54 protein-coding genes and 2 pseudogenes (1 of these 56 only partly in view) are annotated in these 57,158 nt (G+C 54.0%); 31 read left to right on the top strand and 25 right to left on the bottom strand.

Going from position 1 to position 57,158, the window contains the following annotated elements; translation table 11 throughout:
- Together AB9F29_RS07610 and AB9F29_RS07605 are read left to right on the top strand one after the other, a co-directional pair.
- On the top strand, positions 1–559 hold the 3' portion of the coding sequence (locus AB9F29_RS07610) for a tripartite tricarboxylate transporter permease (RefSeq protein WP_369755188.1). 935 nt of this gene lie to the left of the window's left edge; 559 of the gene's 1,494 nt are visible here — the last part of the coding sequence; its start codon lies beyond the left edge, outside the window; the stop codon is at positions 557–559.
- A gap of 105 nt (positions 560–664) precedes the next feature.
- Positions 665–1,639 (top strand): hypothetical protein, encoded by a 975-nt coding sequence (locus tag AB9F29_RS07605; RefSeq protein WP_369755187.1) that lies wholly within the window; start codon positions 665–667, stop codon positions 1,637–1,639.
- Between the two features lie 22 nt (positions 1,640–1,661).
- Here the strand turns inward: AB9F29_RS07605 and AB9F29_RS07600 are convergent, their stop codons facing one another.
- From AB9F29_RS07600 to AB9F29_RS07530, 15 genes are all read right to left on the bottom strand, one after another.
- Entirely contained in the window at positions 1,662–2,060 is a 399-nt protein-coding gene (locus AB9F29_RS07600; protein ID WP_369755186.1) for a CBS domain-containing protein, read from the bottom strand.
- A complete protein-coding gene (gene nqrM / locus AB9F29_RS07595; RefSeq protein ID WP_335583582.1) occupies positions 2,057–2,230 on the bottom strand; it encodes a (Na+)-NQR maturation NqrM in 174 nt (57 codons plus the stop codon). Before nqrM ends, AB9F29_RS07600 begins: the two co-directional genes overlap by 4 nt.
- 9 nt (positions 2,231–2,239) lie before the next feature.
- Positions 2,240–3,211 carry an FAD:protein FMN transferase gene (locus AB9F29_RS07590; RefSeq protein ID WP_369755185.1) on the bottom strand — a complete coding sequence of 324 codons (972 nt, stop codon included), beginning with the start codon at positions 3,209–3,211 and terminating at the stop codon, positions 2,240–2,242.
- Between the two features lie 3 nt (positions 3,212–3,214).
- A complete protein-coding gene (gene nqrF / locus AB9F29_RS07585; RefSeq protein ID WP_369755184.1) occupies positions 3,215–4,438 on the bottom strand; it encodes an NADH:ubiquinone reductase (Na(+)-transporting) subunit F in 1,224 nt (407 codons plus the stop codon).
- Entirely contained in the window at positions 4,435–5,037 is a 603-nt protein-coding gene (gene nqrE / locus AB9F29_RS07580) for an NADH:ubiquinone reductase (Na(+)-transporting) subunit E (RefSeq protein ID WP_369755183.1), read from the bottom strand. The genes nqrF and nqrE overlap by 4 nt, the downstream gene beginning before the upstream one ends.
- Positions 5,034–5,696, bottom strand: coding sequence for an NADH:ubiquinone reductase (Na(+)-transporting) subunit D (locus AB9F29_RS07575; protein ID WP_369755182.1), 663 nt, complete (start codon positions 5,694–5,696; stop codon positions 5,034–5,036). The genes nqrE and AB9F29_RS07575 overlap by 4 nt, the downstream gene beginning before the upstream one ends.
- A gap of 1 nt (position 5,697) precedes the next feature.
- On the bottom strand, positions 5,698–6,504 hold the full coding sequence (nqrC, locus tag AB9F29_RS07570; RefSeq protein WP_369755181.1) for an NADH:ubiquinone reductase (Na(+)-transporting) subunit C: 807 nt from the start codon (positions 6,502–6,504) through the stop codon (positions 5,698–5,700).
- Positions 6,497–7,309 (bottom strand): RnfABCDGE type electron transport complex subunit D, encoded by an 813-nt coding sequence (locus tag AB9F29_RS07565; RefSeq protein WP_369755180.1) that lies wholly within the window; start codon positions 7,307–7,309, stop codon positions 6,497–6,499. Before AB9F29_RS07565 ends, nqrC begins: the two co-directional genes overlap by 8 nt.
- Entirely contained in the window at positions 7,306–8,556 is a 1,251-nt protein-coding gene (locus AB9F29_RS07560) for an NADH:ubiquinone reductase (Na(+)-transporting) subunit A (RefSeq protein WP_369755289.1), read from the bottom strand. The genes AB9F29_RS07565 and AB9F29_RS07560 overlap by 4 nt, the downstream gene beginning before the upstream one ends.
- Before the next feature lie 56 nt (positions 8,557–8,612).
- On the bottom strand, positions 8,613–9,707 hold the full coding sequence (locus tag AB9F29_RS07555; protein ID WP_369755179.1) for a polyheme membrane-associated cytochrome C: 1,095 nt from the start codon (positions 9,705–9,707) through the stop codon (positions 8,613–8,615).
- A gap of 261 nt (positions 9,708–9,968) precedes the next feature.
- Positions 9,969–11,144: a cation:proton antiporter gene (locus AB9F29_RS07550; RefSeq protein WP_369755178.1), complete on the bottom strand. Its 1,176-nt coding sequence runs from the start codon at positions 11,142–11,144 to the stop codon at positions 9,969–9,971.
- Between the two features lie 276 nt (positions 11,145–11,420).
- The gene (locus AB9F29_RS07545; RefSeq protein WP_369755177.1) at positions 11,421–12,056 is read right to left on the bottom strand and encodes an ABC-type transport auxiliary lipoprotein family protein; all 636 of its coding nucleotides are present in this window, start codon (positions 12,054–12,056) and stop codon (positions 11,421–11,423) included.
- Positions 12,053–13,792, bottom strand: coding sequence for an MlaD family protein (locus AB9F29_RS07540; RefSeq protein ID WP_369755176.1), 1,740 nt, complete (start codon positions 13,790–13,792; stop codon positions 12,053–12,055). The genes AB9F29_RS07545 and AB9F29_RS07540 overlap by 4 nt, the downstream gene beginning before the upstream one ends.
- Before the next feature lie 4 nt (positions 13,793–13,796).
- Entirely contained in the window at positions 13,797–14,600 is an 804-nt protein-coding gene (locus AB9F29_RS07535) for an ABC transporter ATP-binding protein (protein ID WP_369755175.1), read from the bottom strand.
- Positions 14,597–15,721: an ABC transporter permease gene (locus AB9F29_RS07530; RefSeq protein ID WP_369755174.1), complete on the bottom strand. Its 1,125-nt coding sequence runs from the start codon at positions 15,719–15,721 to the stop codon at positions 14,597–14,599. The genes AB9F29_RS07535 and AB9F29_RS07530 overlap by 4 nt, the downstream gene beginning before the upstream one ends.
- Before the next feature lie 235 nt (positions 15,722–15,956).
- On the opposite strand from AB9F29_RS07530, the gene dgoD reads away from it, so the two are divergent.
- Both dgoD and AB9F29_RS07520 read left to right on the top strand, forming a co-directional pair.
- Complete coding sequence (dgoD, locus tag AB9F29_RS07525) at positions 15,957–17,105, top strand: galactonate dehydratase (RefSeq protein ID WP_369755173.1); 1,149 nt, start codon at positions 15,957–15,959, stop codon at positions 17,103–17,105.
- 20 nt (positions 17,106–17,125) lie between these two features.
- On the top strand, positions 17,126–18,235 hold the full coding sequence (locus tag AB9F29_RS07520; RefSeq protein WP_369755172.1) for a M24 family metallopeptidase: 1,110 nt from the start codon (positions 17,126–17,128) through the stop codon (positions 18,233–18,235).
- Positions 18,236–18,271: 36 nt separating this feature from the next.
- Here AB9F29_RS07520 and AB9F29_RS07515 read toward each other — a convergent pair whose 3' ends face one another.
- The 4 genes from AB9F29_RS07515 to AB9F29_RS07500 all read right to left on the bottom strand — a co-directional run bounded on the left by AB9F29_RS07515 (position 18,272) and on the right by AB9F29_RS07500 (position 23,790).
- A complete protein-coding gene (locus AB9F29_RS07515; protein ID WP_369755171.1) occupies positions 18,272–19,024 on the bottom strand; it encodes a DUF1624 domain-containing protein in 753 nt (250 codons plus the stop codon).
- Positions 19,025–19,275: 251 nt separating this feature from the next.
- Complete coding sequence (locus tag AB9F29_RS07510; protein ID WP_369755170.1) at positions 19,276–20,508, bottom strand: DUF2254 domain-containing protein; 1,233 nt, start codon at positions 20,506–20,508, stop codon at positions 19,276–19,278.
- Between the two features lie 1,168 nt (positions 20,509–21,676).
- Complete coding sequence (locus AB9F29_RS07505) at positions 21,677–22,474, bottom strand: 3-keto-5-aminohexanoate cleavage protein (RefSeq protein ID WP_369755169.1); 798 nt, start codon at positions 22,472–22,474, stop codon at positions 21,677–21,679.
- Positions 22,471–23,790: an aspartate aminotransferase family protein gene (locus AB9F29_RS07500; protein WP_369755168.1), complete on the bottom strand. Its 1,320-nt coding sequence runs from the start codon at positions 23,788–23,790 to the stop codon at positions 22,471–22,473. Before AB9F29_RS07500 ends, AB9F29_RS07505 begins: the two co-directional genes overlap by 4 nt.
- Positions 23,791–23,968: 178 nt before the next feature.
- On the opposite strand from AB9F29_RS07500, the gene AB9F29_RS07495 reads away from it, so the two are divergent.
- The 4 genes and pseudogenes from AB9F29_RS07495 (at position 23,969) to AB9F29_RS07480 (ending at position 26,480) form a co-directional block, all read left to right on the top strand.
- Positions 23,969–24,775: a MurR/RpiR family transcriptional regulator gene (locus tag AB9F29_RS07495; protein WP_369755167.1), complete on the top strand. Its 807-nt coding sequence runs from the start codon at positions 23,969–23,971 to the stop codon at positions 24,773–24,775.
- Positions 24,776–24,859: 84 nt separating this feature from the next.
- Positions 24,860–25,580: pseudogene (locus tag AB9F29_RS07490) on the top strand (TAXI family TRAP transporter solute-binding subunit); the annotation flags it as partial.
- A 64-nt stretch (positions 25,581–25,644) separates the two neighbouring features.
- Positions 25,645–26,278 (top strand): annotated as a pseudogene (locus tag AB9F29_RS07485) (TRAP transporter large permease subunit); the annotation flags it as partial.
- Positions 26,279–26,285: 7 nt separating this feature from the next.
- Entirely contained in the window at positions 26,286–26,480 is a 195-nt protein-coding gene (locus AB9F29_RS07480) for a universal stress protein (protein WP_369755166.1), read from the top strand.
- Here the strand turns inward: AB9F29_RS07480 and AB9F29_RS07475 are convergent.
- On the bottom strand, positions 26,477–27,379 hold the full coding sequence (locus tag AB9F29_RS07475; protein ID WP_369755165.1) for a LysR family transcriptional regulator: 903 nt from the start codon (positions 27,377–27,379) through the stop codon (positions 26,477–26,479). The two genes, AB9F29_RS07480 and AB9F29_RS07475, sit on opposite strands and share 4 nt — an antisense overlap.
- Before the next feature lie 98 nt (positions 27,380–27,477).
- Between AB9F29_RS07475 and AB9F29_RS07470 the strand changes: the two genes are divergently transcribed.
- The 3 genes from AB9F29_RS07470 (at position 27,478) to AB9F29_RS07460 (ending at position 30,066) form a co-directional block, all read left to right on the top strand.
- Complete coding sequence (locus tag AB9F29_RS07470; protein WP_369755164.1) at positions 27,478–28,473, top strand: NAD(P)-dependent alcohol dehydrogenase; 996 nt, start codon at positions 27,478–27,480, stop codon at positions 28,471–28,473.
- A gap of 437 nt (positions 28,474–28,910) precedes the next feature.
- Complete coding sequence (locus tag AB9F29_RS07465) at positions 28,911–29,495, top strand: hypothetical protein (RefSeq protein WP_369755163.1); 585 nt, start codon at positions 28,911–28,913, stop codon at positions 29,493–29,495.
- Complete coding sequence (locus AB9F29_RS07460) at positions 29,479–30,066, top strand: mechanosensitive ion channel family protein (RefSeq protein ID WP_369755162.1); 588 nt, start codon at positions 29,479–29,481, stop codon at positions 30,064–30,066. Before AB9F29_RS07465 ends, AB9F29_RS07460 begins: the two co-directional genes overlap by 17 nt.
- 3 nt (positions 30,067–30,069) lie before the next feature.
- Here AB9F29_RS07460 and AB9F29_RS07455 read toward each other — a convergent pair whose 3' ends face one another.
- Positions 30,070–31,629: a DHA2 family efflux MFS transporter permease subunit gene (locus AB9F29_RS07455; protein WP_369755161.1), complete on the bottom strand. Its 1,560-nt coding sequence runs from the start codon at positions 31,627–31,629 to the stop codon at positions 30,070–30,072.
- A 5-nt stretch (positions 31,630–31,634) separates the two neighbouring features.
- On the bottom strand, positions 31,635–32,792 hold the full coding sequence (locus AB9F29_RS07450; RefSeq protein ID WP_369755160.1) for an HlyD family secretion protein: 1,158 nt from the start codon (positions 32,790–32,792) through the stop codon (positions 31,635–31,637).
- A gap of 138 nt (positions 32,793–32,930) precedes the next feature.
- On the opposite strand from AB9F29_RS07450, the gene AB9F29_RS07445 reads away from it, so the two are divergent.
- A complete protein-coding gene (locus AB9F29_RS07445; RefSeq protein WP_335583556.1) occupies positions 32,931–33,572 on the top strand; it encodes a TetR/AcrR family transcriptional regulator in 642 nt (213 codons plus the stop codon).
- A gap of 42 nt (positions 33,573–33,614) precedes the next feature.
- On the opposite strand, the gene AB9F29_RS07440 is transcribed toward AB9F29_RS07445, so the two are convergent.
- Positions 33,615–34,439 carry a MurR/RpiR family transcriptional regulator gene (locus AB9F29_RS07440; RefSeq protein ID WP_369755159.1) on the bottom strand — a complete coding sequence of 275 codons (825 nt, stop codon included), beginning with the start codon at positions 34,437–34,439 and terminating at the stop codon, positions 33,615–33,617.
- Positions 34,440–34,627: 188 nt separating this feature from the next.
- On the opposite strand from AB9F29_RS07440, the gene AB9F29_RS07435 reads away from it, so the two are divergent.
- The 12 genes from AB9F29_RS07435 (at position 34,628) to AB9F29_RS07380 (ending at position 46,081) form a co-directional block, all read left to right on the top strand.
- On the top strand, positions 34,628–35,917 hold the full coding sequence (locus AB9F29_RS07435; protein ID WP_369755157.1) for an ABC transporter substrate-binding protein: 1,290 nt from the start codon (positions 34,628–34,630) through the stop codon (positions 35,915–35,917).
- 65 nt (positions 35,918–35,982) lie between these two features.
- Positions 35,983–36,903: a branched-chain amino acid ABC transporter permease gene (locus AB9F29_RS07430; protein WP_335583553.1), complete on the top strand. Its 921-nt coding sequence runs from the start codon at positions 35,983–35,985 to the stop codon at positions 36,901–36,903.
- Between the two features lie 2 nt (positions 36,904–36,905).
- Positions 36,906–37,928 (top strand): branched-chain amino acid ABC transporter permease, encoded by a 1,023-nt coding sequence (locus AB9F29_RS07425; protein ID WP_369755156.1) that lies wholly within the window; start codon positions 36,906–36,908, stop codon positions 37,926–37,928.
- A complete protein-coding gene (locus AB9F29_RS07420) occupies positions 37,928–38,671 on the top strand; it encodes an ABC transporter ATP-binding protein (protein ID WP_369755155.1) in 744 nt (247 codons plus the stop codon). Before AB9F29_RS07425 ends, AB9F29_RS07420 begins: the two co-directional genes overlap by 1 nt.
- The gene (locus AB9F29_RS07415; RefSeq protein WP_369755154.1) at positions 38,671–39,366 is read left to right on the top strand and encodes an ABC transporter ATP-binding protein; all 696 of its coding nucleotides are present in this window, start codon (positions 38,671–38,673) and stop codon (positions 39,364–39,366) included. Before AB9F29_RS07420 ends, AB9F29_RS07415 begins: the two co-directional genes overlap by 1 nt.
- Before the next feature lies 1 nt (position 39,367).
- A complete protein-coding gene (locus tag AB9F29_RS07410; RefSeq protein WP_369755153.1) occupies positions 39,368–39,991 on the top strand; it encodes an ATP-binding cassette domain-containing protein in 624 nt (207 codons plus the stop codon).
- The gene (locus AB9F29_RS07405; RefSeq protein ID WP_369755152.1) at positions 39,988–40,308 is read left to right on the top strand and encodes a cupin domain-containing protein; all 321 of its coding nucleotides are present in this window, start codon (positions 39,988–39,990) and stop codon (positions 40,306–40,308) included. The genes AB9F29_RS07410 and AB9F29_RS07405 overlap by 4 nt, the downstream gene beginning before the upstream one ends.
- Positions 40,308–41,309, top strand: a complete 1,002-nt coding sequence (locus tag AB9F29_RS07400; RefSeq protein ID WP_369755151.1) for a Gfo/Idh/MocA family protein — start codon at positions 40,308–40,310, stop codon at positions 41,307–41,309. Before AB9F29_RS07405 ends, AB9F29_RS07400 begins: the two co-directional genes overlap by 1 nt.
- Positions 41,306–42,127, top strand: a complete 822-nt coding sequence (locus AB9F29_RS07395) for an SDR family NAD(P)-dependent oxidoreductase (protein WP_369755150.1) — start codon at positions 41,306–41,308, stop codon at positions 42,125–42,127. Before AB9F29_RS07400 ends, AB9F29_RS07395 begins: the two co-directional genes overlap by 4 nt.
- A complete protein-coding gene (gene araD, locus AB9F29_RS07390; RefSeq protein ID WP_369755149.1) occupies positions 42,124–43,845 on the top strand; it encodes an L-arabinonate dehydratase in 1,722 nt (573 codons plus the stop codon). The genes AB9F29_RS07395 and araD overlap by 4 nt, the downstream gene beginning before the upstream one ends.
- A gap of 30 nt (positions 43,846–43,875) precedes the next feature.
- Positions 43,876–45,312, top strand: a complete 1,437-nt coding sequence (locus AB9F29_RS07385; RefSeq protein WP_369755148.1) for an NAD-dependent succinate-semialdehyde dehydrogenase — start codon at positions 43,876–43,878, stop codon at positions 45,310–45,312.
- Between the two features lie 4 nt (positions 45,313–45,316).
- On the top strand, positions 45,317–46,081 hold the full coding sequence (locus tag AB9F29_RS07380) for an HpcH/HpaI aldolase/citrate lyase family protein (protein ID WP_369755147.1): 765 nt from the start codon (positions 45,317–45,319) through the stop codon (positions 46,079–46,081).
- 22 nt (positions 46,082–46,103) lie between these two features.
- Here the strand turns inward: AB9F29_RS07380 and AB9F29_RS07375 are convergent, their stop codons facing one another.
- Both AB9F29_RS07375 and AB9F29_RS07370 read right to left on the bottom strand, forming a co-directional pair.
- Positions 46,104–46,685: an HD domain-containing protein gene (locus AB9F29_RS07375; protein ID WP_369755146.1), complete on the bottom strand. Its 582-nt coding sequence runs from the start codon at positions 46,683–46,685 to the stop codon at positions 46,104–46,106.
- A complete protein-coding gene (locus AB9F29_RS07370; RefSeq protein ID WP_369755145.1) occupies positions 46,682–47,827 on the bottom strand; it encodes a TauD/TfdA family dioxygenase in 1,146 nt (381 codons plus the stop codon). Before AB9F29_RS07370 ends, AB9F29_RS07375 begins: the two co-directional genes overlap by 4 nt.
- Positions 47,828–47,925: 98 nt before the next feature.
- Between AB9F29_RS07370 and AB9F29_RS07365 the strand changes: the two genes are divergently transcribed.
- The 7 genes from AB9F29_RS07365 to AB9F29_RS07335 all read left to right on the top strand — a co-directional run bounded on the left by AB9F29_RS07365 (position 47,926) and on the right by AB9F29_RS07335 (position 57,086).
- Positions 47,926–48,780, top strand: coding sequence for a LysR family transcriptional regulator (locus tag AB9F29_RS07365; protein WP_369755144.1), 855 nt, complete (start codon positions 47,926–47,928; stop codon positions 48,778–48,780).
- A gap of 128 nt (positions 48,781–48,908) precedes the next feature.
- On the top strand, positions 48,909–49,703 hold the full coding sequence (locus AB9F29_RS07360) for a DeoR/GlpR family DNA-binding transcription regulator (RefSeq protein WP_369755143.1): 795 nt from the start codon (positions 48,909–48,911) through the stop codon (positions 49,701–49,703).
- On the top strand, positions 49,696–50,478 hold the full coding sequence (locus AB9F29_RS07355; protein WP_369755142.1) for an inositol monophosphatase family protein: 783 nt from the start codon (positions 49,696–49,698) through the stop codon (positions 50,476–50,478). The genes AB9F29_RS07360 and AB9F29_RS07355 overlap by 8 nt, the downstream gene beginning before the upstream one ends.
- Entirely contained in the window at positions 50,479–52,161 is a 1,683-nt protein-coding gene (locus AB9F29_RS07350) for a Na/Pi cotransporter family protein (protein WP_369755141.1), read from the top strand.
- 88 nt (positions 52,162–52,249) lie between these two features.
- The gene (locus tag AB9F29_RS07345; RefSeq protein ID WP_335583536.1) at positions 52,250–53,005 is read left to right on the top strand and encodes a DeoR/GlpR family DNA-binding transcription regulator; all 756 of its coding nucleotides are present in this window, start codon (positions 52,250–52,252) and stop codon (positions 53,003–53,005) included.
- An 86-nt stretch (positions 53,006–53,091) separates the two neighbouring features.
- Positions 53,092–55,554 carry an FAD-dependent oxidoreductase gene (locus AB9F29_RS07340; RefSeq protein ID WP_369755140.1) on the top strand — a complete coding sequence of 821 codons (2,463 nt, stop codon included), beginning with the start codon at positions 53,092–53,094 and terminating at the stop codon, positions 55,552–55,554.
- A gap of 512 nt (positions 55,555–56,066) precedes the next feature.
- Positions 56,067–57,086, top strand: coding sequence for a putative 2-aminoethylphosphonate ABC transporter substrate-binding protein (locus AB9F29_RS07335; RefSeq protein WP_369755139.1), 1,020 nt, complete (start codon positions 56,067–56,069; stop codon positions 57,084–57,086).
- The last annotated feature ends 72 nt before the right edge of the window (positions 57,087–57,158 follow it).

Raw genomic sequence — 57,158 nt, 5'->3', positions numbered from 1 at the left:
GGGCGCGATTATTCCAGTTCTAACATTGGGTATTCCCGGATCGGCCCCTTCGGCGGTGCTGCTCGCGGCCTTGATTATTCATGGTGTTCAACCCGGACCCCTGATTATGATCCAAAACGCCGACATGGTGTATGGTATCGTTGCCGCGACGGTCCTCGCAGCGATTGCGATGACCGTTTACGGGGTCCTATTGACGACCCCGTTGCTGCTTGTGTTGCGCATCCCGCGTGAACGATTGCTGCCGATCATCTTTGTTTTATGCGTGGTTGGTTCCTACGCGATCGCGGCGCGCCCGTTTGACGTTTGGGTTATGCTGGCGTTTGGTACAGTCGGTTTCGTTTTGCGGCAAATGAACTATCCCATGGCTCCGCTGGTTTTGGGCCTCGTGCTTGGTGACATCCTCGATAAAAGCCTGCGTCGCGGTTTGATCCTGTCCGAAGGATCGCTTGAACCGTTCTTTACGCGTCCAGTCAGTTTGGTGTTAGCAATCGCAACATTGCTGAGCGTCGGATTGCTGATAGTTTCGGGGATCAAGTGGAAAAAACGCGTCCGAGATTAGGTGCGGTGAAATTGAGGGTGAGTTCTTCTACGTCTAGACGAGACAGGGACAATTATTTAAGGAGAAGCGCGGTTAAACAACTCCTTACATCGTCAGGCGGCAAAGATGGATGACTCAATAGAAACGTGCAAAGACAATGCGAAGTGGACGCTGTCTTCGGCGATTTGCACAGCGGAAGTTCGCTCCTTAGGGGGTATGTTGCAAAACGTTCATTTCTTATTTGCAAATGGCGATACTTTCGCACCATTGGCGCAAGCAGACTGGGCGGATGACGCCCCCAAGGAAGACTGCAAAATTGCGCCGCATTTGCAGAGATTGGGCGGAGAATGGCCCTGCGTTCCCTTCGGCACAAGCCCTAGCGACCCACAGCATCATGGCTATGCAAGCAACGCGCATTGGCGATGTACACACCAGTCACAGCGTCGGATAGAACTCGTTATCGACTTTCCAAAATCCCATGTTGTCAGCCAGTTGCGCAGAACAATTGAAGTGTCTGAGGAGGCGCATCGCGTCGATTGCAGCTTGTCGATTATTGTGCGCAACGCATGTGAACTACCGATTGGGTTGCATCCGATTTTTCGACTGCCGACTGATGCGCCGGTCCATATTGGTTTGGAAAACAGCACCTTGCTCGAACCAATGCCCGCAGAAATTCGCACGCCAAATTTTCAGCTTGTTGCCGCCGAAGGTCGTATGCTGTTCGGGGCTGACGGGCAGGAAATTGACTTTTCACAAGGATATACGGGCCTTTCTACAGAGCTTGTGCAGGGGTATGACGCGGGCGGAAAAGTCGCGGTGGAATACCCGCAGGAGGGCAAGAAGGCGGTCCTTCAATGGGATGAAAATGCCCTGCCGCACTGCCTTTTCTGGTTGGCGAACCCGCATCAATTTGAGCACCTAGGGGCGTTCCGCGGATTGGGAGTCGAGCCGATATCGAGCTGGTTTGATCGCGGTACGAAACCTCTTTTTGGGGCAGCAAAGGACTCTCCGCGTCCTTTCGGCGTTAAGCTGAAACCGAGCGAGCCATGGTCAATGGATTATTCAATAAGCGCGGAGACAATTTTGGTGGAGGGGGGCTGAATAATGGCCGCGTCCCTTGGCCTCACTGCCAGTTTTCCAGAAGCGCTTTTAGGATATCCGCGCGGCTGACTTGTCCGACCAAACGCCCGTCTTGCACAACAGGAAAACGACGAAAATTACTGGCAAGGAAGTGCCCCGCAGCGGTGACAAGGTCCGTCTCGGCCTCCATTGTCTCAACTTTGGCGCTCATGTAGCCCGAGACTGCGCAACCCCATTCCTGATAATACGCGGCATTGAGGGCGGCGCGCAGGCAATCTTTCTTGGAAAGAACGCCAATCAGAGCACCGTCCGCATCGACAACCGGCGCTCCCGAAATCCGCTTGTCCAGCAACACTTTCATAGCCTCCAGAATGCGCATTTCTGGGCGCAGGAGGGTCAAGTCGATCGTCATATAATCGCTTACGCGCGGCTGAGAATTCATGTCGAGCTCCCTTTGCTAGATCGCTTGGGGCAGACGGCACATTCCGCGCTGGGAATGCAAGCCAACCCGCCGCAAGATCCCTTGATCGGAGCACGTCCAAAGATCGCTCCCAATGACAGGCCGATGATTGCCAGAAGGATGAGGCCGAGTGTTATACCAAAAGTGATCATCCGCGTTCCCTATCCAATAATCCGCGTTGAGAAGTTGGCCGTCATAACCTCCCGCAGACCGCTTGCATCCCGTACCACGAACAATGCGGGGATATGCTCACGGTTGGCAAACGAAATGCCTTGCTCGGGGCCCATTGCGAAAAGGGCCGTGGCCAAGGCATCGGCGGTGATTGCCTGTGGTGCAAAAACACTTACGCAGGCAAGGGGGGTATCGGCTGGTCGCTTAAGCTTTGGATCAATAATATGGCCGTAGCGTCGACCGTTGAAATCAAAACGGTTAACGCGATCCCCAGACGTGGCCAAGGCCTCGCCGTCAATGGCCACAACACGTTGAAGCGCGGCGGATTGTGGCTCTGGGCGCTCGATACCAGCGTACCAAGGGCGACCCGCAGGGTGATGCCCCAGCGCATAAACCTCTCCGCCGAGTTCAATGAAAAAGCTGGCCTGGCCAAGGGTCATTAGCGCCGTGGCGATCCGGTCCAATGCGTGGCCCTTGGCAATGCCACAGAGGTCGAGCGTTTGGGAAATATGGGCTTTTTTCGCGCTTTGTGCGCCGAGTTCCAGATCGCCAAATCTGCCCGCGGGTTGCTGTGTTATGGGACCAAATCCATAGCGTCCGGCCACGCCACCGAGTGTGGGATCAAAAGCGCCGCGTGTGAGGGTCGCCACGCGTTTGGCCTCGCGGATTGTAGTGTGGGTTTGCGCCGACAGGGGCACCCATTCCAGCGTTTCCATTCGGTTGAAACGCGAGATTTCGGACATTGGCAGGAAGGGCGACATGGCGCCGTCCACCGAGGTGACAATGCCTTTGACAGCGGACACAATCGCGCCCGCATCGGCTCCGGCGGCAATTCTGATCCGCCAACTTGCGCCAAAGGCTGGTCCTTCGATTTGCAGGACATCACGGGTTTGCGCCCTAAGTGCCGTTGCCCAAAACATCGCACCTGTGCCTACCAAGAATTTGCGTCGTGTGTATGTCATGGGCTACCCTCCAAAATCATCATTGAAAATTCGCTCAGGATCGACCCCAAGATCGTCCAGCATCGTTAGTACGGCGCGGATCATTAGGGGCGGTCCGCAGAGGTAGTATTCGCAATCATGCGGTGCTGGATGTGCGGCAAGATGACAGCGCAAAGCAACCTCATGAATAAAGCCCGTTTCGCCTTGCCAGTCGTCGTCGGGGGCGGGGTCCGAGAGCGCTGCGGTCCAATGAAAATGGGTGTGTTTTTCCTGTAAGAATTCAAATTCCTGTTCGTAAAATAAATCCATACGACTGCGCGCGCCATACCAAAAGCTGATTTTGCGCGTGGCGCCTTGTTGCTCCAATTGGTCCGAGATGATCGCCCGCAGGGGGGCCATGCCGACTCCGCCGCCGATAAAAACCATTTCGCGTTTACTGTCCTGTGCGGCGAAGGTGCTGAAGGGGCCCGACACGTTCACCTTATCCCCTTCAGCGCAGCCAAACAGCCACGACGATACAATCCCAGGTGGCAGATCTGCGTGATTTGGCGGGGGCAGGGCAAGCCGGACAAGCAAGACAATGCGCCCAGCCTTTTCCCCTGCTGCCGTGGCAATGGAATAGGCGCGGGAGGTGTTTTCTTGGCTGCTGGCGGTTAAATCGTTCACGCCCATTTTGTCCCATGCGGCCTGATGCTCGGGTGAAACTGCGTAGTCCGAAAACCGCAATGTATACGCCGGCGCCTCAACTGTAACAAACGCGCCTGGGATGAAAGTAAAGTCGGTGCCTGTGGGCAGATCCAACACAATTTCGCGGATAAGTGTCGCAACGGAGCGGCTCGAAACCACCTGACAAACCCACGACTTGGCTCGCAGCATGCTTTCGGGCAGGGTGATCGATATGTTGTCCCGTAGGGTGGTTTGACAGGCCAACCGCACACCCTTGGCAATATCTTGGCGCGACAGCAACGCCGTTTCGGTTTGGAGGGCTGGTGTGCGGCCTTCCATCACCTGAACGCGACACTGACCGCAGGTTCCCGCGCCCCCACAGGCCGATGGAATGACCATCCCACCGTCCGAGAGGATCGTGAGGAGTTTGTTGCCCGTCTTGGCCGTGATTTCCTGACGTCCGTTTACTTGAATCGTCACGTTTTTTGCGGGCATCAGAAAGGCGCGCGCCGCCAGTACAACTGTGGCCAGCAACAGGACAATACAAACAAAAACCACGCTTCCTAGCAGGACCTCAATCATGGCAGGCTCACTCCGACAAACGCCGAAAAGCCCATAGACATCAGGCCCGTCACGATGAAAGCCAGACCCAATCCGCGCAGGCCTTCGGGCACATCCGCATAGCGAAGCCGTTCGCGGATGGCGGCAAAAGCGACAATTGCGAGAGCCCATCCAACACCGCTGCCAAAGCCATAAACCATGCTTTCGGGCAAAGTATATTGTCGTTCGACCATGAACAGACTTCCCCCGAGAATGGCGCAATTAACCGTGATGAGCGGCAAGAAAACACCAAGGCTTCGGTGCAGGGCAGGGGCATAGCGATCAAGGGCCATTTCAAGGATTTGAACAAGTGCCGCAATCACCCCGATGAAGGAAATTAGCTTCAGGAACGTCAGATTAACTTCGGGCAGGCCGGCCCACGCCCAAGCTCCCTCAATCAAAAGGCCCTGAAATATCAAGTGGTTCACCGGTACGGTGATGGATTGAACCACGATCATCGCAATCCCAAGCCCAAAGGCTGTTTCCACCCGTTTGGACACGGCAAGGAAGGTGCAGATCCCTAGGAAGAAGGTGAGCGCAAGGTTTTCCTGAAGGACGGATTGAACGAAAAGTTCGATCATGGCTGATCCCCCACACGTGCGGGCAAAATCGGAAATTCATCGTCTTCGATTTGTGCAGGGCGGCGCGAGCGGATGCCCCAGATCATCAGGCCGATGATGAAGAAGGCGCTTGGTGCAAGGAGCATGAAGCCAAGCGGTTGGAACCAGCCACCTGTCGCAACCAAGGGCAGAACTTGTTGACCGAACAGGGAACCAGACCCCAACAACTCGCGGATTGTCGCCACGCTCATGAGGATCATTCCATAACCAAGCCCGTTGCCCAAACCGTCCAACAGGCTCGGCCAAACCGGATTGCGCATCGCAAAGGATTCCGCACGGCCCAGCACGATGCAGTTGGTCACGATCAGCCCCACAAATACAGACAACCGCTGGCTTATCTCGAACGCAAAGGCACGCAGCACCTGATCGGCGACGATCACCAGCGAGGCAATGATAGTGATTTGAACAACGAGGCGGATCGACGAAGGCAAGTGATTTCGGATCATACTGATGGCGGTGCTGGCGGCGGCTAGGACCGCCATCAAGGCAAGGCTCATGGTCAAGGCGGTGTCCAGCGCGGTGGTCACAGCCAACGCCGAGCAGATACCCAGCATTTGCAAAGTAATGGGGTTATTGTCAATCAGTGGCGCCGTAAGGTAGTGCATGTTTGATCTGGTCATTTTACATGTCCCCTGATTTTAGGCGCTTCAGGAACGGGCCATATCCATCCGCGCCCAGCCAGAAACGCACGAGGTTTGAAAGCCCCGTCGTCGAGCGCGTTGCCCCCGCAATGCCGTCCACTTCGAACGGGGTTGCGCCCGTGCCGCGCACCACCGATATGGTGATTTCACCGGCCGTGTTGGCCGTCTGTTTGCCCGACCATTGCGCCAACCATGCCGGATCGGTGACTCGTGATCCAAGTCCGGGCGTCTCGCCTTGCTCATAGATGCTCAGGCCCGCAACAGTGTTCAAATCACCTTCAAGGGCAAGGTACGCGCGGAGGGTTGATTGATATCCCGCACCGTAAATTGGCAGGACAACAAGCGCCAAGCCTTTGTTTCCACGTAGCAAATACACGGGGGCATGATTTGGCCGTACTTTAATTGCGGCGAGGTCAACCTCCGGTAGGAGGGGGGTGCTTTGGCTTGAATCGGTCTGCGCCGCGAGGAAATCATAGCTGGCGGCGTCGATGGTTTCGTCTATTTTTCCAGCCGCTAGATCGACAATCACGGTGTCCAATGTTTCCGCTCCGGTCTCGCGCAAAATATCCGCTAATCCGGGGAGGGTGGCCACCATCGCGGCAAATTTGGCTTCACGGGCGGCATCAATATGCGCCTGTTGACGCGGTTGAAGCAAAACGGATGTGAGGGACACGGTGAGGGCGGAAATCAGCGCGACCAGAAAGGCGACTCCCAAAGTTTTGACACGATTATCATTGGGAAGGGCCAGAAAACGACGCCACCAAGTGAGGGGGGAGAATTCAGTCATGGGCCTGCCTTTTTGCCCTTCGCCTAACATTGGCGGTTATAACGATTTGATCGATCAATGGGGCAAAGATGCTTGCTAGAAGGGCGGTAAAGACCACCGCGTTCAGGGATACGGTGCCACCACCAGCTTGACCAAGGATCACGAGAAGCCCGCCTGAAAACCCACCGTAAAGCCAGCGTCCAACATTGGTACTGGCGGCGGCGACCGGATCACCGATGAGGAACACAAGGCCAAGGATAAGGGTCGCACTTTGTAGGGCCGTCCAGTCTGGGGAGGTGCCTAGAAGCGTTGTTATTGCCAAAAGTCCGATGCAAAATCCGACAACAATGCGCCATGACAAAAGACCGAACACCAGTAATAATGCGCCACTTATTCCTGCTGCGATCGCCGCTGAAGGGCCGTCTGTCCCGCTTGTGATGCCTGGGAACGAAAACAGAAGGAACGCAAGGGCGACAACACTCGCGTTTAAAAAACCACGCCCGCGTTCACCAAAAATCAGGTCGCCCAGCACAAGGCCAAACGTCAGCGCGAGGCCCTGTTGCCACAGCGGAACCGTACTTGGTGCCAGAAGAATAAAAACCAAAGCGGTCACGATACCGTGCCAATCTATGGGCTTGTGTCGCAAGCGAGAAAACGCAAACGCCCAGCCCCCCGCCAAAGCAAGCGCCACAACAAGGGGCAGTAAAATTGCGACACCACGCTCAGAAATCGTGAGCGCCAAGGGCGGCAAAAGGGCAAAGCAAGTCGCCGCCGTTACCCGATAGGAGTTCCAAAGAGGGGGTAGATAAGCGTTTTGCCGTCTCATTCGACGTGCTCCTTGGCCAGCGTATTCAGTGCGTGGCGCAAAAGTGTGCCGTAGTCGTTGCCCGAGGGGCAGAGCCACGTCAGGAGGGCAAGATCTTCTTCCAAAAGCTCAAGGCAACCTAGGCGTTCCGCTGTTTCCACATCCCCCACGGCCAAGGCGCGCATCAATGGGACAGGCAATATATCAAAGGGAAATGCACGCTCAAAGGCTTCCAACGGCAGGGTCGCGCCATTTGCGGGGATGGGGAGGCGATCCATTAGTTTGTGCCAAAACGGTCGTGAAGGAAGGGCATGGGCGTGGCTATCATTGCAAGTTACTTGCAAATCAAAACGCCCGAGAAACGCGGCCTCACGGCCAGAAAAAATCGCGCCAGATTGCAAGGTTTGGGTGGGGTTCGCCACCAGATCCGTCAGTCTCGCACCCAAGGGCGCCGTGACCAACACTGGTTTGGACAGGCCAGAACCGGCAACAGATACGGTGCGCGACGACATGATGCGACCGGTTTCCAGCAAATGGCCAATCGCGAGAACGTCCTGATAGCCGATTTGCCAAACGGCTCGTTGCCGCGAAACGGGCAAGAGGGCGTGGATGTGAGTACCGGCCAGTCCTGCGGGATGGGGGCCGGAAAAAGGTGCGATCTTGAGACGCGCGCGCTCGGGAGCCAAGGGGGATCCGGGCTTTTGACAGAGGTACACTGGTCCGTCTGTTAACCGCAAAAGTGCCTCGATCCCGCGTAGGAAGTTTTGTGGTTGGGATGCCAAAACCTTGGCAGGATCGGCGGAAAAGGGGTGGGTGTCTTTAGCAGTGACAAAAATTGCCGAAGGTTTGGTTTCTGGGTCGGGTAGAAAGCCAAAAGGGCGGGTTTGAAAGCTGGTCCATGCACCACTTTTTAACAAGAGCTGACGCAATGCTGCGTCATCATTCTGGGTTTGGGCGATGTCAAAAATATGTTCGGCGTCACCTTGGCCCGTGATTTCCAACGTGTCCAAACTGCGCCGTCGTCCCCGTTTTATTTGGCTCACATGGCCTGCCACTGTGGCAACAAAACAAATTTCCGGATGGCGACGGTCGGTACAGAGGGTCTGCCCCGCGCCGACCTGATCATTTTCGGCCACACAAAGGTCAAACGACACACCGGGATAATCCCGCCCCATGAGCGCAACTCTGCGCACGGAACGCGTTTCGGGGAGGGGGCTATCAGGCCCCAAGCCCATATTTCCCTCTAGGCCTTTTTGTAAATTAAACAGAACTAAGCTCCCTCATTCGGATCGGAAGGGAGCAATCAAAGCCTCCCGACACGCGCTCATGGCCGTGTGAAGCCTGTTGCGTCTACGGTGGCAACTTCGGATAGGCTTTCGATGCTATCAATCATCAATTGGATCACATAGTGCGCATTATGGGCAAATGCGCCCTTATCCTTGCTGACGAATTGATAGTTATAGGCGGCCTTCAGGAGACGCGGAGTCCAGCTTTTATAGGCGTTCGGAAAGACGGTTTCTGTTGGGTCTGCGATGCCGTCGGCATTGAGATCATTGAAAAAATACGGATAGGCTGCGCCGGAGTACACAATCGCTCCGCCGCCGATTTCTTGGGAATAGGTCATGATCGCAGCGTTCAATTGATCATGCAATTGGGAGATCACAACTCCGATGCCTGCTGTCGTATTGCCGTCGCCCAGAATATCCAGTGGCGTGGTACGGATGGCGCGGAAGTCGGCGGCACCCTGATGACAGGTTGTACAACTTTCCAACTTAACGCGCGTGTCATGAGGGTTGTGGCAACTAACGCAGGTTCCTAAAGTTTCGACATGCGCGAAGGGTCCGACATAGCTGCGGCCCTCATATTGGTAACCACCGCGCGCCGTGTTTCCAAGCTGGGTGGAGGCGGCCGCCGCGTAGTGGATATTGATGAATTTGATTTCGGCCGAGACGATATCTTCGTCCATGTCCGCCACGCTGGCTTCCACTTGCCCCGAGGAACTCCGCCCCTGATGGCAAACGCTACAGATTGCCGAACTGTTTGGCGTGCTGACGGTCGTTCCGTTTGGAAACAGGACCTCGCTCAAGTCTTTGGCACCGTCATTGTGGCACGCGCTACACTCCACGGTCGTTCCGATAGGAACGGGGTGATCAATGAGGCCGGGCATTGTTTGTGGCGCCGCTAAGTAGTCGCTTACGCCCGTAGAGGAATGGCAAACCGCACAAGTGCCGGGAATTTCGCCCTCAGTGTCCCAATGACGGAAAGCTTCGCGCGTTGAGTCTGCGTGTGGAGATGACAGCCATGCCTCGAGTATTTCCTCATTTGTTGGCGCGTTCTGAGCCGAGGCAGAGATCGACAAACTTGCCCCCAGTGCCAGCCCAAGGCACAGTGAAACTTTCCAAAAAACGCGAAATACCATTGGGAACTACCTCGAAAACTGAAGTGAAATAATTCTCAATAGACTACCCAGTGACGGCGGAAATTCCTTGATCTCGATCAATATTGCCCGCAACGACTATATACTGAAAACGGCAATAGCTCTTAAAACGCTTAGACCAGACCTCATGTTATGACTTAACACCTGTGTCGTTCTAAAGAGATAAGATTGAGCCAAAAGGGGTTGTCGAATGGCCTCAGCCCACGCCAGCGCGTTCCGGACCAACCCGTTTTACATTTGTGCTCAAGAATCTTGTTTGGCGGGTTTGGTAACCTTGCGGATGGCGAGCAGGGTAGCAATCGGGCCTATTATTTCAAACAGGACCGTCGTGCCAATTGTTATCGCCATGATTTGCGACCCCCACTCAGGAAATCTCTGTGCGGCCACAAGGGCCATTCCGATCGCAACCCCAGCCTGCGCGAGCAGAGCGGTGCCGACAAGCGGGCGTTGTGCGCGGGGCAAACCCCCAAGGGACGCCCCAATCCACCCGCCAATTATACGCGCGATCAGACGTAAAATAACGTAAGTCGCCCCCAGAAAACCCAGCGCCCATAAGGCGTCAACTTCCAGAGATGCCCCCGCGAGGACGAAAAACAGGATCATAAAAGGCCACTGAAGGTGCTCGATTTCATGAAACGCTTTGGTGTGATGTTTTGCGAGATTTACGATGAGTGCACCGGCGGTCATGCCCGCAATTAGAAACGAAACTTCAAGCCACAAAGCAAGACCCGCCGCCATAAAGACCAAACCCAAGGCCTCGGTTTCCAAAGGGTCCCCGTCGCTGATACGACCCGTCATAAACGCACCCGGAAGGCCGATGACAATGCCCAACCCAACGGCACCCCCGATCTCCCAGACGATTTTTCCAAGCTCACCCTCTGTGGACGCCCCGTTTAATTGCGACGCGATAACAAGGACAACGCTGAAAACAATCAATCCCCACGCATCATCTATGGCGACGACCCCTTTGAGGGTATTGGTGAAGCGGTTTGTGATACCGGATTGAGCGATGACGTCATTGGTCGCGGCGGGGTCTGTGGCGGTTGCGATGGCGGCAAGGATCAGCGCTAGCCCGAGTGGGAAGCCCAGCCCCCACAAGCCCAAACTTACCAACAGCAGAGTTGCTATGACAATTGACACTGAAATTGTCAGAATTGCCACACCGCTGGCGCGGATTGTGTCGGCTTTCAGGGTCCCACCGAGTAAGAAGGCCACCATTGTCAGGGCGGTGACAGATAAGAATTCGGACCAATCCGTGATGGCCTGAGGTATTATTCCGACACCTGCGTCACCAAACGCAAGACCGCACAACAGGAGGAGGGTTACGCGCGGCAGCCACGTCCGGCGTCCAATGTGATCGGCCGCTAAGCCTAACAGAAAAAGGCCACCAAGGGCGAGGAAGGACTCAAACGGGGCCATGATCGCAACGTCCATATTGGCGAGCACGCCCTAGATTTCGCGTGGTCGAATTCAGTGGCGTCGAGCGACAACAGGAAAGGCGTTTTTGTGCCACAAAAATTGAATGGTGGGTCAAGGCGTGTCTCCAGAATTTGTGCCGGTGCCTTGATGGATACGGGCAGGCGGACGGATTGACCTTGATTGAAATCAAACTGGAAAAAGAATACCAATCGGCCCGTTTTCTTTAACGTAGAGGAACCTGAGCGCGGCTTTATTGTTTGGCCGAACTGAACCCGATTAGGGACTCAACACACTAGGCAACCAGCCCGCAAATTCTGAAAACAAAACCGTCGAGGCCGCGTTAAAAGCTTCGACTAAGATTTGTGTTTCTGTCGAAGCTGATGGGGCACTTGCCCTAAATGTTTTGCTGGCGACAATTTTGGCGTCGCTCTCTCGAATGACTCTTACAATCAGTTTTAGCTGTACTGTTGCCGTTTGTTTGTCGGCATTAAGTTCAGCCTGAAAATCGACCAACTCGGTCACGACGGCAAAGTCACCATGGGACGCGAGTGGCAGCCGCCCGACATAGCGCACCGCGCCTGTTGCCTCAACTGACCGCAACATCAGCGTCTGCACCATCACCGGCGTGGCATCGCTCCAACGAACCTCGGGCAGATATTGCGCTTGAAGCGCGTTGGGACGGATCATAATCCGGTCGGTGGCCAGTGCGCCGCTGGTTGAGGGCAGTTCAATGATCACGTCGCGCGGCAATTGTCGGCGCGTGGTTGCTTGAATATCGACGGGCGCGCGCAATTCATACACGTCAAGCGGTGTGCTGACATCATTGAGAGCCGTGAGCGCCGAGCACCCAGACACCACGGTTAGGAGGACAAGAGAGCGGATCATGACGAATGGGTTTGATCGGTGGATCATCGTTTAAACTCCGGTGTTTCACGGTCAAGGAAGAAGCGTGTCGGGTCGCGTTGAATTTGGCTGGTCAAACGATCCAGATTGTCAATGAGCGTCCGGCTTTCCTGCGCCAGTCGCGTGTAAAGCGGCAGTCCGACCGTCGCAAAGTCGCGCACGGCAGGGCCCGAAGCGTCCGCAACTTGACGCAACTGCTCGAAGGCGTCCGAGGCGGCGGCACTTGCGGCCCGCAGGTCATCAGAAATCTCGGGCAGGTCGTCAGACACTTTACCGATTGCCGTGTTCATTCCGTCCAGTGTGGTTCTAAGTCCGGCGATAATCCCCGCCAGATCGTCGTTGATTACGCGGTCCGCACCGTTGAAGGCTTGTTCGGCGGAGGCCAGCGCGCGATCCCCTGTTTCCATTGCGTCGTTGATGGTCGACATGGTCACATTGGCATTGGCAAAGGAAACGCGGGCGTCTTCCAGCGTGTCGCGGGCGCTGACCATCACCTCGTTTGCGGTGGTCCCTGCGGTTTTTAGGTCTTGGCCAAGCTCTGTGATGACCTTGCGGGAGCTTTCCGTCGCCGCCCGAATATCGGCAATAATCGCGGGAAGGTCCTCGGTAGCTATGGATACGACAGGTTGGATTGCTCGGTTGGCTTCGGCCACCATGGCGCGCGTTTCAGTGAGGAGCGGCGCGCCCTCGTCGCGGATCAAGTTGTCGGTGCGGGTCGCCACATTTTCCACGGCGAGGGCCGCGTCGTCCAACTGTTGGATGAGGGTGTTCGTGCTTTCCAACGTCGCCTGTGCCTCCTCCAAACGCTGCGTCGCGCGCTCGCCTGTGGTGCTAAAGGTCGCCATCATATGGCGGGCGTCCTCGGCCACAAGGGTTAGTTGCGCCCGCAAATCGGTGTTGGTCGCGCGCAACTCGTCAGCCATTGCCGACAGGTCTTGGGCGATGAATTCTTTGGTTTCGATGATTGCGCCCTGTGCGTCCGTTAGCGTCTTGGAGCTATCGGATAAAACGCCCTTTCCCTGCTCTGACAACTCCCGAATGGAGACAAGCGTCGTGTCCGCCGTGGCGAGCACGTCCGAAAGATCCCCGGTTAACGTATCCAGCGTCGCATTGAATTGGTTTATCTGTTCGGCAAAGTCCGCCACTGTATCCGCCACCCCTGAAAAGGAGGTCAGGGTTCGCGAAAATTCACCCGATGCATCTTCAATATTCACCAGAATTTGCTCAACGCGGTTCTTGTTGTCGTCGCCAAGCATTTGGCCAAGCTCGTCGACAATCTGCAACGAACGTTCCAACAATTGCGGCGCATCCTCTGAGAGCGATTGCAAAGCGGAACGGCCGGCGATTATCTCTGGGATCTCGCCATCCGCACCGATCACCAACAAGGCCGCGGACGGTGTTCCGGCGTCGATGCCGACATAAGAAACCCCTGTCACCCCCTGTGACTCAATGGTTGCCACGCTGTCGGTGCGCACGGGTGTTTCAGCGTCAACTTCGACCCTGACAAGGATGGTGCCATCCCGTTCAGGCGTTAGACGCACATCAACGACCTGCCCAACGGCAAGGCCGCTAAACCGCACATCAGAGGCATTGTCCAAACCGGAAACCGAGGAAAATCGGATGTCGTAATAGGCAAATTGGCGGTCGAGTTCCGCTTGTGCGAACCACAAGAAGAACGCCATGATGCCCACCAGCCCTGCAAGGGCAAAGGCACCGATAAGCACGAAGTTTGCGCGAGTTTCCAATAGATTAACCCTCCAAAATTGTGCCGCTCTGTGCTCCAGAGGCGGCGGCGCGCGCGCGCGGTCCGTGAAAATACTCGTGGACCCACGGGTGGTCGACGTCCAACATTTCCTGCATCGTTCCCGTCACCAATACCTTGCGCTCGGCAAGGACTGCAATCCGGTCACATGTCGCATGTAACGTATCCAAATCATGAGTTACAAGAAACACGGTCAAGCCAAGAGAGTGACTTAGGCCGCGAATAAGTGTGTCAAAGGCTGCGGCACCAATAGGGTCAAGGCCCGCAGTCGGCTCGTCTAGGAACACGATCTCTGGATCAAGCGCGAGGGCCCGCGCAAGACCCGCCCGTTTGCGCATCCCCCCTGACAATTCAGAAGGGTACTTGTCGCCCGCATTGTACGGAAGACCAACCATCGAAATCTTTAAATCGGCCAAACTGCTGCGCGTCTCGGGGGCAAGCCCTTTGATGGCGCGCATCGGGACCTCGACGTTTTCGCGCACTGTGAGCGATGAGAAAAGCGCGCCATCTTGGAACATAACGCCCCAACGCGCTTCAAGCGCCGTGCGGGTATCCTCATCAGCCGTCAACACATCAACGCCAAGGACGTTCACGCTGCCCGCTACTGGTTTTTGCAATCCGACGATCGAACGCAGCAATACCGATTTACCCGTCCCCGACCCACCCACAACGCCCAATATCTCACCGCGTCGGACATCAAGATCAAGGTCCTCATGCACCACATGGCGGCCAAATTGATTGCGGATGCCGCGTACGCTGATAATCACATCGCTTGAGGTGTCTGTGGTCATATGCCCATACTCGCAAAGAAGATCGAAAAGACAGCATCGGCCACGATCACGGCAAAAATCGCGGTGACAACAGCATTAGAAGTCATGCGCCCGAGCGACTCCGCATTGCTCTCAACTTGCATGCCCGCGTGGCATCCGACGACGCCGATAATGAGCGCGAAAAACGGTGCCTTCACAAGGCCGACCAACACGTGATTAACGCTTGTTCCCGAAACTAGCCTCGTCTTAAACATCTCAGGCGAGATCCCAAGATCAATCCACGCCATCAGGGCGCCCCCGAACAACCCCGAAATGTCAGCGATCAGCCCAAGTATAGGAAGCATGAGCAAGAGCGCCAGAATACGCGGTACAAAAAGCACCATCGCTGGGTCCAAGCCGAGCGTGCGCATCGCATCGATTTCTTCGCGCATTTTCATCGAACCAATTGCGGCGGTGAAAGCAGAAGCGGTTCGGCCCGCCACGATGATAGAGGTCAAAAGAATGCCCAACTCGCGCAAAATCGAAACCGCAATCAGATCAACAACGAACACTTCGGCCCCAAACTGTTTAAGTTGGGTGGAGCCTTGAAAGGCCAGCACGACCCCAATCAAAAACGCCATCAGCGCGACAATTGGCACCGCTTTTAAACCGACCTCCTCGCAGTGATGCACAAGCGCGGTCAGGCGAAACTCGCTTGGATGTCGTATTGCACGCCCAAGTCTGTGCAGAAATATCCCCAAATAACTCGTCAAAGCGAGCAAGAATTTCACTCCAGAGACGACGCGCTCCCCTATCCGCGCCAGTATTTCACGGAAAAAGGGGGGCTGAACAATCGGGGGGTCCGGTTGCGGCATTGCCGCTTCAACGCTCTTGAACAGACTTGCGGCTTCAGCACTTGCGCCGGAAATTACAAGATTCTGGCCGCGGGCTGCTGCCTGAGTTTGCTGTGTCAGTAAAAACCACGCGCCGCCTGTATCAAGCCGCTCTAGTCCCGAAATATCGACTTTCAAAATCTCGGGTTGGCACTCAAAAACGGCCATCGCCTGTGGTAGAGTATAGATGGTGAGATGACCCGAAAGGTGAAACTCACCCGTGGCACCCCCGTCAGAAAAACTTAATATTTGCTGCTTGGCAGTATTCATATGTCTAGGCTCATGCCGCGTCCCTTTAGGGATTTCATCGCGGTATCCGATTTGCAATTTGTGTGAGCCTAATACCTATTTGCTCGCGATGAAAGGATTCTGCAAAATCCAGCCGTATCCCAGCTCCTGTCTACGGGGCTGACAGCGCGGATGTTATGCTGTCTTATAGTTTCAATAAGGCATCGAGTACCGTTTTGGCCAACTTAAGGGCCATATTTGTTTCAAAGGCAGACGCATGAAAATTACCGCATTAAAAACGTATTTGGTGGAGCCGAGATGGCTCTTTCTTAAGGTAGAAACGGATGCAGGGATTAGTGGCTGGGGCGAACCCGTTTTGGAGGGGCATGCCGAAACGCTTGCTGCCAAAATCGGCGAGCTTGAGGACTTTCTGATCGGGCGGAATCCGTTGATGATCGAAGATATTTGGCAGTCGATTTATCGCAACGGATGCTATCGCGGTGGCCCGGTTTTGATGAGTGCCATTGCCGGAATCGATATGGCGCTTTGGGATATTAAGGGGCGTTATCACGACGCGCCCGTCCACGCGTTGCTAGGCGGAAAAGTGCGCGATTTTATTCGCTCCTATTGCTGGATTGGTGGCGATCGGCCGCAAAATCTTGAGGTTGAAGCCGCGGCCCTTATGGCGCGCGGTTTTGATTGCACCAAACTAAATGCGACCCGTGAATTACGGATGATTGATTGCTATCGAGAGGTGGATCGTATCGTCGCGCAAATGGGGGCGTTGCGCGATTTTGTCGGCGACAGAATGGACATTGCGCTTGATTTTCACGGGCGCGTGCATGTTCCCATGGCCAAGGTTCTCCTCAAGGAACTCGAACCTTTACGGCCAATTTTCGTCGAGGATGTTGTCGCTTCAAGCCAGATCGATGCGATGGCTGATTTGGCGAAGTTCACCTCGATTCCCTTGGCCGTCGGAGAGCGTTTGCACTCTCGTTATGATTTTAAACGGGTGTTTGAGACCCGCGCGGCAAGCTTAATCAACCCAGACACGGCGCATGCGGGGGGGATCTCAGAAATGGTTCGCATTGGGCATATGGCCGAGGCTTATGACGTAGCCATTGCCCCGCATTGTCCGCTAGGCCCGATTGCGCTTGCAGCAAGCCTGCAAGTGGATGCCGTCTGTCAGAACGCAGTCCTTCAGGAGCAAAGCCTTGGCATGCATTATAACGGACCCGTGGACATGCAAGACTATCTGGTGGAGGGCACGGGGTTTGATCTGAGGGAGGGCTGTTTATACATTCCAGAGGGACCGGGTTTGGGGATTGAAATCAACGAAGAATTTGTGGTTAAACAAGCGCTTAAAGGTCATAAATGGCGCGCGCCGGAATGGCGGCATGCGGATGGGTCTGTTGCCGAGTGGTAGATAGTCTTGCGGGGGAATGCATGGACAACGTGGCGCGGCTTGCCGGAGTATTGGGCGAGATTAAAGTGGATTGGGCCGTTCTAACGGGGGCGGATTCCGTTTGTTTTGCCACGGGGCATGTCGTGGGCATTGAGATCGGTTTGAACCCGTTTGCTGGTGGTCCAACGCTTGCATTTATTGGCCGCGATCAAAGCGTCGGAATTGTTTGTGCCAATATCGAAGGGGAGCAAATCAGGGGTGTGAATTATGAAACGTACCGCGGGTTTGAGTGTGCCGTGACGGATGTCGCGGCGAATTTTCACAGGGCTGTTCTGGCGATGGCCAAGCGGTTGGGTGTCTCTGGGAAATGTGGAATTGAGGCGCGATCCCACCCTGCGACTCTGAACGAAATTCTAGGAGGGGCGAGTGTTTCAATAGACCACGATCTCGCACGGCTTCGGGCCATCAAGACACCCCATGAAATTGAAAAGATGCGCTTTGCCGCGCTTTGTGTCGCCGCTGGTCAGGATGAAGCGCGGAAGCGTTCATCCGTCGGGGCGAGCGAGCTTGATGTCCTAAATCGGATACGTGCTCGGATGGAAAATATGGCGGGCGAGCGCTGTGCGTTTGCGGGCGAATACCTCTCTGGTGTGACGCATACCGCGACGCTCGGCACGCAGCCCAGCAGTCGCGTTTTACAAAAAGGCGACCCCATTATTTGCGATCTCGGCCCACGCGTTCACGGATACTGGGGCGACAGTTGTGGGTCATTTGTTGTGGATGCTACCCCAAGTGAAGCGTATTTTCGCATGTTTCAAGCTTCCCGAGAGGCGCTTGATTTGGCGATCTCCGAAATTCGCCCAGGTTTGAAAGTCAGTGAACTTGATCGGCTTTTGCGAGCCTTCATGCAAAAGCAAGGGTATGTATATCCTCATCATTCTGGGCATGGTATCGGGACTTCTGTGCATGAATTTCCACGGATCGTCCCAGATGAGGACGCCCTACTTGAAGCAGATATGTTCCTGATGGTCGAACCCAGCGCATATGACCCTGAAGTTGGTGGCGTGCGCTGTGAATATATGCTCCGCGTCACCTCAACGGGCAGTGAAATCGTGGCGCCATTTGAGCTGAATCCCGTTTTGGGCGCTTAGGTGCAGGGAGGTTTGAGAGCTGAATAACCCAAGGCACTATAGGGCCAACCGACTCCACCCCCAGATCACCCCAATCAGGATGGGTTGGTGGACGAGATAAATCGTGAGACTATGTCGACTGGCCCAGCGAATTTTTTTCAAAAAAGAATTAGGCATGGTTTCCGGTGACGGACCTGCTGAAATGAGTCCGAATTGCCTCGCCAACCTTGCGGAAAATATGCCCGCCAGAAAAGGGGCAAACCAAGGGAAAAAGGGTTCAAAATCCATTGACGGGCGCCACTGCGTGGACAGGCCGATCCATGTCAAAATAGGTGTGTTTAACGCCTCGGTTCGGAAAAAGAAGGGGAGGACGAACACAAGGACCGCGGCCAAAAATACGAGCACGAGATTCATGCGCAAGAACAGTAATCCTGCTAAACTTGAAACAGCAATGACGTGGAGAATTCCAAAATAAATGAACTGGTCGGGAACTGCGATGTAGGTTGCGAATGTAATCACGAGGGCCGCTAGACCAATGATTTTAAGTCGACGTAGAAAATCTGGCCATCGAATAGTAGGAAAATGCGCAAGACTTAACCCAACGCCCGAGAGAAACAAGAATGATCCTGCGACAATCCTTGCGAAGGTCAACCATGTGCTTTGAGCCATTGTCCCCTGTGCGAGGTATCCAAACAATTCCAAATCATATGCAAAATGAAAAACAATCATGCCGACCAAGGCTGCGGATTTTAAAGCGTCCACAGTCGCAAGCCGTGCCGTCGGTTGGGATAGGTTTGGTTTAGGTGTCATCACGCTATCCTGCTCCGCACTATATTTGGTGTTAAAAAAAGGGGGTTAAGCCAATTCGAACCACATCATGATGCCAATTGCGAAAACCGCAAACGCCATCAACCATAGTATGACACGGCAGGTTGTATCTAGCTGAAAATGTCGATCCAACCCACGAGAATGGCAGATGTAAGTCCACGTGCTAAAAGGTTCATCGGGCGCGTATAATAACTTTTTAGCGCGCGAACCGTACGTGAGCCCCAACTGCGCGTTCAGCTCTCACCTAGAAGCGCTCCGATTTCTCGATCAACGGCATCTCGGCGCGGTCCCTTCGGAAGGCTTGCCGCCAGTCCCCGCAACAGTTTCACCGCATGCGCGCAAACGAGGTTGTCGCTCAAAATGTATTCTCGGCTATCTCCATGCGCAATTTCTAACAGGCTGGTGAAGGTCAGTGTCGGCGTATGAACCCGACTTGGAGAAAGGTCGATATCCTCTGCCTTGATCGCGGCCAATTCCTGAAGAGACGCATGTAACCAGTTTAGGCATGTACAGGCGGTGTAAGGGTCGTTGACGCCAGGCGATAAGGCGCGGGCGATGATCTCGACCAGTTGCTCCGCCAGAAAGAGTACATTTTGGGATTCCGACTTTCCGACCCCCGTTGCAAAACAGGCCCGAAGTTCCCCTATGAGTTTAGTCGATAGCGCCCCTTGGCCCCAAACCCGTAACGCGAGGTTCCGTGGGTGCGTGAATGTTCCGGGCATTGCCAAAACATCGATATAAAGATCGTTTTTGGACGCCAAGCGTTTGATTTGGTTTAAGTTTACGGTTTGAATATACCCCGTGCTTAATAGCGTTACCCCCTCGGAGGCCTCACTACTTGCCTCTTCAAACCAAGCGTTCTGAACAGACTCCTTGTCCGTCGTCGCAGTTGATGCTTTGCTAAGTCGGATCAATTCGTCCCGCAACCGGCATCCAAGACTATGGCAAAGGTTCTCAAGATTGATCATTTCGGGAACGTGGTGGATGAAAAAGATCATCGTTACCACCGAGGCAAGGGTCAGTCCCAACGCGACCAAAACAGAGAAAACGGGTACAAAGTTTGCACCGGAATCGTCAATATTGTGCACAGACCGCAGGATCATAAGTGCATAGACAAAGGTCGCAATCAAAATACCCAGACTAAACTGTGTGCCTTTATCCCGCATGAAATTCCCAATGAGCCTTGGCCCGAAATTTGCCGACGCAAAGGAGACCGCAACGATTGTCATCGAGAACATCACGCCCGTTACAGCGATAACGGACTGTGCGATGACCGCCAGCAGCGACCGCACAGCATCTGCATTGGACGTGACCAATCCATTGGGCAACGAAAATGGCAAATAGTTTGGGTGCCGATCTAAAGCCTCAGTCCCAGTTGCCAATAACAAGGCGGCAACCATCATCACGCTCGGTACGAACCAATAGCTTGCGCGCGTGTCCTGTAGCAGTTTGCGAATGAACGCCATATTGATCGGAAACCTTCCTCAAAAGCCTACGGGTATCACAGTGTAAGGCTCGATAACATTAGGTGCTATGCACATTGTAAGTGAACGAGAAACTAGCAGGGTCTGGCATGAAAGGCGAATTCCAAAATAGCTTAATGTGTTGGTGTCGAACGAACCCGACGTGAAGCGAAGAGGGCGACCAACAGTGTTTAATCCCGAGAGTCGCCGCCCATCGTATCTGCCGCAGAGTAGTCCGTATTACCAAGCTTTTTGCACGCGTCAAAATAGCCTTGCGCGCTTCGGGGATTAGGTTTGGATGGCCCAAGAGAGACCGAGAACCCGTCATAAGTTATGAATCGAGGTCTTGGGTTTATTCGTTGCCCCCTCGCATCGTAGCCGTTGCCAGTGCTGGGTCCTCAGCGGCAAAACAGAGACTCCATGCCCGCGAAGTTTCGGGAAGCCGTGGCAACTGACTGGCGAGGTCGATGTCCACACGGCTTCATGGCCACAACGGGACAAACACGCTGACGAAGGTGTGTTCGGATGTGGAAAAGCCCCCGCTGAGGTGGATTTGAAAGGGGGAAGGCGTTTAACGCGGCGTGCAACACAATGGTTGGGGCGGGAAAAATCCGTACTGCCTACGGTGCGGCGGAACGGTCGGATACCTCCTCCTTTAGCATTGTCGTTTACGGCTTGATGGTTAAGGCCACATGCCATGAAGCGTTCGCCCCATTTTTCTACTGGAAATCTGCACCGCAGGCTTATCTGCAAAGCCAAGCAAGCCCCCAACAATCGCTTGTCGCGGCTATGTGGTAGATCGAACCGCCGTTTGAGCGTAAATCCAGCCATCCTTCTGGCGGCCAGCGTCATCCCAAACTCTTCCTTTTAGACAATCCCCTGTCTATATTGGAAGTAGAACTGCGGGTTGAAAAGCTTAGTGAGATCAAAAAAAACTGGATCAAAACGTGGTTAAAACGGCCGTCTCTGTGTCTCCCCTGCCAATAAAGTCATTGCAGGATTTCTGAAGTCGCCAATGATCAATTTTCAATAAACAACCCATGATGACGCCGCAAGCGCGCTGGGCGCAAAGACTTCGTACCGTTTCTGTCCACTCCCCAAGGGAAACGGCATCCAAGCTAGGGAGCCGATATGATGGCGGCGCGGCGTTTTCTCTTGGGTACGCCGTAAGTCACGAGGGGAAGGAACTTGAATGCGGGCCCAAGTTCTGGACAATTCTGTTCATTTCCGCGACCCGTTCGCTGTTTGAATTCGCAATCGTTCCATTTGCATTCCAAAACGAGTTTTCAAAGCCAACGCGGATTTTTCCACCCAGTCGCAGTGCCTCAGTAAGGCATGCGGTTTCCTGTTTGCCAAACGCACAGACCGCCCAATCAGGCGCGGTTTCGAATGCGCCGAGCCACTGCGTAAAAATACCCAAGTCTTGGGGTGTGCTTTCTTGATGTTCGGAATATCGACCCAAGACGAAAAGCACCTGCAGATCGTCCGTGGCCAATGCTTCGTTCGCGAGAAGGTCGGATAAAACGCGCAAATCGTGCGCGTCATAAAGGATGTGTTGCACCGAAATATCTGCCTCTTTGCATTTTGCGTAGAAACGGGTTGCTTGGGGAGTGTCGCCATCGGAAAGCATTTCGGCCAAGGAGATGGATACGCATTTCGGTTGGACCGCGTCAACGAGTTGGCGTTGTTGCGCGGCGGTATATCGGCCGACCGCCTCGGTGGTGATCTGGCACATCATATTTGGCACGGCGTTGTGCATTTCCGACAAGAGTTCGCGGTAGAGGCCCGCGTCGAGTACGTGATGCCCATGGGCGTCTCGGACGTGCAAATGCGCTCCTTGCGCACCGGCCGCATGGCAAGCAACCGCTGTGGCAACGGTTTCCTCCAAAGTAATGGGGAGGGCAGGGTGATCGGCCTTGGTTTTGCGCGCACCATTTGGAGCAACCATAAGGCGTGGGAGTGACCTCATAGAGCACGCGCGAGGGCGGTTTGAAGTTTGGTGACGATCTCGTCGATGTGGGTATCTTCGAGTATAAATGGCGGGGCGAGAAGGATGTGGTCGCCTTGTTTGCCGTCGATGGTACCGCCCATCGGGTAGCAGATTAGACCTGCGTTGAAGGCTTCTTTCTTTAGGGTGGCGTGCAGGCGACGCTCGGGGGAAAACGGCTTTTTGGTCTCGCGGTCTTCGACCAACTCAATGCCCCGAAACAAGCCACGGCCACGGATGTCGCCGACGTTTGGGTGTTGCGCGAAGGCATTTTGCAGGGCCGCTTGCAGGAGGTCGCCCTTCACGGCACAACGTTCGACCAAGCCACCATCGGTGAGTTTTGTGAGGACCGCCAAGGCGGCGGCACAGGCGGTTGGGTGGCCGACATAGGTGTGGCCGTGTTGGAAAAATCCGCTGCCATCCTCAATTGCGGCATAGATTTTGGCGGAGCAGAGCATCGCGCCAATGGGTTGATAACCCGCACCAAGGCCCTTTGCTACGGCGACGATATCGGGGTGAATGCCTTCATGTTCGCTGGCGAATATTTTGCCAGTGCGCCCCATGCCGCACATGACTTCGTCCAAGATTAGCAACACGCCGTATTGGTCGCAAATCTCGCGGATACGTTTGAAATATCCTTCGACGGCGGGCACCGCGCCAGCCGTTGCGCCAACGACGGGTTCGGCGACGAAAGCGATCACGGAGTCTTCGCCCAGACGACGGATTTCGGTCTCAAGCTCATTGGCGACACGCAGGCCGTAATCCAGCGTCGTTTCATCGTCGTGTTTGCCGCGATACTCAAAACAGGGGGAAATATGGGTGGTCTCAACCAAGAGGGGCGAGAAGGGCGCGCGCCGCCATTCGTTGCCGCCTGTGGCCAGCGCCCCAAGGGTGTTGCCGTGGTAGCTCTGGCGTCGTGCGATGATGTGGCGGCGTTGGGGTTGGCTGATTTCCACGAAATATTGGCGGGCCAGTTTCAGCGCGGCTTCCATGGCTTCAGAGCCACCAGAAACGAGGTAAACACGATCAATTCCGTCGGGGGCGTGTTCAATGAGTTTGTCGGCCAATTGCTCGGCGGGATCGGAGGTAAAAAAGCTGGTGTGGGCAAAGGCCACGGCATCGAGCTGTTTTTTGATCGCATTGGTGACATCCGGGTCGCCATGCCCTAGGCAAGAAACGGCTGCGCCACCAGACCCGTCGAAATATTGCTTGCCCGTGGTGTCGTAAAGATAGACGCCTTCGCCTCGTGCAACAGTGGGAAGATTTGATTTTGTATGCCGCGGAAATACGTGTGACACGCTGTGGTCCTTTAATGAATCATTTGTCCGCATTGAAACATATGTTTCCCCTCTTGACTAGGTATGAAACAAATGAAACGTTCGTGAAAATCATAATTCTGTCTCAAGGGGGGATTCATTTTTGCAGTCGTCGTTTGAGCAGCAGTTATCGGGGAAGTATGCATCACTGAGTGCCAAGTTGAAACTGGCAGCGGATTACGTCGTGACGAATCCGGTGGATGTTGCCACCCGAAGTTTGCGGGCGATTTCCAAGGAAACGGATCTATCGCCAGCAACGTTTTCGCGTATGTCGGCGGCGCTGGGCTATGACAGTTATGAGGACCTGCGCGAAGTTTTGCGGCGGTCGTTTGAGCAGAAAGCAGACTCGTTTTCGCAACGGGTCGAAGTCATGCAGCAACGCCATGATGAGGGAGATCAGGGGTTTTTGACCCAGCACATCATGGACAGCACCAGCAATTTACAGCAGCTAGAAGCGGCGATTGACATGCCCACGATGGAGGCCTGTGTTGAGCGGTTGCATGATGCGCGCAGCGTTTTGGTGCTGGGAGCGTTGGGGTCGACGGGGGTTGCGGAATACCTGACGTATATGGCCAGTTTCATCGCTGAGAATTGGTCGATGGCCAGCCGAATGGGGGCGTCGCTGGGGAGTGGGCTAGTTGGCCTGTCGGAGCAGGATGTGTTGATTATCATCACAAAACCGCCCTTTGCCAGCAATTCAATCAAGGCCGCGCGGGTGGCAAGCGAGGATGGCGCCTTTGTGGTGGTGATCACCGATACGCACACTTGTCCTGCTCTTGCGTTTGCCTCGGCGAGCTTTATTGTCCCAACAAAAAGCCGTAATTTCTTCTCATCCTACGCCTCTACACTGGTGCTGTGTGAGATTATGATCGGCCTTCTTGCGGGGCGGGCCGGAGCGCCCGTGCGTGCGAGAATTACCGAAGTTGAAAACAACATTCGTCGACTCAATGAAGTTTGGGGCGAGTGAAACCTACGAACACATCAATAAAGGGAGAAACCTGATGCCCAGTGCTTTGAAAGTGTCATTTGAGGCGCTTGAGGTGGAAGCCCTGTTAGCAGCAGTAGCGTAACGGGCGTATATCACCCAACGGGCTGCGCGATTTGCCATTTGGTCAATAAGGGCCGCAAAGAACACGGTTTTCGATGCTCCGTCGAATCCACTGGCGGGTTTATTTACAACATCAACACCATTCGCTCTGTATTTTCCGCTCACCGTTGTGGCACGCGCCGATGCGGGCACCGCGACCTTTTGACGACCTAAAGGGCAAGCGCGTTAATATCGGCAACCCCGGTTCCGGTCAGCGCGGCACGATGGAAGTGCTGATGGATGCGAAGGGCTGGACCACAGACGATTTTGCTTTGGCCGCCGAGTTGAAGGCGGCAGAGCAATCGGCTGCTTTGTGTGACAATAAAATCGACGCGATGGCGTACACGGTTGGTCACCCGTCGGGTTCGATCCTAGAAAAAACCACAACCCGTGACTTTGCCTTTGTAACGATTGATGGCCCTGTTGTTGAGGCGCTTATCAGCGAAACTCGTTCTGTCACACGGCCGTTATTTCTAGGGGCATGTATAGCGGGAATGACGCGGACGTAACCACATTTGGTGTTGGCGCAACATTTGTGACGTCGACCGACGTTTCGGATGAAGCTGTGCATACAGTTGTGAAATCCGTGATGGACAACATCGAAGAGGTCAAAAAACAGCACTCAGCCTTTGCGAGCCTTGATCCAAAGGAAATGGAGACAGCGGGTCTGTCCGCTCGCCTGCATGACCACCCGAATGCGGCCAGTAATAAAAATATCAGCAATAGCAGGACCTCAGTGGGACTCGAATATGGTCATAAAGACATTGAAAAATCGTACCTTAACGGAAGAGGAACTTCAAAACTTTGTTGCTTGGTCTGATGCGGGCGCAACTAATCCGGCGGCCTATTGCTTGCGGGCGTTGCCCCCGCGTTCATATTGCATTGGTCGACTAGGCCTTTGATCTTGTTGGGGCAATCACAGTCCTTTACGGCCTAATTTTCTATCAGAAGATCGTCGATGTGGGCAGCTTGGCGGACGACGTTGACAAGTGGCTTGGGTTGGTCGGACTCTTGATCCTGTTTGAGGGCGCCTGCCGCGCGCTTGGGCCTGCAATGGCGATTATTGCCACGATCTTTCTGGTCAATATGTTTTTCGGGTCCTCTCATTTCCTCCCCGATGTCATCCGTGGAGAGGCGCATCCCTGCAAAAGGCGATGAGCCATATGTGGATCACGTCAGAGGGCGTTTTTGGCATCGCCAATGTTTTGACAGCCGATACCTAAATGACTCCTTTGATGAAACGGGTCGGATTTTCAGCTGAGAAGGCGGGCGCGGTTGAAGCTGCCAGTTCCGCCAACGGACAAATCATGCTGGTCATGGGAACTGCGGCCTTTTTGATGGTAATACGCGGAGATTTCCTATGTAGAGGTGATTAGGAGAGCATCTCAGATTGTTGCCTTGGACGGCGCTCAACTTGATTGCGACAGAACGGGTTTATGACGAGGTTTTGCGTATCGCGGCCAAGACCAAAGCCAGTTTAATTGTTGCGGGCGCCCATAAGGCCGATCTGAAGGACAATCTGCTTGGCCCCAACGCAGCACGTATCGTACGCCATGCCAATTGCTCGGTTTCCGTTGTTAGCTAATTGCGTTTCAACTCTTCGGCCAAGAAGTCATAGACCATTCGAATACGTCGGCTTGTTGCAAGTTCCCGATGTGCAACGAGCCACATGGGGAACGTCAGGGGTTCTAAATCCGCCAGAACCCGTCGTACTGTGGGGTCGGCATCGCCGATAAACGCATCCAGAATACCGATGGCTGCACCTTCTCGCACCAGTTCCCACATCACCAAGTAGCTTTCAGTCATCAGCGGGAAATTAGCCTCGGTCAGGCCCAGACCCAATGTATTCAGGCCTTTCATCATCATCCCAGAGTGGTCCAAATTGATAAAATCAGCATGGCGCAAGTCATAGGGTTTCGTTGGATGACCAAGCTTTGCGATATAGGCGGGGGTCGCGTAGAGTCGGGCCTCGGCGTCACCGATTTTTTTGGCGATCAGGTCAGGCTCGGTAGGGCGAAACGAGCGGATTGCGATGTCTGCTTCGCGCCGCCGCAAATCGCTGGCTTGATTGGAAACGACGATCTCGACCCGAATGCCCGGTTCCAACAGTCGCAACTTGGCGATGATCGGGGGCAGCAGAACCGTAGCGTAGGTCTCGCTGGCGGAAATGCAAATCGTGCCTGCTATCGCCTGTGATTGTCCAAGTGCTGCTAGTGACACGCGCCCCGCCGCTTGGCCCATCTCGCGGACATGCTCGAGGAGTTCAAGCCCGCTGGGCGTCAGGGTCAGGCCGCGCCCAACCCGTTGGAACAGGACAATTCCCAGTTCCTGTTCCAAGCCGTCAACTTGCCGCCCCAACGTCGGTTGCGACATGCCAAGCGCACGGGCGGCGGCAGAAAGCGAGCCTTCTTCGGCGGTCACGAGAAACGCCCGCGCCTTGTTCCAGTCAAATTTTACCGCCCGCCAATCCATACATATATGCATATCAGTATTAGATAATTGGTCAATACGCATTGGTTAGGGTGTGGGTTATCTAAAGGCAATCGACGCTCTATAGTAATTCACTCAAAAAGGAACCTGACATGCGTGCCTATAGCTATACCCGTTACGGCCCTCCGGACGTTCTCAACCTCATCAACTTGCCAACGCCAACACCCAAAGACACTGAAGTTTTGATCCGATCCTATGCAACGACGGTCAGTAGCGGCGATTGGCGGGCAAGAACGCTCACCGTACCCGCAGGCATGGGCTTGATCGCCCGCTTGGTGTTCGGAGTTTTTCGGCCAAGGCAGCCAACCCTTGGCACGGAATTGTCAGGTGTGATCACCGAAGTTGGCGTCAAGGTGACGGAATTCAAAATTGGGGATGCTGTGATTGCTTTTCCGGGGGCGGCCTTTGGTGCCCATGCCGAATATTGCGTGATGCCACAGGATGGGAAAGTGGTGTTGAAACCGGAAAGTATGAACTTTGAGGAAGCCGCCGCGCTCTTTTTTGGGGGCACCACGGCCTATGATTTCCTTGTCAATAAGGCGCGGCTTAAGGCAGGCGAAAGCATCTTGATCAATGGCGCTTCTGGGTCCACGGGCACAGCCTTTGTGCAATTAGCCAAGCATTTAGGCGCGGAGGTGACCGCCGTTTGTAGCGGCGCAAACGCGGAGTTGGTCCGAAGCCTTGGAGCGGATCATGTGATTGATTACACCAAAACCGACTTTACCACCACCGCGCGTAAATTTGACATGATCGTCGATACCGCAGGCACTGCCCCATGGTCGCGGGGGCGGCACGCGCTCAAGCGTGGCGGGCGGCTGGTTGTGGTCAACGGCAGCCTGTCGGACATGATCTTTGGCCCCCTACGCGCACGACTTAATGGGAAGCGGTTGGTCGGTGGGGTGGCATCGGAAAATGTGTCGTTGCTGCGGACGTTGACCGCATTGGTTGTGGCTGGCCACTTTCGTCCCGTGATTGATCGATCTTATTCCTTTGATCAAATGATCGAGGCGCACCGACATGTGGATACTGGCCGTAAAAAGGGAAACGTGGTCGTTGTCTTGGTTACGCAGGAGCCAGCCATAGGGTAAAATAGGGGGAGCCGGTTCTGTAGGAATTCTAGACTCGCGGGGAAATTTTTCGGAATGATCCTTGCGCTTATGAACTTTGAAATCATACAGTTTAAATGCCGGTAGTGGCTAGGACCGGCGGCACGCCCCAAGGCTGTACTCATCAAGAGGATCTCGCCATGACCCGTCACGCAACCGATATAGTCACCTAAACTGAGGCAATTGCAAAAACGCAAACCGTGGAAGGCATCATTAGCGACGTCACCTCGGAAATGGGCCCTGTGATCAGCTATTTCACAGATATAACCACGCGAGTGGCCGCGCAGATATTCTCGTTGGAAGGAATATTTCAGGTCGCTCTCATTTGCTTCACGGTTCTCGCAGCTTTCCTAGCATCACGTTTTTCAAGACAACTGTTAGCGCGAATTTGGCCGATGGCCGATGACGAAAAAGTATTCATGAAACATGTCTTTTTGGTCATCAAAAGCCTCATCGTTCCAATTGTCTGGGCCATTCTTTTGTGGGTTGGGCAGGCCGTATTACAGGCCAGCGGACATCCCAGCGATCTCGTCCGTATTCCTGCGACGCTCCTGCAGGCATGGATTTTAATCCGGCTTTTTTCAACCTTGGTCCGCGATCCATTTTGGTCGCGCGCTTTTGCAACGACCGCTTGGGTGATCGCTGCGCTCAACGTTTTGAAACTCCTGAATCCCCTCATCGGTTTCCTCGATAGCCTCGCGATTAACATGGGCGATGCGCGCCTTTCGCTCTTCACGGTGATCAAGGGCGCGGCAATTCTTGTTTTGTTGATCTGGATCGCGTCTGTTTTCAGCAGGTTCGTTCAGTCCCGTCTCAATATGTCCAAGGATCTGACGCCCTCTGTCAGGTCCCTGATTGCTCAAGCCGTCAAAATCGGTTTGTTTTTTACGGCGGTGATGGTTGCGATGAACATCGTTGGTATTGATTTGACGGCGCTTGCGGTGTTCTCGGGGGCGTTGGGCGTTGGGTGTAGGTATCGGGTTTGGCTTGCAGGCCATCTTTAGCAACCTTGTGTCCGGTATCATCATGTTGGTCGAAGGGAGTATTAAGGTTGGCGATTTTGTTGAGCTTGAATCCGGACTGAGGGGGGAAGTGCGTGAAATCAACACCCGCGCAACACTTATCACCACCAATGACAACATCGATATCTTGGTGCCAAACTCGCAATTTATCAACAACCCCATGATGATCTGGACGTTGCGCGATAGCATCCGGCGTATACGCGTTCCATTTGGTGTCGCCTATGGAAGTGACAAGGACCTTGTGAAAAAGGCCGCCCTAGAAGCTGCCAACGCGACCCCTCATTTGCTCTCAGGGAAGGGCTCAAAGCCGCCGGAAGTTTGGCTGATGAAATTCGGTGAAAGCAGTCTGGATTTCGAATTGGTGGTCTGGCTTACACCACAGGCGGTCAAACGCCCAAGTACTGTGGTGGCTGCATTCAATTGGGAAATTGAAACGGCCCTTCGAAAATATGGAATCGAAATGCCCTTCCCTCAAAGAGATTTGCACATTCGTTCGGGGAGTTTGCCAATTAAATTAACGGCAGCAGATACATCGCAAGATAGCGAAAAGTGAGGCCTAATGTGCTTCAACTGACGTGCCTGTTGCGGGTGGTTTCATCAGCAATGCACCAAAGGCAAGGCTGGCGAACAATCCCGTAAGTATGAAAAAGACGTCAATAAAGGACAGCACAGTCGCTTGTGCCTGAATCCGCCCCGCCATTTGAACCAAGGCCCCCGTCGCGCCATCAAGCCCCCGCGAGGTTAAGTTCGCGGCCATGAGATTGAGTTGGCGCAAAACCTCGTCGTTGGCCCAATTGAGCCCTTCAGAAAGGCGTGCATAATGCAAGCTGCTGCGCTCCGACAGAACCGTGTTAATCACAGCAAGGCCAACAGCGCCGCCAAGATTGCGCATGAGGTTATACAGGCCCGAAGCCCCCTTCATTTTGCTGGCGGGCAAGGTGCCGAGCGCGAGGTTGTTGATCGGCACCATACACAACATCAAGGATGCGCCGCGCAGGATTTGGGGCCACATTAGTTCTTGGAAGTCCCATTCGGCGGTCATCCCTGTGAGCATCCACGTCGAGCCAGCAAAGCCCATGAACCCCACCAAAAGGAGGAAGCGCAGGTCAATTTTCGACGAAAGCATGCCCACAATTGGGGCGCTGATAAACATCGCAAGGCCGGAGACAAACACGGTTTCGCCGATCATCAAACTGTCGTAGCCACGGATTGACGCCAGATAGAGCGGGTAAAGATAGGTCAGCCCATAAAGGCCAATCCCCATGGTGAAGCTAAAGATCGAACCCACCGCGAAATTCGGGTCTCGGAAGGCTGAGAAATCGATGAGCGGTTCCTCACGGGTAAAGGCGCGCCAGAAGGTCACGATACCGCCCACAACCATCACCACGGTCATAATCACCACTAAATGGTCGTCAAACCAGTCATTGGCCGCGCCTTCTTCGAGCACGAATTCCATCGCCCCCAGAAATGCCGCCAATGCCGCAAGGCCCCACCAGTCGAACTTGCCAAAAAGCTTCCAATTCGGGCGGTCAAAATCAATGAGCGTCCACGCCCCAATTGCAACAGCAATTCCCGGAATGACATTGACCAAAAACAGCCAGTGCCACGACATTGTATGGCTCAGATATCCGCCAATCGTTGGTCCCACTGTCGGTGCAAGCGTCGCAATTAAGCCAATGATCGGCGATACAATGTTGCGTTTGGAGGGTGGAAAAATGGTAAAGGCGGCAGCAAAAACGGACGGGATCATCCCGCCGCCCAAGAAGCCTTGCAGCGCGCGCCAGATGATCATTTCGGTGATCGTAGTTGATGTCGCGCACATGAAACTCGCGGCGGTAAAACCCGCGGCGGCGATGGTAAACAGGACCCGTGTCGACATCATCCGCGCCAAAAATCCCGACAGCGGAATCATGATAACTTCGGCAATCAGGTAGGAGGTCTGAACCCAGCTGATTTCGTCGGCGCTTGCACCCAAACCCGCTTGGATATCGGGTAGGGAGGCCGATACAATCTGAATGTCCAGAATGGCCATGAACATCCCGAAAACCATGATGAAAAAGGCGATAATGCGCCGAGGAGTGAGTTCAATCGGTGCTTCGGGAAGATCTGTAGACATCCAAGTTACTCGGCTTGTGCTATCGCAGAAGCATGCGTGCCAGTGCGATTATCCACTTCGACAATCGCCGACAATCCAGCCCGCAAATGGCCCGTCTGCATGACGGCATCGGGGATATCAATCCGCACCGGAACGCGTTGCACGATTTTAGTGAAGTTACCCGTCGCGTTGTCTGCGGGCAGCAGGGAGAAAACAGATCCCGTCGCAGGAGAGACCGAAGAAACATGGCCTTCAAACACTTGGTCAGGGATGGCATCAAAACTGATGTGAACCGTCGCGCCCAAAGCGATTTCGTAAATCTGTGTTTCTTTGAAATTCGCCTCAACATATAAATCGTTCATCGGTACGAGGGCCGCCAAAAGCGCTCCGGGGTTTACCAGATCGCCAACTTCCAATGTGAGGTTTGCCAGTGTCCCATCAGCGGGGGAGCGCAAAACCGTTAAGTCCAGATTTCGTTGCGCTTGCTTTACGGCCAGCTCAAGCTCATGTTTCGCGCCGTTGGCTTCGGCCTGTTGGGCATGGAGCACCCCGATTTGGGCTTTGGCATTTAGAATGGCAGCGTTTGCATTGGCGAGCGAGGCGGTGGTTGTTTCAAGGGCTTCGGTTGAGGAATCTAGCTGGGCTTGGGATGCTACTTTTCGCGTGGCCAATTGTTGGGAGCGATCCCACTTGGATTTTGCCGCACGCACTTGCGCCTCCGCGACGGATTTCATCGCCTCCGCTTGGGCAACGCCTGCTTCGGCGGCGGTGATTTGCGCGCCAAAACGGCCAATGGTTTGGTCCGCCGTCAAGACGCGTTCTTTGGCGAGTTCCAAGGCAAGGAGGTAATCTCCATCATCAAGGCGCACCAGAACATCGCCAGCCTTCACAATGTCATTTTGCTTTACGGAAACTTCAGAAACATAGCCCTGCACACGACTGCTAATCAACGTTGTATCCGCTGTGACATAGGCATCATCGGTTTCGATCATAAATCGGCCCGACGTCCAGTAGGTGTGGCCAAAATCTACAATCCCAGCAAGCGCTCCTACGGCAACCAAGGCCAGAACCACCCGCTTTACAAGGCGTTTGGGCGGCTTTGTTTCCGTGGTTTTCTGAGTTTCCAAATCGGGTGTGACGTCGATTTTGTCAGTCTGTGCAAGGTCTCGTTCGTGACGTGACATAGGGTTTATCCTTGTTGCCGATGGTGCAGATGCCGAGCAGACAGCTAAATCGCACCGTTCGGTTCGATTTAGCACCTAACCCCCTGCGCGCTCAATTACAAGGCTTTATCAAACCGTTCGGTTCGATTATGTTGAGACATGGAAAACAAAACCATAAAGCCACGCCGCCATGCCGCCGGACGGGATCCCGCCAAACGCGAAGCCATTCTCATAGGGGCGGCGCAGGTTTTCCTGGACCGCGGATTTGATGCCGCCAGTGTCAACGACATTTGCCGCGCGGCCGATGTTTCAAAGAGCACGCTGTATGTCTATTTTGACAGCAAGGATGACTTGTTTGAATCCCTGATCGAGCACGAACGGGACCGTGTTTTTGCTGGTTTAAGCGAGTGTTTGAAGGAGGAGCGCCCCCTGCGCGATAAACTGAAGGACTTCGTGTTTATTCTAGCAAAAATCCTTTGTTCCGACGAGGTGATCCGCTCACAGCGCGCCATAATTGGCATGGTCGAACGGATGCCCGAACTTGGCATCCGATATTATGACGGCGGTGCAATGCGCATGCGCCTCCTTATTTCGCAATTTCTGGACTCAGAAGTCGCAAATGGCACGCTTGAAATCGAGGATACAACGCTTGCAGCCTATCAGTTGATCGAGTTATCGACGGGGGGTGTGTGGCGCCAATGTCTTTTCAGCAAGGTGAAATACCCACCGCCCGCTGAAATCCTTCGTAAGTCCTCAAGCAGTGCTGTTGACCTTTTCCTCGCGGGCTACACAAAGCGCTAGTCACTGTTGGGCCTGTGCCAAAAAGTGACAGGGCCGGATGTATTAATCGATCAAGCCGATACAGAGGGCCTGAACCAAGCCAATGGCGCCGGCAATGGGTTTGAATTGACCTGTGGATTCATTGTCGACGATAAATGCGAGCGTTGAATTCTTGGCCAAAGGACTTTCTAGGGAGTCTGTGATTGCGATAATTGGGCGGCGACGCAAATAGGCATCGCGCGTAATTTCGAGGACCGGCGGCGAGTAGGGCGGAAAACTGATACAAATCAGTAAGTCGTCTTGCTTCATGTTTGCAACTTGTTGAGCGGCCATTCCCCCTCCAAAATCGAGCATACTGCATTGCCGCTCCGAGCGGGATATTCCGTAAGCAAGATATGTTGCAATCGGTCGTGCGCGCCGAAGGCCAGCGATATGTATGTGCGAGGCTGCGTTGATCATGGCGACGGCTTTCGCAAGGTCATCCACCTGCGTGTTCTCACGAACGTTTTCCAGTGAAGCAATTAACTCACTGATACAATTGTTAAATATAAGACCCATATCGGCACGAAGATCAGAACTGTGCTTCTCCTGATAGACTTCGGCCCGTTGATCAGGAGCCCCTTCAATTAGACGGACGCGAAAGACACGCTGTAACTGGGAAAACCCATTATAGCCAAACTCTTTTGCAAACCGGATGAGGGTCGATGGCTGCACGCTCACCTTTTCTGCAATGGTCACAACTGTATTCAATGCAAAGAAATTTGGCTCCTCCAGCGCAGAGAGGGCGATGCGTTGCAGGTGTGGAGTCAGACCATCAAATCGATCTCCGATTCGCGCTCGCAACGCGTCATATGTCTCGTCGAGGCCCTGTGTATTTTTCTTTTCCATGGCAAAGGGTGTCTGAAAAAATATTCCTTTTCAAGGTGAAAATCAATAATTGAAAGAATATTCAGTTTTTTATTGACTTAGAAAGAAATTTTCGTTCAGTCTATTGAATATATTTTCTATTATCTGGTCAGGGATGAGAGTGGCCGGTGAAACAGCGCAAAAGCGCGACGAAGATCGGGAGGAACAAAATGTCTAATTCTAACTTAACACGGCGACAGTTGCTGAAGACGACGGCTGCGCTTGGAACGACGGGTGCATTCTATGGCCCATGGAAACATAATCGCGTTTACGCCGCCGCGACGGACAAGCCGTTTAAGGTTGGTATTACGTCAGATGCCAGCGGCCAATATGCGAACTCGGGTGCCAGCGATCGTCGCGGTATCAACATGGCTATCGACGAGTATAATGCAAAAGGCGGCGTATTGGGGCGCAAAATCGAGGCAATTCACATTGATACCGAGACTACGGCGGCGACCGGAAGCCGTGTGGCGGAGCGGTTGATTAATCGCGAAGAGGTTGGCTTCTTAATTGGGGCCGTCAGTTCGGGCGTCGCCAACGCGATCAGCCAAGTGGCGCAAAAGAACGGTGTGATCTATTTCAATACGAACTCCTCTTCGCCTACTGAATCAGGTGAAAATTGCCACCGTGTGAAATTCGTATGGGACGGGAATGGCACCAACTTTGCCAAAGCGGCCGTCAAAAATTCAATCGACCGGTTTGGCGATCAATGGGTTCTTTTGACCAACGACTATGTTTGGGGCCACAATACTGCCGCCGCCACACGCACCTTGTTGGAGCAATATGGTGGTACGGTTATCGACGAAATCTTGGTGCCACAGGGAACGCGCGACTTCTCGGCGGCCCTTTTGAATATCCAGCAGACCAATCCCAATGTTGTTGCCGCGGCCATCGGTGGCGACGATCAAAAAGCGATGCGCCAGCAGGTAGCCCAGCTTGGTATGGGGGCAAGCCCCGCGTGGATTAACAACCAGCAGGACTGGCCGGATGTCTATGGTTTGCCGCTCGACAACCTCTTTGGGGTGTTTGGGACGACTTGGTATTACAACCTTGATTTGCCTGGGGTGACCGACTTTGTGAAGCGGTATCAGGAGGCCTATCCCGATACGCAGATGCGTGTTCCGGGCAATGTTTTCTATAATGGTTACATGGCGATGAAGAACATGCTTGATGCGATGGAACGTGCGGGCACCACCAATAATATCGCGGTGATCAAAGAGCTTGAAGGTCATAAAATGCCGGCACTTGAGCGTATGCAGCATCACGATGCTTGGATCGATCATGCCACCCATCAGGTGCAACAGACGATCTATCTGGCGACGGCCAATACCGCGTCGGACAATCCGGACGACATGTTCGAGATTCTCAGCAACGTGCCGCCGGAGGATGTGCGTGACGCCGAGGCCGAAGCAAAATGCGTCCTAGAGCCTTACGAAGATACGCCTACATTTGACACGTAGAACCAAGAGCCGCGGTCAGGCACTCTGGCCGCGGTTCCCATAATCAAACCCAAAACGGACGCTTTATGCTCAATCTCGCACCACATTTGTTCAACGGACTAACCCTCGGTCTGTTGTTCGCGCTCATCGCCTTGGGTTTCACGCTGATCGTTGGCGTGATGGAAGTCATCAACCTTGCCCATGGCTCCCTGTTCGCGTTGGGAGCCTATTTTGCGCTGTCGATCATCGGCGGTGAATGGATGGGTGAAACCGCGTTGGGGGACTGGTGGCAAACCCTCCCTCTCTCGGCCAAATACATCGCCGCCTTGATTTGTGCGCCTTTGCTGGCGGCCCTCGCGGGTATGGTGCTTGAGTTGGCCCTCAGGCGCACTTATGGCAAAGCGCCCCTATATGGCTTGCTGCTGACCTTCGGCGCGGCTTTGGTGATCGAAGAGTTGATCCGTCTGGGCTGGGGAACTGGAGAGAAATTCCTACCGCTCCCAGAAGCGATCAACGGCGCCGTTATGATGGGCGGGCTTATCTTTTCAAAATACAAACTTTTTGCAGCAGCTTTCGCCGTCCTTGCCATAGTCTGTGTTTGGCTTTTTCTGGAAAAAACACCCTATGGGGCGATCATTAAGGCCGGAGCGCACGACAGCGAGATGGTGCGGGCCTTGGGCTACGATCTTTCGCGGCTGCGCTTGTTGGTCTTTGGGTTTGGCGCAGGGCTTGCTGGTTTGGCAGGCGTGACCATGGTGCCCATTTGGGGGCTTCGTCCGCATGTCGGTGTCGATGTGGTTATTCCGGCCTTTCTGATTATCGTTTTAGGCGGGGTTGGCAGCTTCTGGGGATCGGTGATTGCTGCGATACTGGTGGGCCTTTCTGTTGGAATTACAGGGGCTTACGCGTCGTCTTGGTCCATGATGTCTATGTATATTTTGCTCATTCTGGTGATCGGGTTTCGTGCCCGAGGCCTGTTTGGCAAGAAAAGCGCGTTGGAGAATTGATCATGGTTACACTGTCCGATATTTCCCGCCGCTCAAGCCAATGGGTCACCCCGCAGATCGCCTTTTTTGCCGTCTTTATGCTGAGTATGCCTCTGTGGATTGGCCCGATTGGGCTGTATCAGTATATCGGTATCGAGATTGCAATTTGGATCATTTTCGCGCTCGGGTTCAACCTTTTGTTTGGCTACACTGGGCTGCATTCCTTCGGCCACGGGGCGTATCTTGGTGTTGGAGCTTATGCCTTTGGACTGTTTCAACATCATGTCGGGGTTAGTCTCGTGGGGGGGCTTTTGGCATCGGTCGTCGCCGCAGCCGTCGCAGGCGCATTGGTCGGGGTTTTTGTCTCCCACCGACGCGGCATTTATTTCGCCCTGTTAACCATTGCCTTTGGACAGGTTTTTTGGTTCGGGGCCATCAAAATGCACGTCCTCACGGGCGGCGAAGACGGGCTTTTGAACATCCCCCGACCGCCGCTCAATTTGGGAATTGTACGTTTTGATTTGAGTTCCAACGCAAGCCTCTATTACTTGATTGCCGTTTTAACGATTGTGATGGTTGTGCTGGCATGGCGGGTGGCCAATTCGCCTTTTGGGCGGGTCCTTCAGGCCATCCGTCAGAATGAAACCCGCGCCTCCTTTATTGGTTATGAGGTTTGGTGGTTCAAATGGGCGGCCTTCACCCTGTCCGCGATGATTGCTGGGTTAGCGGGAGGATTGTTCTCCATGGCACAGGAAAGCGCCTATCCGGATGTCATGAGCCTTCATCAGTCAGGTTTGATTGTGATGATGGTTTTGGTGGGCGGCGGTCTGGTGAACTTTTGGGGTCCCATTCTGGGCGTGATGCTCTACTTCATCGCCCGCGATGTGTTGGGGTCGATCACCGAGACATGGTTGCTTTGGTACGGGTTGATGTTTGTGGTGATGGTCATGTTCAAGCCCGAAGGATTGGCCGGTGCCTTGGCCAACTTGGGTCGCCTGAAAACAAGTGCAGATTTGCCTGCTAAACCGATTAAGGAGCAAGTCTGATGGCCCTGTTTGAAGCAAGAAATATCCACAAAAGATTTGGCAGTCGCGTCGTCTTGGAAGACATATCCCTGTCGTTTGAAGAGGGGCAGGTGAGCGGCATCATGGGGCCCAATGGCGCGGGAAAAACCACATGTTTCCATTGTCTGACCGGGCATCACAAACCCACACGGGGCAGCATTGTTTTTGACGGAGAGGACATCACTGGCAAGGCTCCGCAACGCATTGCGCGCAAAGGTGTATCGCGCTCGTTTCAGATGATGAACCTCTTTGACGACAGCGCGGTGATTGAAAACATAATCCTTGCGCTGCCAGATTTTCGCCGTCGCTATGCCCAGATTACCACCTCCGTTTTCGATGATCGGGCGTTGCTGGATCAAGCTTTGGAAGTCCTCGATCAGGTCGGGCTTTTGGGGCATGAATGGCAACCATCGCTTTCGCTCTCTTATGGTAATCGTCGCGCGCTAGAAATTGGCGTCGCTTTGGCGGCCAAACCGCGCATCGTCTTTTTGGACGAACCGACGTCGGGATTGGGGGCCGAAGCCACACGGCAACTGGCGGAATTGATCGGAAAGTTGCGTAAAAAATATACCTTTGTGATGATCGAACATGACATGCGGTTTCTTTTTGAACTCGCGGATAAAATCTCCGTAATTCACTGGGGTCAGGTGATTGCAGAAGGCACACCCGACGACTTGCAGTCCAACAAATGGGTTCAGCGTTCGGCGTTGGGCGAGGTGGCATAATGCTTGATATCGCAAATATTGAAACGTTCTATGGGGAATCTCAGGCGCTCTTTGGGGCGTCGCTTCGGGTAGGCGAAGGCGAGGTTGTTTCGTTGTTGGGGCCAAATGGGGCAGGAAAAACCACAACCTTGCGTTCAATCCTTGGGTTGACCCCGCCGCGCAATGGGCGAATATCGTTCGACGGTCAGGACATCACGCGGACTGAAACCTATAAAATTGCCAAAATGGGCGTTGGCTGGGTACCCGATGATCGGCGGGTTTTTCCTTCTTTAAGTGTGGCGCGTAACCTTCAGATAGGTATCAAGAAAACACGCTTCAGGTCATGGAAAATGGATGAGATGTTCGATATCTTTTCCGCCCTCGAATACCTCATGGGACGCGAATGCGAAAATCTGTCTGGCGGCGAGATGCAGATGGTTGCGATCTCGCGGGCCTTGCTCGGCGCACCGGGCCTCGTGTTGTTTGACGAACCCAGTCAGGGGTTGGCCCCAAAGATCGTTCAGGACGTTCTCAAAACCGTAACGCGGCTTAAGAATGAGGGCATTGCGGTGTTGATCGTCGAGCAAAACGCCTTGGCCGCCCTTGAGGTGTCGGATCGGGCCTATGTGATGGATCGGGGCCGCATTATTCACGAGGGTCCCGCACATGAACTGCTGGAAAATGCCCCGCTTAGACGTAAATTGATTGGAATGTGAAATGGTTGCGATGCTTGAGGTCAAAGGTCTTCAAAAAACCTATTATAAAGGACGGTTAAATCGCACGCCTAGCTTCCAGCTGAGCGCGGATTTCACAATTGAGAAACCGTCGATCGTGGGCATGATGGGGCCAAATGGCTCTGGAAAAACGACGCTGTTTGAACTGGTGACAGGGTCAAATGCCCCAACGAGTGGGCACGTGAATGTTCACGGGAAAAACATCCACCAAATCCGAGCGGACGAGCGCGACCGCCTCGCGATCCATTACCACCAATCCTATCAGGTGCGCAGTTTTCGCTCGTTAAAACCAAACGCCCTGATGAAACGCGCAGAGTCCGATTATCCCATGGTTCATCTGTTTGATGAGCCGCAGTTCAACACCCAAGATGGCTATATCGGTTTCATGCTGGATTTCTTTCGAAAACTACGATCCGAGGGACGGCTTGTGTTGTTGTGTGTGCACCCAAACGAGCGGTTTCACCTCGAGATTTTACAAGAGATTTGCGAGGAATTTATCTTTGTACAGAAGGGGGTTGTGACGCAACATTCAAGTTACGAAGAGGTGCTGAAATACGAACCTGCGCGCGCCTATCTTGGCCAGTTATTGAACGAGCGTGCGGCATGAGTGCGACATTTGAAAAAGCCGCGTTTGCGCTGCCCGTTGAGAGTGGCGACGTTAAAACTCGCTGGCAGGCTGAGGGTTTCACCTTTGGTATTTTCCAAGATGTTGCAGGGCAGGAATGGAATGATTTCGTTCATGATACCGACGAATATGTGCTGGTCGCACAGGGAACGCTCACGATTGGCGTTGGGGATGAGGTTGCGCAATGCGTCGCCGGGGACCTCGTCCGTATTCCGCGCGGAGCCGTACATTCGCTCAAAACGACCTCCATAAATGGCAGTATTTGGTATTACGGCTATGGCCGTTGGAAGCAAGCTTGATGTCGGAAGTTGAACATAAAGCCGCCCTCGTCGGCGCCGGAATGATTAGCGTTTATCATTTGCGTGCATGGCAGGCTGCGGGGGTTCCCGTTGTGGCGATTTGCGACATTGATCGGGAATCCGCCCTAAACCGTGCGCGTGAATTTGGAATTTCACACGTATATGATGACGCCGAACAGATGTTTGCCGATGGCGGCTTCTCCCTCGTTGATATAGCCGCATCGGTGACGGCGCATGACAGCGTCACACGCTTGGCGGCGGATCATGGCGTACATGTGATCTTGCAAAAACCAATGGTCGAAACCGTCGCCGAGGCCGAAGCCCTTGTCTCATATGTCGGCGAGAAAATCCGTTTTTGCATCCACGAAAACTACCGCTTTCGTCCGCATTACGTGACTGTGCGCCAGTGGATCAACGAGGGCCGCATTGGAGACGTACGCCATATTGCCATGTCGTGCCGTGGATCGGGCCTTTGTCCAAGGGAGGGGCAGGAGCCATTTTTGGTGGAACGCCAGCCCTATTTAAAAGGCTTTAAACGCAACCTCGTTTTTGAAACGATGATACACCACCTCGATGTGTGTCGTGCCATCGCTGGCCCCTTAACGGTTGTGGCGGCGCGGTTAAACAGACTGGCGTCGGGATTGCCCGGAGAAGACACGGCCTCGATTTTGATGGAAGGCAACGACGGTCTGATTGTGACCGCCGATGGGTGCATCTGTGCGCCCGGCTATGCGCCTCTGCATGGGGATCGCCTTGAGGTGATCGGTAGCACAGGCACAATTATGATGGATTACAACCGCGTATTTATCGTTGGCGATGAGGGAAATGCTGTCGAGGTAGATCTTCTGGGGCGCTATCAGGAAGGTTTTGATACAGCAACACGTGCCTTTGTTGAGGGAGTGCGAGATGGCACGCCCTTTGAGACAGATCGCTTGGATAACCTACAGACCTTGCGTTTAATGGAAAGCGTCTATGATGCCGCTGGCGTGGAGATTGAATGATGGAACCTAGTCCAACACTAACTCCGGAAATTGATATTCCTGCGCTGGACGGCTTGTTCAATGTGCAGGGGTTGCGGGTGTTTTTGCCGGGTGGCTATGGCGCTATCGGGGAGGCGATCAGTTGGGGGTTTGCCCGCCACGGCGCACATGTCGCGATTGCTGGCCCCAACGCGACCAAGGCGAGTGCGCTGGCGCAGAGAATTCGCGACAGTGGTGGACTGGCTGAGGGGTTTGGCATGAACGCCCGCGACACCGCCCAAATCGCGACAGTAACCGATGAAGTGGCCGAAACGCTGGGCGGCATTGATGTTCTGGTCAACTGTGTCGGCATCAACAAAGAGCAAAAGTTTGCCGATGTGTCGGCGGAAATATTTGACGAGATGTACGAGACAAACCTGAGGTCTGCGATGTTCTTGTCGCAATCGGTCGCGCGTCATCAGATTGCTGCGGGAAAAGGCGGGCGGCAAATTCATCTTGCATCGGTGCGCTCGCAATTGGCGCTGCGAAATCGCGGGTATTCGGCCTATTGCGCGACCAAAGGTGCCTTGGTGATGTTGGTCAAACAGCATGCGATGGAATTGGCACCCTACGGGATTACGGTCAACGGTATCGCCCCGACGTTTATCCAATCTGATCGTATCCGTCCGCACCTTGAGCGCGCAGAATTCAGGGACTTTATCCTTGAGCGTAACCCATTGGGCCGCATCGGCAGTCCTGTCGAAGTGGTGGGCCAAGTCATTGCTCTCGCGGCACCGGCGGGGAGTTATATCACGGGGCAGACAATTTACGTGGACGGAGGGGTGACGGCGAGCCAATGAAACATAATTTACGCAGTGCACGCTGGTTTGATGCCGATGATCTTCGGGGTTTTGGCCATCGGTCGCGGATCATGCAGATGGGGTATGGGGCCGAGGATTGGCAGGGAAAACCGGTCATCGCGATCCTGAACACGTGGTCGGATATCAATCCCTGTCACGCTCATTTCAAGCACCGCGTTGAGGATATTAAGCGCGGGATATTTCAGGCGGGCGGGTTCCCGATTGAACTACCCGCCATGTCCCTTTCCGAGAATTTCGTGAAGCCCACAACGATGCTGTATCGCAATATGCTGGCGATGGAGGTTGAGGAACTATTGCGGTCGCATCCTGTGGACGGGGCCGTGTTGATGGGGGGATGTGACAAGACAACTCCGGGTCTGTTGATGGGCGCGATCAGCATGAACCTTCCCGCCATTTTTGTGCCAGCGGGACCAATGTTGAGTGGCAATTTGAGGGGCGAGGTCTTGGGGTCTGGCTCCGATACATGGCGGTATTGGGACAAAAAACGCGCGGGTGAAATTGACGACAAGGAATGGCAGGCCGTCGAGGGCGGCATCGCCCGCAGCTATGGCCATTGCATGACAATGGGCACGGCCAGCACGATGACCGCGACGACCGAGGCCTTGGGCATGACCCTGCCGGGGGCGTCGTCCATTCCCGCGCCTGATGCCAACCATATTCGCATGTCTGCGGAATCTGGACGCCGGATCGTCGAGATGGTGCGCGAAGATCTCAAGCCATCGAATGTGTTGAGCCGCACGTCGTTCGAGAATGCAATCAAGGTTGCCATGGCGCTTGGGTGTTCGACAAATGCGATCATCCATTTGATTGCCGAGGGGCGGCGGGCAGGGTTTGATATTTCGCTGGCGGATTTTGAAGCCGTCAGTCGCACCATTCCGGTTTTGGCCAATATTCGCCCCTCTGGTGAAAAATACCTGATGCAGGATTTCTTCTTTGCGGGTGGACTTCCCGCATTGATGGCACGGATGCAGGGCATGCTTGATCTGGATGCCAAGTCGGTAACAGGGCGCACAATCGGCGCGGAGATCTCGAATGCCGAGGTCTGGAACGATGACGTCATCCGCCCGCTCGACAACCCCGTTTACAAAGAGGGGGCGCTTGCTGTTCTACATGGCAATCTTGCGCCCGATGGCTGTGTGATTAAACCCTCGGCCTGTGCACCAAAGTTTCTAAAACACCGTGGTCCGGCCCTTGTTTTTGACAGCTATGCCCAAATGAAGGCCGAAATTGACGCGCCCGGTTTGGATGTCACTGAGAACACCGTGCTCATTATGCGTGGCGCAGGACCGCAAGGAGGGCCGGGGATGCCCGAATGGGGGATGTTGCCGATTCCGCAAAAGCTTTTGAAGGCGGGGGTGCGCGACATGATCCGCATATCGGACGCGCGGATGAGTGGAACGAGTTATGGCGCTTGCATCCTGCACGTCGCGCCAGAAGCGCATTTGGGCGGGCCGCTGGCATTGGTTCAAACGGGCGATATGATTGATCTGGATGTAGATGCACGCCGCATTTACATGGAAGTTTCCGACTCCGAGTTGGAGCATCGCCGCGCCTTGTGGCAGCCCCCTAAACCCAAGTTTGAACGCGGATATGGCTGGATGTTTGCCCGCCATATCACACAGGCCAATGAGGGCTGTGACTTTGACTATCTCGAAGCCAGTTTTGGGGCAAATCCGCCCGAGCCTGAAATTCTATAATCCATTAATACGCAAGTTAGGACGATAAAAATGAGTGATTTCATCCCTAAAATTCTGATCGGAGGCACGTTTCGGACCACAACCGATCTGGCTCCGATTGATGTCATCAACCCCTGCACCGAAGAGGTTTTGTGGCAAGTACCGTCCTGTGATGCGAGTCACGTTGAGGAAGCCCTGAGCCACGCCCGTGCGGCATTGAAAACATGGTCGGCGGTTCATGGTTGGCAACGCGCGTCAGTGCTGCGGGGCATTGCCGCCGCGATGACGCGTCGTAAGGATGATTTGTCTAAGGCGCTCTCGTTGGAGATCGGGCGTCCGCTGTCGCAAGCTGAGGGCGAAGCAAACGCCGCGATTGAACAGTTTGAGTGGTTCGCAGGCGAAGCAGAGCGTCTGTTTGGTGAAACCATCCCGTCGCGCCAAGGCGGGCGATTGGTGATCGAAAGCGAGCCGGTTGGCATCGTCGCGGCATTTACGGCGTGGAATTTCCCGATCAATTTGGTCGCGCGTAAAATTGCCCCGGCTTTGGCGGCGGGCTGTCCGATTATTTGCCGACCGTCCGAGCAAACGCCGATGACCTCCACTATAATTGCGGAATGTTGTGTCGAAGGTGGCGCGCCCGCAGGCGTTGTGCAGCTTCTACAGGGGCGCGCCGAGAATATTTCGCCAGCGCTGATGGCCTCAAACGATGTGCGTAAAATATCGCTAACGGGATCGACCCGCGTGGGCCAGATGCTGATGGCGGAAGCGGCAAAAACCGTCAAGCGCACCTCGATGGAATTGGGCGGCCACGCGCCCGTTATTGTCTGCGAAGACGCGGATATTGATGTGGCAGCAGAGCTTTGTGCCACGTTCAAGTTCCGAAATGCCGGACAAGTTTGTATTTCGCCAAATCGTTTTTACGTGCATGCTTCCAAGGCCGAGAGGTTCATCGAAAAGATGGTGGCATCGGCACAAGAGCTGGTCGTGGGCGATAGCCAGGATGCCGCAAGTACGATGGGGCCGATTTCGCTCGCCTCCCAGCGGGACCGTATCGAGGCATTGATTGCGGATACGATCAAAAGTGGAGCCAAGTTGCGGACGGGAGGGGGGCGTCCAGCCCATTTAAATAAGGGCTATTATATTGAACCAACGGTGTTTTCCGATGTGCCTGATGACGCCCGAATAATGTGGGACGAACCCTTTGGCCCCGTGGCACCCATTGCCACATTTACCGATCTAGACGAGGTGATTGAACGCGCAAATTCAACGCCTTACGGGCTGGCAGCCTATGCGTTTACCGGAAGTCACAAGGCGGCGGAAACCCTTTCCAAAGGGCTGCACGCGGGCATGGTTGGCATCAATAATTTCCTTGTGGCCCATGCCGAAGCACCTTTTGGCGGCGTTGACCATTCAGGCAGTGGACGCGAGGGCGGGCAGCAAGCAATCTATGATTACCTCAACACCAAAATGACGCATTTTACGTGGTGAACCGATGCCCTTTGTAAATCCTCTAAAACAGAAATGGGCAGATGGGAAGGCCGTGGTGAACGGCTGGATCTCGGCTCCTGGCATCCTTTCCGCCGAAATTATGGCGCGGGCTGGCTGGGACTGTATCACTATTGATATGCAACACGGAACGGCGGATTATCGTGATTTATTATCGATTTTACCAGTCTTAGGGCAAACGGACACGCCCGCATTGGTGCGGGTTCCGTGGAACCGACCGGAAGATATCATGCGGGCGCTTGATGCGGGGGCGGTTGGAATTATTGCGCCGATGATTGAGAATGCCGATGACGCGCGGGCGTTGGTCGAGGCGTGCTTGTATGCACCTGACGGGGCGCGTAGCTTTGGCCCTATCAGGGCGCGGTTGGCCTATGGCAACAGCTATGCGCGTGACGCCAACCAAAATATACTGCCGATAGCGATGATCGAAACCAAATCTGCGCTCGACGACCTCGACGCCATCTTGCAGGTGGAGGGGCTTGGAGCGGTTTACATCGGACCCGCAGACTTGTCGTTGGTGCATGGGTTTCCACCCGGATTTGATCGCGAAGAGCCTGAAATGCTTGCCCTTTTGAGCCACATTTTAGCTCAGGCCACGAAGTTTGGTGTGCCCGCGGGGATTCATTGTGGCACGCCAGCCTATGCAAAACGAATGGTTGCCATGGGGTTTCAACTCGTGACTGTCGGCTCTGATATGCGATTTATGGAAGCAGGAATTGCGCAGGCCTTAGTGGAAATGAGAGCGCCCTAAGTGCCTGCTGCTCCAAACGGAATTATGTTTTTTGGTCAACAAGGCGTTGAACCATCGGCGCAAAATGCCAAAAGTCGGGCGTTTTCATATCTTCCCGTTTACCCGCGTCGTCAAGATAGCGAACGGCGATAATATCTTTCAAATTTGGATTTCTTTCGAACTCAGCGACTTCCTCAACGCTCATCGGTCCGCCCTGCAAATGCAGTGTGTGTACTGAAGCGGCACTGAGACGCGAGAAATATTCAGGTTTTGTCGCGCAGAGATAGCGTTTTGCAGCCACATGGTAGCGGCAACAATCGGTGATAACGGTCTGAAAAAACCGCTCAAGCACCTCGGCACCGGCGTCTTCGTGGTGACGGTCTTCGGTGTCGTCTGGACTGTAGGTGCCAAATTCGCTGGTGAAATGGCCGATGTCATGCAGGAGCGCAGCCACGATGATTTCTTCCGATTGCCCGTTTTGCTCGGCAATCGTGGCCCCTTGAAGCATGTGTTCGCCCATTGTCACAGGCTCACCCAGATATTCCTCCCCGCCGCGACGATCAAAAATGGAGCCAAGGAAATCCACGATATTTCCCGCATTTAGGGTCTCGATTTCAGGTTTCATTCGGCGGCCTCCAAAATAGGGGATCGAAGCAATGCGTTATAGGTTGAACGCAGCCCGTCTTTATCGGCATAGCACCCCTGAAGCCAGCGGGTACCTTCGCCCGAATACCCCTTGCGGGCATGTAAAACGCGGGTGTTATCGACGACAAAACTCTCGCCGGGGGCGAGGCGGAAAGTGACCTCCATCGCGGGGTCGTCAATGATTTCGGCGAACCGGCGATAGGCCGCGTAATAGAGCGCCATTTTATCGAACGGAACATCGGTAATGGCCGCGAGTGAGCGGTTGTTGAAGCGCACGCCAATCAATTCCCCATCGGGGGCAAGTTCGATCATTGGGCGGCGGGAGGTGAGGCAAACGCCTTCCTCGCCCGCGTATTCAAATCGGGCACAATGATCGGCCAACACATCAAAATACGCCTCGTTTTCGTCGCGCAATCGTTGCGCGGCGGCAAACCCGTCAACAACCATGTTCTCGCCCCCTGCGGCGGAACTTTCGAGACAATAGAGCACCTGAACCGTGGGCACTGGATCGCGGTAGGGATTGTCGGTATGCGCCTGAAGGCCAAGCCCCGTGAAGGCGAGATTGGTTGGGTTTACTTCTGTGCGCACCTCGAAATGCTTGCCGTAATTTGTTTCACGCACATAGCCAAACAAATCGACGATTTTGTACAGTGCACCATGTTCAATCGGCCCGTTGGTTATTTTCCCAAAACCAAGTTTTGTGACCAATCCCAACCAAATGCGGAGCGCGTCCTTGTTGCTGGACAGTTCCGAAAAATCACCAGTGGGCACATCGGATTTTAGGGCATTGTTCCAAACTTCGATGCCTGCGTTGGTCCAGCCACGTTTGCCAATTTGGGCGCGGTCATAGGCATTTGTTTCCAGACATTCCAGATCGTAAGTGAGCGTTTTCTGCTCGGGGTCGAAATCGACCTGAAGGCCACCGCCGCTCAAACGCGCGTCTGTGATGCGGGTTTCGGAAGGCAAATCGCTGAGGGTAATTAGCTTTTGCCCATTCCCAACCGCGCGAGTTTCGGGATCGGTGGCATTATCGCGCAACCATATCGCGTGAAAGCGGTAGGTGCCGGTTGCGGTTTCCAATTTTAGAAACGTGCCGAACGGGTCGACGCTCACTTTGGTCATATGAAATGCTCCAGTTGCAAAGATTTTCAACGACAGCATTTCAAAAAATTGACATAAGTTCAAATTAGAAAAATATACTCTGAGCATCGGAATAATTAATGGAAAACAGCAGACTTAAGTTGCCGCCGCTTGAATGGATACGTGCCTTTGAGGCTGCTGCGCGCTGTGGAAGTTTCACGGCTGCGGCGGGGGAAACAGGCCTGACCCAATCGGCCATTAGTCAGCGTATCGGGCATTTGGAAAAGCTCCTTGGGGCTAAATTATTTGAGCGGCGTCCTCGCGCAATTGCTCTGACTGTAGAAGGTGAGGCGTGGTTGCCGCACGTGCGTTCGGCGCTGAGCAGCTTACAGGACAGTTCCGAAGCGTTGTTTGGTGCGCGGCGTGGGAGGGTGACGATTTCGGCGAGCCTGTCCGTTATTGACCTGTGGCTTGCGCCGCGCCTTCAACGGCTCACCGAAAAGACGGCAGCACAAATATCGTTGCAAACCATGGTTCTAGGGGCGCATAGCGTGCCGCAGGATGAGGTTATCCGCATTCGCTATGGCTCGGGTGACTGGCCGCATTTCTATACGCACCGGCTCTATTCCGAGAAAATTACGCCCGTTGTCGCGCCCGAATTCACACGGCGGGAGGACCCGTGGACAAGTTGGCCACGGATCACGGTTTCGGGGCCGCGACCAAGTTGGAATGACTGGGCGGATCAGTTTGGAATCCCCACCACGCCGCTGCCCGTTCTGCGCCTTGATACCTATGCTCCGGCGCAGACCATTGCGCGGGCAGGGGGCGGTGTTTTGCTGGCATCGCTAGCTTTGTGCGAAGCCGATCTTAAGGCGGGAAATCTTGTGCGTGTGTCGGACGATGTGCTCGCCCACCATGAAAGCTATTGGATGCTCGCGAGTAAGGAGGCCGTGACGAAACCCCAATGGGACGACCTTGTTTCTGCGCTGAAATAGGGTGCAGAAGACGTATTTCTGACGATATGTGTGGGCAGGATTTCCCAAAACGGTCATAACTCCACAATTTTCATGGATTGTTGTGGGTTTTAGGTGTATTGCTTTGTCAAAACAACAAGGCCGCTAAATTGAAGAAACAACATTCCCATTCCCATCGCGAACTTGAGTTGCTCAATGCCATACGAAGAATTGGTGGCTTTGCCCGCAATTCGGAACTGGCGACCGTGTTGGATGTCTCAGAGGAAACCGTGCGTCGCACGATCAAAGGTCTTTCAAAATCCGGTACCATCGCCCGTGTTCACGGGGGCGCCTATTTGGTGGGAACCCAGAGCGACCCCAGCTTTTTCAAACGCATTGCCCAGAATTCCGACGAGAAACGCCTGGTTGCGCAAGAGGCAGCACAGCTCGCCGCCGACGGTATGACGCTGTTTTTGGATGTCGGAAGCACAACAGCGTTTGTAGCTGAGGAGTTGCGGGTGCATCATAATCTGACAGTCGTTACAAACTCCATTCGGGTGTCGCAAACGCTGGTGGGGCATAACGACAATCGCGTATTTTTACTGGGTGGAGAGATGCAATCGAACGAGCTTGGTGCCTTTGGCTATGTCACCGAAACGCAGGCGCGGCGCTATAGTTTTGACCGCGCGTTTTTGAGTGCGGATGCCCTAAGCTCCACAATAGGCTTTCTGTATTTGGATCCCGCTGAGGCAGATTTGGCGTCGGTCGTGATTGACTGTGCAGACATTACGGTCGCGGCGATGACGCATCATAAGTTCGACAAGACTGCGCCGCACCGCAGCTTTCATCCGAGTGAAATTCAAACATTGGTTGTCGATCAGGCACCTGAAAAACCTTTGGCCACGAGCCTTGAAAAATGGGACGTCGCCTTGCGTGTGTCCAAAAAGGAAAACGATCATGAATGACGCGCAAGATTTCGAAATGAAGCATGCACAGGGCGTGGCTGATATCGCTGCAGAAGCCGCGCGGGGTTATTTTCGCAACCCTTTGCAGGTTGAGTTTAAAGCGGATGAAAGCCCTGTAACGCAGGCCGACCGAGGCGTCGAATCCAAGGTCCGTGCGTATCTAGGTGAGCATTTTCCCGACGATGGGATTTGGGGCGAAGAGCACGGAACCCAGGGCGAAGATCGCGAATGGATGTGGGTTGTAGACCCGATTGACGGAACGCGTTCGTTCCTTTCTGGGAACCCGCTGTTTGGATTTTTGGCGGCGCGTATGCATCACGGAGTGCCCGAAATCGGTGTGATTGGTATGCCCGCTTTGGGCGAAACCCTCATTGGCAAACGCAACGGTGCGGCGACTTTGAATGGGCAGAAAATTCAGACGTCCACCCAAACGTCGCTGGATCATGCGGTATTATATATCAACGAAGCTGATAAAATTTATCAGGCCCATCCGGAGGTTTTCGCAAAGCTAGTAGCGAGCGGACAAACGCGCCGATTTGCCTATGATTGCTATCCGCACGCGTTGGTTGCAATGGGGCATGTGGATGCGGTTGTGGATTATGATCTTCAGCCCTACGACTATTTAGCGGTATTGGCTGTTGTCGAGGCGGCAGGCGGGATTATGACCGATTGGCAGGGGCGCACGTTAACCGACAAATCCGCGTGCCAGCCCGTAATTTGCGCGGCAACTCCCGAGTTACATGCCCAACTTTTGGCGATCGTGAGTATTTCTTAAATGGCAATTATTAGTTTCCTCATAAGCCTCTCTGGCGCAACAATGCTGCTTTTGTTTGCCGTTCGCATGGTGCGAACCGGTATTGAGCGCAGCTTTGGCGCGTCGTTTCAACGGGTCTTGACCCAAAACAAAAGCCTGATGGGCTCAAGCGCGACGGGCGTGGCACTGGCGATTGTTTTGCAAAGCTCGGCGGCTGTCGCGCTGTTGACGGCTGGGTTTGCAGCCAGTGGATTTTTGGCGTTCCCAACGGGCCTTGCCATCGTGCTCGGCGGCGATTTGGGGTCTGCGTTGATCATTCAGATTCTATCCTTCAAGATGGACTGGCTTATCCCAATGCTCCTGGCTGTTGGGGGGTGGTTGTTTGTTAAAACCGACCACAAAAACGGCCGCCAATTGGGGCGTATCCTCATGGGCGTCGCGTTTATTTTGATCTCGCTTCAGTTTTTGCGCGAAGCCGTGACTCCCATTCGGGATAGCGCGTTTTTGCCTGCTATCGCGGACTATCTTTCACGCGATTTTGTCACGGCATTTATCGTCGGGGCGGCCCTCGCGTTTGTGATGCATTCAAGTGTCGCGGCGATTTTGATGTGCGTTACGCTTGTGCAAATCGGCGCTATTCCATTTGACGCCGCGCTTTCGCTCATGTTGGGTGCGAACCTCGGTAGCGCCTTCATTCCGATTTGGTTGACGCGCGGCATGCCGACCGTTGCGCGCAGCATTCCAGCCGCAAATCTCTTGGTGCGAGGCAGTTGGGCTATTCTGGTTTTACTCGGGCTGAATTTGGCCGCCGATCCGACTATGCTGATGTTTACCAGCCCAAGCCAATCGCTGATTTACGCGCATATCGGGTTTAACCTTTCCCTGTTGATTGTTGTGCTTCCGTTCTGCCGCGTCTTGGAACCCGTGCTTCAAATGCTGATGCCAAGTGCGGCGCCTGCGGACAACAACCTCGGTGAACAGGAAGTTGGTTCCGCGCTTGATCCTTCGACCGCCGAGACGCCAACACTCGCGATTGCAAGCTTAAGACGCGAATTGTTGCACATGGTTGGGCTGGTCGAACGTATGTTCAAAAGTGTTCCAGATCTTTATGAAACGGGCGATCGAGATAAGATTCGGGCGGTTCGCACCCAAGATTATCAAGTCAATAAATCGCTCTCGGAAATTCGCTCATTTGTCGCGCATATGCCGCAGGAAAACTACACCAAGGAAGACAAGAAAATTGTGCGCGGACTAATGGATTACGCCATTCGCCTAGAAACCGCAGGCGATGTGATCGCCAAAACAATGACGACGATTGTTGAAGAAAAATACGAAATTCACGCCGAGTTCTCCTCCGAAGGGTGGGCGGAACTTTTGCGGATGCACGAAGCGGTCGTTGCCAATCTGAGGCTTGCCAGCAATGTTTTGGTGTCTGATGATCTTGAGAGTGCCAGACTTTTGGTGATGGAGAAATCCGAGATCAAACGCTCGGAGCGCAAAAGCCGCAAAAACCATTTAACTCGTCTTCAAAATGGGCGCGGCGACAGTTTTCGTTCTAGTGACGTCCACTTGGAAACATTGCGCGCGCTGCGGGATGTGAACAGTCATATCGCGGCCATTGCCTATCCAGTTCTGTATCGAAACGGCCAATTGCTTGAAACGCGGCTCATTCAGGAAATGGACTTACACGAGGAAGATAGCTGACACGGATGTATTGGATGTGGATTCCCCATGGACGTTCCTGTCAAGATTTGGCAAAACTTGGCATGTGAAATCGAAAAGGCCGTCGTCAATGCTCCCCTCCGAACGCCACGCGATCATTTTGCGCGAAGTTAAAACGCAACCAGCGGTCTCAATTCGAATGCTCACTGAAAAGCTGGGCGTGACGCGCGAAACCGTGCGCAAGGATATCGAACAACTGGCTGGCGAGAATAAACTGAGCAAAGTGCGCGGTGGGGCGACGCAAATCCTGACGCGAGAGCCGGAAGTTTCAACGCGGGTGGCGACGAACCCCCTCGGAAAGGCGAAAATCGCCAAACATATTCTTGGGAAAATCCCCGATGGGGCATCGATCATTGTTGATAATGGGTCAACGACTTTCGCGGTTGCACGTCTGTTGCGGGAGTTCCGCACTGATTTGATTGTGCATACGAACGACCTTAGAATTGCCGAACTTCTGGGGCCTGTTTCACGGGAAATTACGGTTTTAGGCGGGCGTCTTGATGTCGCAGAAAACGCGACGTTTGGGCTTGATGCGATGGAGCAACTGGCACGGTATCGCGCCGAATTTGCGTTGATCAGCACGGGCGGTTTGGTCGCGCGTGCTTTGTTTACAGATTTTTCGCGTGACGCCGCTGACCTGCGGCATTTGATGCTTCAGCAGGCCGAACAACCGTTTATATTGGCCGACAGCAGCAAGTTTGATGTCGTTGGGCATGTGGTTATGCGGCCTTTGCCTGCGCGCACAGTTGTCGTTGTCGATACAGAGCCGCCAGTAGAAATTACCGCTGCTATGAGCGATCAGGGGATTGTTTTCGAAACGGCTTAATGCAAACAAAAGAAAACATTTGCCAAATTTTGCAAAATGACATTTAGTCAGACTCAAAATCTGATACCTGTGCATGGAGTCGCAAAATGGCCAAAATCAATCTTCCAGAAAGAGCGCAATATGTGATCGTAGGCGGCGGGATCGTCGGATGTTCGGTGGCCTATCATTTGGCCAAAATGGGCCACACCGACATTGTTTTGCTTGAGCAGGGCCAGTTGAGTTGCGGCACGACCTGGCATGCGGCGGGCTTGGTGGGGCAATTGCGCAGCCAACCTGCGATGACGAACCTCATCAAATATTCAACCGAACTTTATGCCCAGCTTGAAGCGGAAACGGGGTTGGCAACGGGTTGGAAGCAGTGCGGATCGGTGACCGTTGCCCGCACCGATGACCGCATGACGATGTTGCTGCGCACCGCCGCAGCAGCCCGCGCACAGGGTGTTGAGGTTGAGGTTATTTCACCAAGTGAGGCCCAAGAAAAATGGCCCGTTATGCAGGTTGACGATGTTCTCGGAGGGTTATGGATGCCAAGCGATGGCAAGGCGAACCCGACCGATTTGACCCAATCCCTCGCCAAAGGTGCGCGGATGCGGGGCGCTAAAATCATAGAAGGCGTGCAGGTTACCGATGTCTTAACCAAAGACGGTGCGGTGACGGGTGTTGTGACTGATCAGGGAACGATTGAGGCGCAGGTCGTGGTGAATTGTGCGGGGCAATGGGCACGGTCGTTGGGGAAAATGTGTGGTGTGAATGTGCCGCTTCACTCGGCGGAACACATGTATATTGTTACTGAGCGCATTGAGGGCGTGAACCCCGATCTGCCCGTTTTGCGCGATCCAGACGGGTATATTTACTTCAAAGAGGAAACTGGTGGATTGGTCATGGGGGGCTTTGAGCCACAGGCGAAACCTTGGGCGATGGACGGCATCCCCGACAAGTTTTACTTTCAACTGTTGCCTGATGACTGGGAGCAATTCGAAATTCTTCTGGAAAACGCGCTGATCCGTGTGCCGCAAATGGAGCACACAGGCGTGCGTAAATTTTATAATGGTCCTGAGAGTTTTACGCCGGACAATAATTATTTGTTGGGTGAGGCGCCAGAATTGAAGAACTTCTTTGTCGGCGCAGGCTTTAATTCGATGGGTATCGCCAGCGCAGGCGGGGCAGGGCGTGCGCTGGCGGAATGGATAGTTGAGGGCGCGGCGACATCGGATTTATTTGCTGTCGATATCCGCCGTTTTGCAAATTTCAACAACAACCCAACGTGGTTGCATGATCGCGTTAAGGAAACCTTGGGGCTGCATTATGCCATGCCGTGGCCCAATCGCGAGTTGGAAACCGCGCGCCCGTTTCGACGGTCGGCGTTGTTTGATCGGCTTGCGGGCAAAGGAGCGGTTTTTGGTTCGAAAATGGGCTGGGAGCGTGCCAATTGGTTTGCGAATGAGGGCCAAAAAAGGGAAACTGAATATAGTTTTGGCCGTCAAAATTGGCATGAAAACGTGGCGGCGGAACATAAATCTACGCGCGACGGGGTTTCGATCTTTGATCAAAGCTCGTTTGCGAAACTGTTGGTGCAGGGACGGGACGCCTGTGCGCAACTCAACCGGATTTGCGCGGCGAATGTTGATGTTGCGGTGGGGACCACGGTTTATACGGGTCTGCTTAATGAACGAGGCGGCTTTGAAAGCGACCTCACGGTTTTGCGGCGGAATGAACAGGAGTTTTTGTTGATTACAGGCTCGGCACAACCCGTGCACGACGCCGATTGGATTCGGAAAAACTTCAGCAAGGACGCGCATGTTTTCCTTACGGATGTGACCTCGGCGTGGTCGGTTCTGGCCGTAATGGGGCCAAAATCCCGCGCGGTTTTGCGCAAGGTTTCGAAGGCGAATTTCTCAAATGCGACCTTTCCGTTTGGCTCGTCGCAAGAGATTGACCTTGGCTATGCGACAGTGATTGCCAATCGGATGACCTATGTTGGCGAACTTGGTTGGGAGTTGATTGTTCCGGTTGAGTTTACGGTCGGCGTTTATGAAAATTTGATGCGGGCTGGCGCTGAATTCGGTCTGCGAGACGCGGGGTATTATGCGCTAGACGGCCTTCGGATTGAGAAGGGATATCGCGCATGGGGGCGTGAATTGACGCCCGATATTACGCCGCTTCAGGCGGGGCTTGGTTTTGCTGTTGATTTTGCAAAGCCCGATGATTTTATCGGAAAGGCGGCGCTTTTGGCGGCCAAAGCGGACCCCGCGCATTTTAACACCCGCATTGTTCAACTCGTTTTGGAGGATGGCGCGGCGCAGCTTTGGGGTGGGGAGGCCGTGTCGTGTGATGGAGCAGAAATCGGCGAAGTGCGCTCGGCTGCCTATGGGCATACATTTGGTGCATCGGTTGCGTTGTGTTTGATCGAGGCCGAGGAGAAAATCACCGCTGATTTCCTTAAGAATCATAGGTTTCAAATTGATCTGGCTGGGGTGAAATATGTGGCCAAAGCCTATCTGCGAACGCCCTATGATCCAAAGAATGAAAGACCAAAATCTGAGGATTGAAGTCTGTCTCCCAAAAAAACGCGCGGTAACGTTTTGCCGATGCTAGAATATTTGGATTAGTGGTGAAATATTAGGCACACCAGTTGGAGATTTCATTTTTGAATCTGTGAGGCGGCAGCTCGCGGGAAAAAGGTGCGTTTCGTCTTAGACTTGCAACGCCATACAGGGAGTGCCGGGGCAAGACTGCATTTAAGACGGGTTTTGATTGCGGATTGTTTCATCAAATTCCGCTTCAGTGCTTTGTAAATAAACGAAATTCAGTTTGGAGCTTGCGGCGTCCATTGAGCAATAAACTTTGGATGAAAAAACGCGACCCATACCGCGTGTTGGACGGTAAAATTAACAGTAGGGCGCTAGATTTCCATGGCATAGGTAAAACTAATAGGTCGGTAGGTATTATCGATTTTTTTTGCTGCTAAAACCTGCCAAAGTGATCTCGTATACATGCGGGTGTTACAAAAGCCATCCAACGAAGAGATGCAAAAGCCCAAATGTCCAACATGGAGAAATATATGAAACACATGACAACTAAAATTACGTCCCTTGTCGTCGGCGCGCTGATGGCGACAACCGCAGCGGCCGAAACCGAGTTGACCGTTTATACGGCTGTTGAAGCCGAAGATTTGGCGCGCTACGCGGAAACCTTCAATGCAAGTCACCCAGATATCAAAATCAACTGGGTGCGCGACTCAACTGGGATCATCACGGCGAAGCTTTTGGCGGAACGCGATAACCCACAAGCGGACGTCGTTTGGGGGCTGGCGGCAACGTCCCTCCTTTTGCTGAAATCCGAAGGGATGCTCGAAGCCTATGCGCCTGCTGGCGTGGGTGAGCTTGATCCCAAATTTGTGGATACGGGCACACCTCCCGCGTGGGTTGGTATGGATGCTTGGGTCGCGGCGGTGTGTTACAACACGATTGAAAGCGAAAAGCTTGGCTTGACGCCGCCCACTTCGTGGGAAGATTTGACCGATCCGATGTATGCAGGTCATATCATTATGCCAAATCCGAATTCCTCGGGTACTGGGTTCCTTGACGTATCAAGCTGGCTGCAAATCTTTGGCGAAGAGGGTGGCTGGGAGTATATGGACGCGTTGCACGAAAATATCGCGCGTTATACGCACTCGGGTTCCGCACCTTGTAAACTTGCCGCATCGGGCGAAATTCCAATCGGCATTTCCTTTGCTTTCCGTGGCGCAAAATCCAAAGCCGAAGGCGCTCCGTTGGACATCATCGTTCCATCTGAAGGTGTAGGCTGGGATATGGAAGCGACCGCGATTATTGCAGGCACCGCAAACCTCGAAGCGGCGCAAACATTGGTTGATTTCACAGTCACCAAAGAAGCCAATGAAATGTACAACACGGGTTATGCCGTTGTGGCCTATCCGGGCGTTGCGAAACCTGTGGAATATTTCCCTGAAGGTTTGCTTGAAGCAATGATCGACAATGACTTTGAATTTGCAGCCAACAACCGCGCCGCAATCCTCAAAGAATGGCAGAGCCGTTACGACGGTAAATCTGACGCTAAGTAAATTATTTGCGTGGGGAGCGATTTTGCTCCTCGCGCACTATTTACGCGTACCATCGTTTTTTAACAAAACTAC

Source organism: Falsihalocynthiibacter sp. S25ZX9 (genome assembly GCF_041205405.1).
In the GTDB taxonomy this organism is placed as follows: domain Bacteria; phylum Pseudomonadota; class Alphaproteobacteria; order Rhodobacterales; family Rhodobacteraceae; genus Falsihalocynthiibacter; species Falsihalocynthiibacter arcticus.
The sequence above is the reverse complement of the archived record's forward strand: the minus strand, read 5'-3'. Positions and strand labels throughout refer to the sequence as shown.

Bases quoted from the DNA above. Each gene is read 5' to 3' on its own strand.
- AB9F29_RS07600 (WP_369755186.1), bottom strand. From the start codon at position 2,060: ATGAATTCTCAGCCGCGCGTAAGCGATTATATGACGATCGACTTGACC.
- AB9F29_RS07440 (WP_369755159.1), bottom strand. From the start codon at position 34,439: ATGGAAAAGAAAAATACACAGGGCCTCGACGAGACATATGACGCGTTG.
- AB9F29_RS07415 (WP_369755154.1), top strand. From the start codon at position 38,671: ATGCTTGATATCGCAAATATTGAAACGTTCTATGGGGAATCTCAGGCG.
- AB9F29_RS07505 (WP_369755169.1), bottom strand. From the start codon at position 22,474: ATGAGGTCACTCCCACGCCTTATGGTTGCTCCAAATGGTGCGCGCAAA.
- AB9F29_RS07335 (WP_369755139.1), top strand. From the start codon at position 56,067: ATGAAACACATGACAACTAAAATTACGTCCCTTGTCGTCGGCGCGCTG.
- AB9F29_RS07420 (WP_369755155.1), top strand. From the start codon at position 37,928: ATGGCCCTGTTTGAAGCAAGAAATATCCACAAAAGATTTGGCAGTCGC.
- AB9F29_RS07605 (WP_369755187.1), top strand. From the start codon at position 665: ATGGATGACTCAATAGAAACGTGCAAAGACAATGCGAAGTGGACGCTG.
- AB9F29_RS07435 (WP_369755157.1), top strand. From the start codon at position 34,628: ATGTCTAATTCTAACTTAACACGGCGACAGTTGCTGAAGACGACGGCT.
- AB9F29_RS07370 (WP_369755145.1), bottom strand. From the start codon at position 47,827: ATGACCAAAGTGAGCGTCGACCCGTTCGGCACGTTTCTAAAATTGGAA.
- AB9F29_RS07385 (WP_369755148.1), top strand. From the start codon at position 43,876: ATGAGTGATTTCATCCCTAAAATTCTGATCGGAGGCACGTTTCGGACC.
- AB9F29_RS07465 (WP_369755163.1), top strand. From the start codon at position 28,911: ATGAAACATGTCTTTTTGGTCATCAAAAGCCTCATCGTTCCAATTGTC.
- AB9F29_RS07365 (WP_369755144.1), top strand. From the start codon at position 47,926: ATGGAAAACAGCAGACTTAAGTTGCCGCCGCTTGAATGGATACGTGCC.
- AB9F29_RS07380 (WP_369755147.1), top strand. From the start codon at position 45,317: ATGCCCTTTGTAAATCCTCTAAAACAGAAATGGGCAGATGGGAAGGCC.
- araD (WP_369755149.1), top strand. From the start codon at position 42,124: ATGAAACATAATTTACGCAGTGCACGCTGGTTTGATGCCGATGATCTT.
- nqrE (WP_369755183.1), bottom strand. From the start codon at position 5,037: ATGATCGAACTTTTCGTTCAATCCGTCCTTCAGGAAAACCTTGCGCTC.
- AB9F29_RS07445 (WP_335583556.1), top strand. From the start codon at position 32,931: ATGGAAAACAAAACCATAAAGCCACGCCGCCATGCCGCCGGACGGGAT.
- nqrC (WP_369755181.1), bottom strand. From the start codon at position 6,504: ATGACTGAATTCTCCCCCCTCACTTGGTGGCGTCGTTTTCTGGCCCTT.
- AB9F29_RS07400 (WP_369755151.1), top strand. From the start codon at position 40,308: ATGTCGGAAGTTGAACATAAAGCCGCCCTCGTCGGCGCCGGAATGATT.
- AB9F29_RS07520 (WP_369755172.1), top strand. From the start codon at position 17,126: ATGGACAACGTGGCGCGGCTTGCCGGAGTATTGGGCGAGATTAAAGTG.
- AB9F29_RS07395 (WP_369755150.1), top strand. From the start codon at position 41,306: ATGATGGAACCTAGTCCAACACTAACTCCGGAAATTGATATTCCTGCG.
- AB9F29_RS07475 (WP_369755165.1), bottom strand. From the start codon at position 27,379: ATGCATATATGTATGGATTGGCGGGCGGTAAAATTTGACTGGAACAAG.
- AB9F29_RS07535 (WP_369755175.1), bottom strand. From the start codon at position 14,600: ATGACCACAGACACCTCAAGCGATGTGATTATCAGCGTACGCGGCATC.
- AB9F29_RS07405 (WP_369755152.1), top strand. From the start codon at position 39,988: ATGAGTGCGACATTTGAAAAAGCCGCGTTTGCGCTGCCCGTTGAGAGT.
- nqrM (WP_335583582.1), bottom strand. From the start codon at position 2,230: ATGATCACTTTTGGTATAACACTCGGCCTCATCCTTCTGGCAATCATC.
- AB9F29_RS07575 (WP_369755182.1), bottom strand. From the start codon at position 5,696: ATGACCAGATCAAACATGCACTACCTTACGGCGCCACTGATTGACAAT.
- AB9F29_RS07590 (WP_369755185.1), bottom strand. From the start codon at position 3,211: ATGACATACACACGACGCAAATTCTTGGTAGGCACAGGTGCGATGTTT.
- AB9F29_RS07550 (WP_369755178.1), bottom strand. From the start codon at position 11,144: ATGGCCCCGTTTGAGTCCTTCCTCGCCCTTGGTGGCCTTTTTCTGTTA.
- AB9F29_RS07530 (WP_369755174.1), bottom strand. From the start codon at position 15,721: ATGAATACTGCCAAGCAGCAAATATTAAGTTTTTCTGACGGGGGTGCC.
- AB9F29_RS07455 (WP_369755161.1), bottom strand. From the start codon at position 31,629: ATGTCTACAGATCTTCCCGAAGCACCGATTGAACTCACTCCTCGGCGC.
- AB9F29_RS07410 (WP_369755153.1), top strand. From the start codon at position 39,368: ATGGTTGCGATGCTTGAGGTCAAAGGTCTTCAAAAAACCTATTATAAA.
- AB9F29_RS07565 (WP_369755180.1), bottom strand. From the start codon at position 7,309: ATGAGACGGCAAAACGCTTATCTACCCCCTCTTTGGAACTCCTATCGG.
- AB9F29_RS07450 (WP_369755160.1), bottom strand. From the start codon at position 32,792: ATGTCACGTCACGAACGAGACCTTGCACAGACTGACAAAATCGACGTC.
- dgoD (WP_369755173.1), top strand. From the start codon at position 15,957: ATGAAAATTACCGCATTAAAAACGTATTTGGTGGAGCCGAGATGGCTC.
- AB9F29_RS07425 (WP_369755156.1), top strand. From the start codon at position 36,906: ATGGTTACACTGTCCGATATTTCCCGCCGCTCAAGCCAATGGGTCACC.
- AB9F29_RS07345 (WP_335583536.1), top strand. From the start codon at position 52,250: ATGCTCCCCTCCGAACGCCACGCGATCATTTTGCGCGAAGTTAAAACG.
- AB9F29_RS07545 (WP_369755177.1), bottom strand. From the start codon at position 12,056: ATGATCCACCGATCAAACCCATTCGTCATGATCCGCTCTCTTGTCCTC.
- AB9F29_RS07355 (WP_369755142.1), top strand. From the start codon at position 49,696: ATGAATGACGCGCAAGATTTCGAAATGAAGCATGCACAGGGCGTGGCT.
- AB9F29_RS07430 (WP_335583553.1), top strand. From the start codon at position 35,983: ATGCTCAATCTCGCACCACATTTGTTCAACGGACTAACCCTCGGTCTG.
- AB9F29_RS07340 (WP_369755140.1), top strand. From the start codon at position 53,092: ATGGCCAAAATCAATCTTCCAGAAAGAGCGCAATATGTGATCGTAGGC.
- AB9F29_RS07555 (WP_369755179.1), bottom strand. From the start codon at position 9,707: ATGGTATTTCGCGTTTTTTGGAAAGTTTCACTGTGCCTTGGGCTGGCA.
- AB9F29_RS07515 (WP_369755171.1), bottom strand. From the start codon at position 19,024: ATGACACCTAAACCAAACCTATCCCAACCGACGGCACGGCTTGCGACT.
- AB9F29_RS07470 (WP_369755164.1), top strand. From the start codon at position 27,478: ATGCGTGCCTATAGCTATACCCGTTACGGCCCTCCGGACGTTCTCAAC.
- nqrF (WP_369755184.1), bottom strand. From the start codon at position 4,438: ATGATTGAGGTCCTGCTAGGAAGCGTGGTTTTTGTTTGTATTGTCCTG.
- AB9F29_RS07375 (WP_369755146.1), bottom strand. From the start codon at position 46,685: ATGAAACCTGAAATCGAGACCCTAAATGCGGGAAATATCGTGGATTTC.
- AB9F29_RS07510 (WP_369755170.1), bottom strand. From the start codon at position 20,508: ATGGCGTTCATTCGCAAACTGCTACAGGACACGCGCGCAAGCTATTGG.
- AB9F29_RS07350 (WP_369755141.1), top strand. From the start codon at position 50,479: ATGGCAATTATTAGTTTCCTCATAAGCCTCTCTGGCGCAACAATGCTG.